The sequence below is a fragment of the Rhizobium sp. YTUHZ044 genome (genome assembly GCF_051123975.1).
GTDB lineage: Bacteria > Pseudomonadota > Alphaproteobacteria > Rhizobiales > Rhizobiaceae > Rhizobium.
On sequence record NZ_CP101426.1, the window covers coordinates 3,943,367 to 3,999,995 of the forward strand.

The 56,629-nt window shown below is 62.0% G+C and carries 53 protein-coding genes and 1 tRNA gene (2 of these 54 cut by a window edge); 22 read left to right on the forward strand and 32 right to left on the reverse strand.

The genetic code is table 11. The features are described 5' to 3' along the window. Window positions 1–255, reverse strand: the start of a protein-coding gene (locus NL154_RS19325; RefSeq protein WP_210632884.1) for a gamma-glutamylcyclotransferase. Its footprint begins 276 nt before the window's first position; 255 of the gene's 531 nt are visible here — the first part of the coding sequence; it begins with the start codon at window positions 253–255; the stop codon falls past the left edge of the window. Window positions 256–304: 49 nt separating this feature from the next. On the opposite strand from NL154_RS19325, the gene NL154_RS19330 reads away from it, so the two are divergent. Then, the gene (locus tag NL154_RS19330; RefSeq protein ID WP_210632885.1) at window positions 305–1,321 is read left to right on the forward strand and encodes a DUF2125 domain-containing protein; all 1,017 of its coding nucleotides are present in this window, start codon (window positions 305–307) and stop codon (window positions 1,319–1,321) included. Between the two features lie 28 nt (window positions 1,322–1,349). Here the strand turns inward: NL154_RS19330 and NL154_RS19335 are convergent, their stop codons facing one another. The 4 genes from NL154_RS19335 to NL154_RS19350 all read right to left on the reverse strand — a co-directional run bounded on the left by NL154_RS19335 (window position 1,350) and on the right by NL154_RS19350 (window position 4,698). Further along, a complete protein-coding gene (locus tag NL154_RS19335) occupies window positions 1,350–1,769 on the reverse strand; it encodes a GNAT family N-acetyltransferase (RefSeq protein WP_221123588.1) in 420 nt (139 codons plus the stop codon). Between the two features lie 9 nt (window positions 1,770–1,778). Then, entirely contained in the window at window positions 1,779–2,705 is a 927-nt protein-coding gene (locus NL154_RS19340) for a prephenate/arogenate dehydrogenase family protein (protein WP_210632887.1), read from the reverse strand. Continuing rightward, on the reverse strand, window positions 2,702–3,811 hold the full coding sequence (hisC, locus tag NL154_RS19345) for a histidinol-phosphate transaminase (RefSeq protein ID WP_434733211.1): 1,110 nt from the start codon (window positions 3,809–3,811) through the stop codon (window positions 2,702–2,704). Before hisC ends, NL154_RS19340 begins: the two co-directional genes overlap by 4 nt. A 110-nt stretch (window positions 3,812–3,921) precedes the next feature. Further along, the gene (locus NL154_RS19350) at window positions 3,922–4,698 is read right to left on the reverse strand and encodes a class I SAM-dependent methyltransferase (RefSeq protein WP_210632889.1); all 777 of its coding nucleotides are present in this window, start codon (window positions 4,696–4,698) and stop codon (window positions 3,922–3,924) included. Window positions 4,699–4,751: 53 nt separating this feature from the next. On the opposite strand from NL154_RS19350, the gene gloB reads away from it, so the two are divergent. Both gloB and NL154_RS19360 read left to right on the forward strand, forming a co-directional pair. Continuing rightward, the gene (gene gloB / locus NL154_RS19355) at window positions 4,752–5,522 is read left to right on the forward strand and encodes a hydroxyacylglutathione hydrolase (protein ID WP_221123585.1); all 771 of its coding nucleotides are present in this window, start codon (window positions 4,752–4,754) and stop codon (window positions 5,520–5,522) included. Continuing rightward, the gene (locus NL154_RS19360) at window positions 5,522–5,944 is read left to right on the forward strand and encodes a cupin domain-containing protein (protein WP_221123584.1); all 423 of its coding nucleotides are present in this window, start codon (window positions 5,522–5,524) and stop codon (window positions 5,942–5,944) included. Before gloB ends, NL154_RS19360 begins: the two co-directional genes overlap by 1 nt. Before the next feature lie 3 nt (window positions 5,945–5,947). On the opposite strand, the gene yddG is transcribed toward NL154_RS19360, so the two are convergent. After that, window positions 5,948–6,838 carry an aromatic amino acid exporter YddG gene (yddG, locus tag NL154_RS19365; RefSeq protein ID WP_221123583.1) on the reverse strand — a complete coding sequence of 297 codons (891 nt, stop codon included), beginning with the start codon at window positions 6,836–6,838 and terminating at the stop codon, window positions 5,948–5,950. 30 nt (window positions 6,839–6,868) lie between these two features. Next, complete coding sequence (locus tag NL154_RS19370; RefSeq protein WP_210632893.1) at window positions 6,869–7,648, reverse strand: DUF3108 domain-containing protein; 780 nt, start codon at window positions 7,646–7,648, stop codon at window positions 6,869–6,871. A 237-nt stretch (window positions 7,649–7,885) separates the two neighbouring features. Between NL154_RS19370 and rpmB the strand changes: the two genes are divergently transcribed. Both rpmB and NL154_RS19380 read left to right on the forward strand, forming a co-directional pair. Next, a complete protein-coding gene (gene rpmB / locus NL154_RS19375) occupies window positions 7,886–8,185 on the forward strand; it encodes a 50S ribosomal protein L28 (RefSeq protein WP_003567078.1) in 300 nt (99 codons plus the stop codon). Between the two features lie 109 nt (window positions 8,186–8,294). After that, complete coding sequence (locus NL154_RS19380; protein WP_221147761.1) at window positions 8,295–8,930, forward strand: VUT family protein; 636 nt, start codon at window positions 8,295–8,297, stop codon at window positions 8,928–8,930. Window positions 8,931–8,939: 9 nt separating this feature from the next. Here NL154_RS19380 and NL154_RS19385 read toward each other — a convergent pair whose 3' ends face one another. The 5 genes from NL154_RS19385 to NL154_RS19405 all read right to left on the reverse strand — a co-directional run bounded on the left by NL154_RS19385 (window position 8,940) and on the right by NL154_RS19405 (window position 14,449). Then, a complete protein-coding gene (locus NL154_RS19385; RefSeq protein WP_434733212.1) occupies window positions 8,940–9,506 on the reverse strand; it encodes an ATP-binding protein in 567 nt (188 codons plus the stop codon). A 58-nt stretch (window positions 9,507–9,564) separates the two neighbouring features. Further along, window positions 9,565–10,590 (reverse strand): esterase-like activity of phytase family protein, encoded by a 1,026-nt coding sequence (locus tag NL154_RS19390; protein WP_434733213.1) that lies wholly within the window; start codon window positions 10,588–10,590, stop codon window positions 9,565–9,567. 24 nt (window positions 10,591–10,614) lie between these two features. Then, window positions 10,615–12,516 (reverse strand): cobaltochelatase subunit CobT, encoded by a 1,902-nt coding sequence (gene cobT / locus NL154_RS19395; protein ID WP_221103897.1) that lies wholly within the window; start codon window positions 12,514–12,516, stop codon window positions 10,615–10,617. A gap of 13 nt (window positions 12,517–12,529) precedes the next feature. Continuing rightward, window positions 12,530–13,522 (reverse strand): cobaltochelatase subunit CobS, encoded by a 993-nt coding sequence (gene cobS / locus NL154_RS19400; RefSeq protein ID WP_210632898.1) that lies wholly within the window; start codon window positions 13,520–13,522, stop codon window positions 12,530–12,532. Between the two features lie 309 nt (window positions 13,523–13,831). Then, the gene (locus NL154_RS19405) at window positions 13,832–14,449 is read right to left on the reverse strand and encodes a J domain-containing protein (RefSeq protein WP_210632899.1); all 618 of its coding nucleotides are present in this window, start codon (window positions 14,447–14,449) and stop codon (window positions 13,832–13,834) included. A gap of 102 nt (window positions 14,450–14,551) precedes the next feature. Here NL154_RS19405 and NL154_RS19410 point away from each other — a divergent pair, with 102 nt between their 5' ends. After that, window positions 14,552–14,836, forward strand: a complete 285-nt coding sequence (locus NL154_RS19410; RefSeq protein WP_434733214.1) for a BolA family protein — start codon at window positions 14,552–14,554, stop codon at window positions 14,834–14,836. A 47-nt stretch (window positions 14,837–14,883) separates the two neighbouring features. Here NL154_RS19410 and NL154_RS19415 read toward each other — a convergent pair whose 3' ends face one another. From NL154_RS19415 to NL154_RS19425, 3 genes are read right to left on the reverse strand one after another with little or no spacing between them, the layout of a single operon-like run. Beyond that, on the reverse strand, window positions 14,884–16,197 hold the full coding sequence (locus NL154_RS19415) for an HlyC/CorC family transporter (protein ID WP_434733215.1): 1,314 nt from the start codon (window positions 16,195–16,197) through the stop codon (window positions 14,884–14,886). Next, the gene (gene aroB / locus NL154_RS19420) at window positions 16,194–17,327 is read right to left on the reverse strand and encodes a 3-dehydroquinate synthase (protein WP_210632902.1); all 1,134 of its coding nucleotides are present in this window, start codon (window positions 17,325–17,327) and stop codon (window positions 16,194–16,196) included. The genes NL154_RS19415 and aroB overlap by 4 nt, the downstream gene beginning before the upstream one ends. Then, the gene (locus NL154_RS19425) at window positions 17,324–17,911 is read right to left on the reverse strand and encodes a shikimate kinase (protein WP_434733216.1); all 588 of its coding nucleotides are present in this window, start codon (window positions 17,909–17,911) and stop codon (window positions 17,324–17,326) included. Before NL154_RS19425 ends, aroB begins: the two co-directional genes overlap by 4 nt. 148 nt (window positions 17,912–18,059) lie before the next feature. Here NL154_RS19425 and NL154_RS19430 point away from each other — a divergent pair, with 148 nt between their 5' ends. The 5 genes from NL154_RS19430 (at window position 18,060) to NL154_RS19450 (ending at window position 21,871) form a co-directional block, all read left to right on the forward strand. Then, window positions 18,060–18,236: a hypothetical protein gene (locus NL154_RS19430; RefSeq protein ID WP_210632904.1), complete on the forward strand. Its 177-nt coding sequence runs from the start codon at window positions 18,060–18,062 to the stop codon at window positions 18,234–18,236. Between the two features lie 5 nt (window positions 18,237–18,241). After that, window positions 18,242–19,195 (forward strand): site-specific tyrosine recombinase XerD, encoded by a 954-nt coding sequence (gene xerD / locus NL154_RS19435; protein WP_210632905.1) that lies wholly within the window; start codon window positions 18,242–18,244, stop codon window positions 19,193–19,195. Window positions 19,196–19,258: 63 nt separating this feature from the next. Then, on the forward strand, window positions 19,259–20,212 hold the full coding sequence (locus tag NL154_RS19440; protein WP_210632906.1) for an acetyl-CoA carboxylase carboxyltransferase subunit alpha: 954 nt from the start codon (window positions 19,259–19,261) through the stop codon (window positions 20,210–20,212). 196 nt (window positions 20,213–20,408) lie between these two features. After that, window positions 20,409–21,641 carry a L,D-transpeptidase family protein gene (locus NL154_RS19445; RefSeq protein ID WP_210632907.1) on the forward strand — a complete coding sequence of 411 codons (1,233 nt, stop codon included), beginning with the start codon at window positions 20,409–20,411 and terminating at the stop codon, window positions 21,639–21,641. 5 nt (window positions 21,642–21,646) lie between these two features. After that, complete coding sequence (locus tag NL154_RS19450) at window positions 21,647–21,871, forward strand: sulfurtransferase TusA family protein (protein WP_434733217.1); 225 nt, start codon at window positions 21,647–21,649, stop codon at window positions 21,869–21,871. 60 nt (window positions 21,872–21,931) lie between these two features. Here the strand turns inward: NL154_RS19450 and NL154_RS19455 are convergent, their stop codons facing one another. Together NL154_RS19455 and NL154_RS19460 are read right to left on the reverse strand one after the other, a co-directional pair. Then, the gene (locus NL154_RS19455) at window positions 21,932–23,107 is read right to left on the reverse strand and encodes a CobW family GTP-binding protein (RefSeq protein WP_210632909.1); all 1,176 of its coding nucleotides are present in this window, start codon (window positions 23,105–23,107) and stop codon (window positions 21,932–21,934) included. Window positions 23,108–23,136: 29 nt separating this feature from the next. Next, the gene (locus tag NL154_RS19460) at window positions 23,137–24,270 is read right to left on the reverse strand and encodes a D-alanyl-D-alanine carboxypeptidase family protein (protein ID WP_210632910.1); all 1,134 of its coding nucleotides are present in this window, start codon (window positions 24,268–24,270) and stop codon (window positions 23,137–23,139) included. Window positions 24,271–24,427: 157 nt separating this feature from the next. On the opposite strand from NL154_RS19460, the gene NL154_RS19465 reads away from it, so the two are divergent. Together NL154_RS19465 and NL154_RS19470 are read left to right on the forward strand one after the other, a co-directional pair. Further along, window positions 24,428–25,591, forward strand: coding sequence for a M20 aminoacylase family protein (locus NL154_RS19465; RefSeq protein ID WP_210632911.1), 1,164 nt, complete (start codon window positions 24,428–24,430; stop codon window positions 25,589–25,591). A 54-nt stretch (window positions 25,592–25,645) separates the two neighbouring features. Continuing rightward, window positions 25,646–25,722 (forward strand) — tRNA-Arg (locus NL154_RS19470). Between the two features lie 91 nt (window positions 25,723–25,813). On the opposite strand, the gene NL154_RS19475 is transcribed toward NL154_RS19470, so the two are convergent. Beyond that, window positions 25,814–26,338 (reverse strand): DUF2937 family protein, encoded by a 525-nt coding sequence (locus NL154_RS19475; protein WP_221147759.1) that lies wholly within the window; start codon window positions 26,336–26,338, stop codon window positions 25,814–25,816. Window positions 26,339–26,484: 146 nt separating this feature from the next. Here NL154_RS19475 and NL154_RS19480 point away from each other — a divergent pair, with 146 nt between their 5' ends. Continuing rightward, window positions 26,485–26,742 carry a hypothetical protein gene (locus tag NL154_RS19480; RefSeq protein ID WP_210632913.1) on the forward strand — a complete coding sequence of 86 codons (258 nt, stop codon included), beginning with the start codon at window positions 26,485–26,487 and terminating at the stop codon, window positions 26,740–26,742. 114 nt (window positions 26,743–26,856) lie between these two features. Beyond that, window positions 26,857–27,009 carry a hypothetical protein gene (locus NL154_RS19485; protein ID WP_210632914.1) on the forward strand — a complete coding sequence of 51 codons (153 nt, stop codon included), beginning with the start codon at window positions 26,857–26,859 and terminating at the stop codon, window positions 27,007–27,009. A 75-nt stretch (window positions 27,010–27,084) separates the two neighbouring features. Here NL154_RS19485 and NL154_RS19490 read toward each other — a convergent pair whose 3' ends face one another. Next, the gene (locus tag NL154_RS19490; RefSeq protein ID WP_221147758.1) at window positions 27,085–27,375 is read right to left on the reverse strand and encodes a BON domain-containing protein; all 291 of its coding nucleotides are present in this window, start codon (window positions 27,373–27,375) and stop codon (window positions 27,085–27,087) included. Window positions 27,376–27,435: 60 nt separating this feature from the next. After that, complete coding sequence (locus tag NL154_RS19495; protein ID WP_434733218.1) at window positions 27,436–28,086, reverse strand: hypothetical protein; 651 nt, start codon at window positions 28,084–28,086, stop codon at window positions 27,436–27,438. Window positions 28,087–28,461: 375 nt separating this feature from the next. Between NL154_RS19495 and dxr the strand changes: the two genes are divergently transcribed. Continuing rightward, entirely contained in the window at window positions 28,462–29,652 is a 1,191-nt protein-coding gene (gene dxr, locus NL154_RS19500; protein ID WP_434733219.1) for a 1-deoxy-D-xylulose-5-phosphate reductoisomerase, read from the forward strand. A gap of 18 nt (window positions 29,653–29,670) precedes the next feature. Here dxr and NL154_RS19505 read toward each other — a convergent pair whose 3' ends face one another. From NL154_RS19505 to hemA, 7 genes are all read right to left on the reverse strand, one after another. Beyond that, the gene (locus tag NL154_RS19505) at window positions 29,671–30,756 is read right to left on the reverse strand and encodes an ABC transporter ATP-binding protein (protein WP_434733220.1); all 1,086 of its coding nucleotides are present in this window, start codon (window positions 30,754–30,756) and stop codon (window positions 29,671–29,673) included. A gap of 11 nt (window positions 30,757–30,767) precedes the next feature. Next, window positions 30,768–32,690, reverse strand: a complete 1,923-nt coding sequence (locus NL154_RS19510) for a glycoside hydrolase family 127 protein (RefSeq protein WP_210632919.1) — start codon at window positions 32,688–32,690, stop codon at window positions 30,768–30,770. A gap of 135 nt (window positions 32,691–32,825) precedes the next feature. Continuing rightward, on the reverse strand, window positions 32,826–33,689 hold the full coding sequence (locus tag NL154_RS19515) for a carbohydrate ABC transporter permease (protein WP_210632920.1): 864 nt from the start codon (window positions 33,687–33,689) through the stop codon (window positions 32,826–32,828). Then, complete coding sequence (locus NL154_RS19520) at window positions 33,686–34,603, reverse strand: carbohydrate ABC transporter permease (RefSeq protein WP_434733221.1); 918 nt, start codon at window positions 34,601–34,603, stop codon at window positions 33,686–33,688. Before NL154_RS19520 ends, NL154_RS19515 begins: the two co-directional genes overlap by 4 nt. Before the next feature lie 73 nt (window positions 34,604–34,676). Beyond that, on the reverse strand, window positions 34,677–35,915 hold the full coding sequence (locus NL154_RS19525; RefSeq protein ID WP_221147754.1) for an ABC transporter substrate-binding protein: 1,239 nt from the start codon (window positions 35,913–35,915) through the stop codon (window positions 34,677–34,679). 54 nt (window positions 35,916–35,969) lie between these two features. Continuing rightward, entirely contained in the window at window positions 35,970–36,947 is a 978-nt protein-coding gene (locus NL154_RS19530) for a LacI family DNA-binding transcriptional regulator (RefSeq protein WP_210633039.1), read from the reverse strand. Window positions 36,948–37,277: 330 nt separating this feature from the next. Further along, window positions 37,278–38,492 carry a 5-aminolevulinate synthase gene (gene hemA / locus NL154_RS19535; RefSeq protein ID WP_210633040.1) on the reverse strand — a complete coding sequence of 405 codons (1,215 nt, stop codon included), beginning with the start codon at window positions 38,490–38,492 and terminating at the stop codon, window positions 37,278–37,280. Window positions 38,493–38,817: 325 nt separating this feature from the next. Here hemA and NL154_RS19540 point away from each other — a divergent pair, with 325 nt between their 5' ends. The 3 genes from NL154_RS19540 to NL154_RS19550 all read left to right on the forward strand — a co-directional run bounded on the left by NL154_RS19540 (window position 38,818) and on the right by NL154_RS19550 (window position 47,654). Further along, window positions 38,818–39,075 carry a YMGG-like glycine zipper-containing protein gene (locus NL154_RS19540; protein ID WP_011427043.1) on the forward strand — a complete coding sequence of 86 codons (258 nt, stop codon included), beginning with the start codon at window positions 38,818–38,820 and terminating at the stop codon, window positions 39,073–39,075. A 166-nt stretch (window positions 39,076–39,241) separates the two neighbouring features. After that, window positions 39,242–41,170 (forward strand): autotransporter assembly complex protein TamA, encoded by a 1,929-nt coding sequence (locus tag NL154_RS19545; protein ID WP_434733222.1) that lies wholly within the window; start codon window positions 39,242–39,244, stop codon window positions 41,168–41,170. A 61-nt stretch (window positions 41,171–41,231) separates the two neighbouring features. Beyond that, window positions 41,232–47,654, forward strand: coding sequence for a translocation/assembly module TamB domain-containing protein (locus NL154_RS19550; protein WP_434733223.1), 6,423 nt, complete (start codon window positions 41,232–41,234; stop codon window positions 47,652–47,654). Window positions 47,655–47,660: 6 nt separating this feature from the next. Here NL154_RS19550 and NL154_RS19555 read toward each other — a convergent pair whose 3' ends face one another. After that, window positions 47,661–48,098 carry an Lrp/AsnC family transcriptional regulator gene (locus tag NL154_RS19555; protein WP_210633041.1) on the reverse strand — a complete coding sequence of 146 codons (438 nt, stop codon included), beginning with the start codon at window positions 48,096–48,098 and terminating at the stop codon, window positions 47,661–47,663. A gap of 122 nt (window positions 48,099–48,220) precedes the next feature. Between NL154_RS19555 and rocF the strand changes: the two genes are divergently transcribed. From rocF to NL154_RS19570, 3 genes are all read left to right on the forward strand, one after another. Beyond that, window positions 48,221–49,156 carry an arginase gene (gene rocF / locus NL154_RS19560; RefSeq protein WP_221146049.1) on the forward strand — a complete coding sequence of 312 codons (936 nt, stop codon included), beginning with the start codon at window positions 48,221–48,223 and terminating at the stop codon, window positions 49,154–49,156. Window positions 49,157–49,178: 22 nt separating this feature from the next. Then, on the forward strand, window positions 49,179–50,378 hold the full coding sequence (rocD, locus tag NL154_RS19565) for an ornithine--oxo-acid transaminase (protein ID WP_210632926.1): 1,200 nt from the start codon (window positions 49,179–49,181) through the stop codon (window positions 50,376–50,378). A 198-nt stretch (window positions 50,379–50,576) separates the two neighbouring features. Next, window positions 50,577–51,053 carry a chemotaxis protein CheW gene (locus NL154_RS19570; protein ID WP_064707940.1) on the forward strand — a complete coding sequence of 159 codons (477 nt, stop codon included), beginning with the start codon at window positions 50,577–50,579 and terminating at the stop codon, window positions 51,051–51,053. A 257-nt stretch (window positions 51,054–51,310) separates the two neighbouring features. Here the strand turns inward: NL154_RS19570 and NL154_RS19575 are convergent, their stop codons facing one another. The 4 genes from NL154_RS19575 to NL154_RS19590 all read right to left on the reverse strand — a co-directional run. Continuing rightward, on the reverse strand, window positions 51,311–51,556 hold the full coding sequence (locus NL154_RS19575; protein WP_184454821.1) for a formate dehydrogenase subunit delta: 246 nt from the start codon (window positions 51,554–51,556) through the stop codon (window positions 51,311–51,313). After that, window positions 51,546–52,370, reverse strand: coding sequence for a formate dehydrogenase accessory sulfurtransferase FdhD (fdhD, locus tag NL154_RS19580; RefSeq protein ID WP_221154718.1), 825 nt, complete (start codon window positions 52,368–52,370; stop codon window positions 51,546–51,548). The genes NL154_RS19575 and fdhD overlap by 11 nt, the downstream gene beginning before the upstream one ends. 73 nt (window positions 52,371–52,443) lie before the next feature. Beyond that, window positions 52,444–55,323: a formate dehydrogenase subunit alpha gene (gene fdhF, locus NL154_RS19585; protein ID WP_210632928.1), complete on the reverse strand. Its 2,880-nt coding sequence runs from the start codon at window positions 55,321–55,323 to the stop codon at window positions 52,444–52,446. Window positions 55,324–55,389: 66 nt separating this feature from the next. Next, window positions 55,390–56,629 carry the 3' portion of a formate dehydrogenase beta subunit gene (locus tag NL154_RS19590; RefSeq protein ID WP_221146053.1) on the reverse strand. It continues 317 nt past the right edge of the window, so 1,240 of the gene's 1,557 nt are visible here — the last part of the coding sequence; its start codon lies off the right edge, out of view; the stop codon is at window positions 55,390–55,392.

A 56,629-nucleotide genomic window follows, 5' to 3' on the forward strand; every position in this document is an offset into this window, starting at 1 on the left:
GAGTTCGCGGGCGCGGAGATAATCGATCACCTCGCCCCATTTGTGCGCCGAAACACGGAACGCCATGCCGCGGCAAGCTCCGCCCCTGTCGAGACCGAGCACCAGGCCCGGATTGTCGCGCGTGCCGCGATGAACGAAGGATCGGACGCATAGCGAACGCCTGTAACCATGCACCAGAGCTTCTGCCCGCTCCAGGAACTCGAAGCCCGGATTCCACATCAGCGAGCCGTAGCCAAACACCCAAAATTCGTCCATATCGCACGCCAGACCGGAATCACTTTGCGATTCACCATTGGAGAACATCATGGCAGCGTCAAGCCGATCCGGCAGCAGCCAAACCGGCAACAGCAAGAAATTCTCGTTGCTGGGCGGAGGCATCCTCCTGGTGATCGCGCTTTATACCGGCGGCTGGTTTTATGCCGCATCGGCTTTGAAAGCGACGGTGCTGAAAGCAATCGCGCCGCGCGATCAGGCAGGCGTCACCGGCGAATGCTCCGATATCGAATTCCGCGGCTATCCTTTCCGCATCGGTCTGTTCTGCTCCAAGGTCGATGTCGACGACAATGTCAACGGCGTCTCCGCCACCTTTGGCGCATTGCGCTCCGCCGCACAGGTCTATGCGCCGAGCCATATCGTCTGGGAGCTCGATTCGCCGGCCGAAATCCGCACCACAAACGGCCTTTCGGTCTCTGCCCAATGGGCGAATCTGCAGGCGAGCCTGACGACCAAGCTGCAGGGCGTTGATCACAGCTCCACCGTCATCGAGGGTCTTAAGGCGACGGCGGTTTCCTCCTATACCGGTCAGACCATCAGCTTCGATGCAGCTCGCACCGAAATTCACCTGCGCCAAAACGGCGCCGATCTCGACGGTGCAATCTCGGTGCAGGATGCGAACACGGCGATCAAGGATTGGCCGCAGCTCTTCCCGAAACTCTCCGCCAGTATCGATCTCACGATTGCCGGAAAAGCCGGCCTGATCGACGGCAGCGACCCGAACGGCCTCAATGGTTCAGCCGGCGAACTGCGTCGCATCGTTGCCGATATCGGCGACGGTAAGGTGATGACGCTCACCGGCCCCTTTTCCTTCGACGAGCAGGGCTTTCTCTCCGGAAAATTCAAGCTGGAAATCGAACGGCTCGGCCCCTGGGGCGACAGCCTGAAACAGGCCTTCCCGGATATTGCCTCGACCGTCAACACGGCGACGAAGATGCTGAAGGCGCTGGCCGGCGGCAGAGACAAGGTCTCGGTCGATCTCGTCGTCGACCGCGGCAATGCCACCGTCAGCGGCTTCATTCCGCTCGGCCAGATCCCGCCGATCTAAGACTTCCGGGTCAGAGTGCTGGAAGGTCCTAATCGATCCGCTTCATGAAAAACACCTCAGGCACCGATTGCAGGCCAGGCAGCTCGATCGCGCCGATTTCGGCAAATCCATTGCGGCGATGCCAGTCCTGCGGCCGGCTCTCGTCGCATTCGCTCGACGTCATCAGCAGGCGAGCGCCCTCACCGCGCATCGCTCCTTCCCAAGCAAGAAACAACGCGGTGCCGATGCCCGACCGGCGGTATTCGGGCAGGACGCGGATCATTTCCATATAGGGAATCCTGCCCCAGAAGCGGGAGAAACGCAGGAAGCCGACGATCTCCCCGGCCTGCCTGGCGACGAGATATTCACCGAACGCCACGCATCGCGAGACCCATGCCTTGCCTGCAGTGGCATCCTCGCGCGTCAACCAGTCGACCTCCGCCTGGCTCGCGCTCGCCACCTCCGCCATCGCTAGCCGCTACTTCTTATCAAGCGCGTGGGGGCGGCCGAAATCGGGCGCGTCGACATCCTGGCCAGCCTGGATGATCGAGCGACGGATGGCGCGCGTGCGGGTGAAGAGTTCGAAGATCTTGTCGCCCTCGCCCCAGCGGATCGCGCGCTGCAGATAGGCGAGATCCTCCGAGAAGCGCGCCAGCATTTCGAGGATGGCATCACGATTGTGCAGGCAGACGTCGCGCCACATCGTCGGGTCGGAAGCGGCGAGACGGGTGAAATCGCGAAAGCCGGATGCCGAATATTTGATGACCTCGGACTCCGTCACCGTCTCCAGATCGTCGGCGGTGCCGACGATGTTGTAGGCGATGATGTGCGGCAGATGCGAAACGATCGCGAGCACCTTGTCGTGATGCTCCGCATCCATCTCGTCGACCTTCGATCCGACCGCTTCCCAGAAGCCGCGCAGCCGCTTCAGCGCCGTCTCGTCGGTACCCGGAACCGGCGTGAAGATGCACCAACGGCCTTCGAAGAGGCCGGGGAAACCGGCATCCGGGCCGGATTTTTCCGTGCCGGCCAGCGGATGGCCGGGGATGAAATGCACGTCGTCAGGCATATGCGGCTGCATTTGCGCGATCACAGACGCTTTGGTGGAGCCGACATCGGTGACGATAGCGCCGGACTTGAGATTGCCGGCGATTTCCTTCGCCACGCCTTCCGAAGCGCCGACCGGCACCGAAACGATGATGAGGTCGGCATCTCGAACAGCATCGGCCGAAGAGGTCGTATAGCGGTCGCCGAGACCGAGCTCTTCGGCGCGCTTCAACGTCTCGGCACTGCGCGTTGCGACGACGATCTCTTTGGTAAGCCCGAGCCGCCGGATGTCGTGGGCAAGCGAGGAGCCAATCAGCCCGATGCCGATCAGCGCGATGCGATCGAACAGCACGCTCATGCCTGCCGTCCCATGAACTCACGCAGCGTGGCCATGACGCCGCGATTGGCCTCTTCAGGACCGATGCTCATCCGCAGCGCATTGGAAAAGCCGTAACTGCGCACGGCGCGCAGGATGTAGCCGCGGCTCGTCAGGAGCTCGTCGGCATCGGCCGCGCGCCTGCCGTCGACGTCAGGAAAATGAATGAGGACGAAATTGGCGACGGAGGGCGTCACGTTCAGCCCGATCGCTTCGAGGGCCTCGGTGAGCGTCTCCACCCACATCTGGTTGAAAGAGACGGCCTGCTGGACGAAGGCCTGGTCGCGGATGGCCGCGGCGCCGGCGGCGATCGCGGCCGCATTCAGGTTGAACGGAGCGCGGACACGGTTCACGGCATCGACGATCTCGGCGGGCGCATACATCCAGCCGACGCGCAGAGCCGCAAGACCATAGGCTTTCGAAAAGGTGCGGGTCATCACCACGTTGGAGCTGGAAGACACGACCTCTATGCCGGCTTCATAATCGTTGCGGCGCACATATTCGGCATAGGCCGCATCGAGCACAAGGACGACGTGTTTCGGCAGCCCGGCCTGCAGACGGTGGATTTCGCTGACGGGAACGTATGTACCGGTGGGGTTGCCTGGATTGGCGATGAAGACGATCTTCGTCCTTTCCGTCACCGCCGCCAGGATCGCGTCGACGTCGACCGTATAGTCCTTCTCCTTGACGACGACGGGCGTGGCGCCCGTGCCCATGATCTGGATCTTGTAGACGAGGAAGCCATGCTCGGTGATGATGCCTTCATCGCCGGCGCCCAGATAGACATGGCACAGCAGGCCGAGCAGCTCGTCGGAACCATTGCCGCAAAGGATGTTTGCCGGATTGAGGCCATGCACAGCGGCGATCGCTTCGCGCAGTTCGATCGCCTGCCCGTCGGGATAACGTCCCAGATTGTCGGCAGCTGCTTTGACGGCCTCGATCGCCTTCGGGCTGGCGCCGAGCGGCGTTTCGTTGGAGGAGAGCTTGTAAACGCGGGCGACACCCGGCGCATGTTCCTTGCCCGGCACATAGGATGCGATATCGAGAATACCGGGACGCGGAACGGGCTTGCTGATCTCAACGCTCATGGGTCGACCTTGGATTTCCGGAAAATGACCAAGTGGCATTAAAGCGGAATGTGATTGTTGTCGAGAGGTATGGGCGTGACACAAGTGTAAGGAGAATGACGGAATTAACTTCATCCGTTGCGTGCGGTCGGCACGCCGTGCGGCGCGAGAACAGGCACGAAGACGCGGCGGGAAGCGCGGGCGGCCACCGGCAACCCCTGATAGAGCCGCTTCTGCGCCTCGACGATGATGACACCCGAAAAAGCCGGCCATAAGGTGCGGCCGATCCGCTCGAAGGCGCGGCGTAGGCGCAGGATGGTCCTGAGTTTCGAGGGCGGAAAGAACAACGCTTCGGCGGTCGCACCTGGCGTGAAATTCGTCTCGCGCAGCAGATGCGTCAGCTGACCGCGGGAATAGGGCCGGCCCGAACCGAAGGGCGTGTGTTCCATGCGGGCCCAGACCCCGCGCCGGTTCGGCACCACGATGACAAGCCGTCCGCCCGGCGCCAGCACCCGCCAGAGCTCCTTCAGCGTCTCGCGCGGACTTTCCGCGAACTCGAGCGAATGCACCATCAGCACTCGGTCGATCGAGGAATCCGGCAGCGGCAGTTCCTCATCGAAAATCAGCGTCGTCGACGACAGCGAGCCCATCGGCCAGTTCACCGCGCCCTGTCCGGCCGGCATGAAGGCGAAGGTGCGTTCGGTATCGGCCTGGAAGCGATCGAGGAAAGGCACGGCATAACCGAGACCGACGAGACGCTCCTGCGGCAGGCGCACCCACAGCGACGAGAGCGCCATGGCGATCGACTGCTCGGCAAGACGCCCGAGGTCGGAGTGATAGAACTGGCGTAGGTCGACGATATCGGCGTGCATTGCGATAAATGTTATCAGCGGGCGGTTGGACTTCAAGGCCGGACTCTCTACATTCCCGCGAGAGTCGTGGGACAAGGGATTGTTTGAAGATGAAACCTTTGGAATTAGACGTTTTTCTCTGCCGCACCGACAATTTCGGCGTGCTCGTACACGATCCGGAGACGGGATATACCGCGGCGATCGACGCGCCGGAGGAGGCGCCGATCCTGGAAGCGGCGACACGGCGCGGCTGGAAGATCACCCACATCTTCACCACCCATCACCACACCGATCACGTCGCCGCCAACCTGGCGCTGAAGGAGCAGTTCGGCTGCGAGATCATCGGCCCGATCAACGAGGCTATCGCCATTCCCGGTCTCGACCGGACGATGGCCGATGGCGACAGCTTCCTTTTCGGCGATCACACGGTCAAGGTCATCGAGACCCCCGGTCACACTGCCGGTCACATCTGCTATCACTTCGTCGACGACAAGCTGCTCTTTGCCGCCGACACGCTGTTTGCCCTCGGCTGCGGCCGCCTTTTCGAACGCCCCGCCGCCGACATGTGGCATTCCCTGCAGAAGCTCGCCGTGCTGCCGGACGAGACCGCCGTCTATTTCGGCCACGAATATACATTGTCCAACGCCCGCTTCGCGCTGACGGTCGATTCCGACAATGAGCGCCTGAAGAGCCGCGCCGCCGAGATCGAAGCCTTGCGCGCCGAGGGCAAATTCACCGTCCCGACGACGCTCGGGCTGGAGAAGGAAACCAATCCGTTTCTGCGCGCCGCCGATCCGGCGATCCGCCGCAATCTGATCATGGAAGGCAAGACGAATGAGGAGGTCTTTGCCGAGATCCGCAAGCGCAAGGACAATTTCTGATGTCGCCTGAGGGGATCATTCGCGAGCTCGGCATGCAGCCGCATCCCGAAGGCGGCTGGTACGTGCAGACATTCCGCGACACGGCGGGTGGAGAGCGCGGCCATTCGACGGCGATCTATTATCTGCTGACAAAGGGACAGCGTTCGCACTGGCATCGCGTCCATGACGCGGTCGAGGTCTGGCATTATTACGCGGGTGCGCCGCTGGCGCTGCACCGCTCGAAAGACGGGTTCGCAAGCGAGACGCTGACGCTCGGAACAAACCTTCCTGCCGGCGAGCGGCCGCAGGCAATCATTCCCGCCAATTGGTGGCAATCGGCCGAATCGCTCGGCGATTTCACCCTGGTCGGCTGCACTGTTTCGCCCGGCTTCGAATTTTCGAGCTTCGAGATGGCGCCGGCGGATTGGAAACCTGGCGACTGAGGGCTACTCGGCTGCCGCAGGCTGCGCCGGAATCTTGCGGCGGAACATTTCCTGGGCAGCGAGCACCGCTCCACCGGTGACGAGCAGGCAGGCGAGAGCAATGCGCCAGCTCGGCTCGGCAAATCCGAACAGCGTCAGGATGAGCGTCGACAGCAGCGGCGCGGCATAACTTGCCGCACCGAGAATCTGGATATCACCGTTCTTGACGCCATAATCCCAGGCGTAGAAGGCAGCCCCCACGGGCAGGAGCCCGAGCCCGATGACGGCAACCCATTCGAACATCGTCGCCGGCCAGACGGTCGCCTCCAGGCCGAGATGGCAGAAGAGCGACAGGACGGAAGTGACAAGGCAAAAGCCGGTAACGACATCGGTGGAAACGGCTTCAAAACGCCTGGTCAGCAGCGAATAGCCCGACCATGTGAAGGCGCAGAGGAAGGCCGCCCCATAACCGACCGCGTAGGCGCCGTCGAAATCGATGCCGTTGCGGCCGACGATCAGGAAGGTGCCGCAAAGCCCGGCGAGCGCGCCCGCCACGTGATACCAGCGCAACCGTTCGCCCGGCAGCAGCGCCGAGCCGACCACGATCAACAACGGCCAGAGATAGGCGATCAGTCCCGCCTCCACCGCCGGCGCGTTCCTGAGCGCCGTAAAATAGAGGAAATGATAGCCGAACAAGCCTGCAATACCTGTTATCCAGACCTTTGGCGGCTGCTTCAGCAACGCCAGCCGCGCCGGGTTGAGGACAAGCATGACGAGGCCGGGAATGCTGCCGATCGCAAAGCAGACGGCCGACAGCTGGAAGGGCGGCATCTTGCCGGAGCCGGCCGTCAACAGCGCCAGGAACGACCACATCAGAATGGCCGTAAAACCGATCAGCGTCGCGCGAAATTTCACCTGTCCTCCTTCACGGAGGCGAAAGCTCCGTCAGCCGACGCTGCCGTATTTGACGGCAGTGATCGTCACCATTCCATATTCGGTCGGAATGCGCACATAAACAGGAGCATATACATTTGCCGCGTCCGACTTGGCAAACCAGATTTCCATGCGGTCGCTCTTGCTGAGATAGTCGATGTCCTTGCGGCCCTTCTTGTAGCCTGAGCGCGGCACGAAACGCACGCCGCAGACGACCGCCTTGCCCTTGAAGCCATCGGTCTTGAAATCCTCGTCGCCTTTCGGCGAAAGCACCAGGTCCATGCGCGTCTCGCCGTCGAAGATCGGCAGCGTCTGCGCGCAGACCTTGGTGTCCCCGGTGAAAACAAGGCCGGAGATCGGATCGAGCACCGAACGCATGTCGCCCGGCGTGACGTCGATCCAGTTCTTCGGCCTTTTCGGCGGCGGCGTCGTCGTCGCCGATATGATGTCGCCGTTGCGGTAGCTGACCTCGTAGACGCGGGCCTTCTTGCCGCTCTTGTAATAGAGCGAATATTTCAGCGCCTGCAGCCGATCATTACGGACAACGCCGGTGACGCTGGTCTTAGCCGAGATGGTCTTGACGAGATCGGCAAGGCCGGCGGATTTGATATCGCCGGCGATCTTGTAAGAGTGATCGTCCTCGATCTGCGTCAGGAACGCCGCGCGCGCGATCGGCAGGCCGGCAAGCGTCACCCGATAGACCGTCTGATGCTGGACCTCGGCCGCCGATGCCGGTATGGCAAGCAGTGCGGCGATAGCCGAAATGAAAATGCGTCTGCCCGAATGAGCCATGAGTGAAGCCTTGTCTTGCCGCGCCGGCAGCCCTGTCGGGAGTTCTATACTCCTGCCTTGAAGGGAAGAAAACAGCAGCTTTTTGACGGAATTGCGGGAAAGGCCAAGGTTTGGCTTGACGCGCGCAGCCTCTCTGACTATAGAACCGCAACTTTCCAATCATGCCTGTTGGATTGCGAGCCCGGTTTTGCCGGGGATGGCAATTCGATGGCCCGAGAAAACAAGAATAGGTGTTCAATGTCCCGCGTGTGCGAATTGACCGGCAAGGCCGTCCTGACTGGTAACAATGTCAGCCATGCCAACAACAAGACCAAGCGCCGGTTCCTGCCGAACCTGTGCCAGGTAACGCTGATTTCCGACGCTCTCAACCAGCGTTATCGTCTTCGCGTTTCGGCTGCTGCCCTTCGCTCCGTCGAGCATCGTGGCGGCCTCGATGCCTTCCTGATCAAGGCAAGCGAAAACGAACTGTCGATGCGCGCGCGCCTGCTGCGCCGTCAGATCGTCAAGAAGACCGCCGAAGCGGCTGTTGCTGCCTAAGCTTCTGCCCTTCTTTCATACGGCTTCGAAAGGCTTGGACGGATAAACCCGGTCAGGCCTTTTGCTTTGCCTGAGCACTCCAACTGGTGGCATCACCCAGGATAAAAAAATGCTGAAGACGCGCTATACGATTGCCTATGTCGCCCTGATGACGCTTGTCGTCGTCGCTTCCAACTTCCTCGTTCAGTTTCCGCTGAACGCCGAAGTCGCCGGCATCAACCTGGCCGACATCCTGACCTGGGGCGCCTTCTCCTATCCGGTCGCCTTCCTGATCACCGACCTGACCAACCGCCAGTTCGGCCCGCAGGCAGCCCGCAAGGTCGTCTTTGCCGGCTTCGTCGTCGGCGTGACGCTCTCCTTCTTTACGTCAGTGCCGCGTATCGCCATCGCTTCCGGCTCGGCCTATCTCGCCGGCCAGCTGCTCGATATCGCCGTCTTCAACCGCCTTCGCCGCCAGGCCTGGTGGCGCGCGCCGCTCGTCGGCTCGCTGATCGGCTCGGCGCTTGATACGGTGATGTTCTTCTCGCTGTCCTTCGCCGCGTTTTTCGTCTTCCTCGGTCCGAACGAGCCGTTCGCGCTCGAGCTGGCCCCGATCCTCGGTGTATTTTCCACTGAGGCCCCGCGCTGGATTTCCTGGGCGCTCGGCGATTTCGCCGTCAAGATGATCGTGGGCCTCGTCATGCTGCTGCCCTATGGCGCGCTCATGAACGTGTTGCGGCCGATGCAGCCTGTGCGCGTCGGCTAAACGATGGTTTCAACGACGCTGCCGGACCGCGCCGGCGGCGATGGCGGGATGCAGCAGAACCTCTGCAACCAGATCATCGATCTCTCGTGACGAATCGAGCCACAGGACCGGGGCCGTCTGCGTTTCCAACCATTGCTCATGCGCCGCGAGGCTGCGACGTTCCGGGCCAGCCGTGTCGTAACTTGCCGCCCATTCCATGAATTCCCCGCTCTTGATTTCCATATCGCCGCCGGGCCCGATCCTGTCTCCGTAGCGGGCAATCTCCCGCGCACGGATGCGCGCCATCCGCAGCTCCGGCTCAATCCTGAGGAACACGATCAGATCATAGAACGGCTCGATCTGCCTCGCCCATTTCAGCGCCGATCCGGAGAGGATCCAGCCGTCATGCCGTGCCGCCTCGGCAAGAAGCAGTCTTATGCGTTCTTCGGCGTCGCGCGGCGTCGTGAATGGCGGATCGGTCGGTAGCCAAAAGAAATCATCGGTATCGAGATGGGCGATATCAAGCCGTTCGGCAAGCGTATGGCCGAGCGATGTCGTGCCGGAACCGGAGGCACCCATGATATGAACATGCACCATGACTGTCCCTCCGAAAACTGCTCTCGATGCGACCATGGGATAGCCGATGCATGTGACGTCAATCTGACGCCGCGCTGAGCATGTGGCGATCGGAGAGCCGGAATTCCAGCATCAGATTGCGCTGCAGGATCGAGTGGTTGTCGTCCGACACCATAATGATATGGACCGTGCCGTCGGCGGCCTGGAACACGTCAAGTCCTTCCATATTGTCAATCTGCGAGTTGAAATTGCCTTCGATCAGCAATTCGCCATCGACGACGGCCCCCGGCCGGATATCGACGCCTTTGATGCGTCGAAGCCGCATGCCGATGCCTTCGGCCATATTGAACCGCCGCTCCAGGAGCAGCAGGTCGCCGTCCGGCAGGAAGGCGCCGTCGGTAACGTCGAAGCTGCCGTCGCGTTTGATCGAGAACACCCCTTTCAACGGGCCGCTGAGAATGGCCGCCATCCGGTTGCCCTCGCTATCGAGACCGCGCTCGGAGACAATGACCATGCCGCCCTTCAACGGACTGGAGGCGGGCGCCACGGCAATGGTTTCGATACCGCGATTATCGCTCAGCATCGTGCGCGGGATGAGGATCGGCAGGGTCGCGATCGCGCGCGATTCCGCAAAGCCGGGATCGGGATAGGCGTCGACGCGATGATCTTGCTCGAAAGAGACCAAAATGCGGTCGCCGTCGAGCGCCAGGCCCTCGGCATCCATATAGCCCTTGCCCTCGAGGCTGCGGCCGGCGCGGTTCTTCATCGGGGTAATCTCGACCCTAGAAAGGCCCGAAAGCCTGCCCCCGGCATCGCGCTCGATGCTGCCGGTCAGCCACTGGCCGGTATCGAGCACGACGACGAAGTGTTTCTGGTCCGGCCGGAAACGGATTGAGGAAAGCGACCCGAACAGCGCGCGGCTGGAAACCATCTCCAGCCCGCCGAGAAATTCCAGCGATCCGAACTTCGTCTGCGACGATCCGATCCTGAAATCGGTAATTTGCCGGCTAATGACGGGGATTTCGTCGCCGGCCATCGCCGCGGGAGCGCCCCCTGCGAGGCACAGCGAGACCGATGCCGCGCGGCAGAGGCGCTTGACCATCATTCCACGTGTTTCCTTGCAGGAGCGTCAGCCGGCACGGCGCAACCGGCCGCCGCGCGGCTGGGCGGATTGATCTTCGAAGAGTGAGGCAAGCTGTTCGGTCATCGCCCCGGCAAGCTCGTCCGCATCGACGATCGTCACGGCTCGGCGATAGTAGCGTGTCACGTCATGACCGATGCCGATCGCCAGCATTTCGACAGGCGAGCGCGTCTCGATCTGCTCGATGACGGCGCGCAGATGCCGTTCGAGATAATTGCCCGGATTGACCGACAGCGTCGAATCGTCGACCGGCGCCCCGTCCGAGATCATCATCAGAATGCGGCGCTGCTCGCGGCGGGCGAGCAGGCGGTTATGCGCCCAGATCAGCGCCTCGCCGTCAATGTTTTCCTTGAGCAGCCCTTCGCGCATCATCAGCCCGAGATTGGCGCGTGCGCGCCGCCAGGGTGCGTCGGCCGACTTGTAGATGATGTGACGCAGGTCGTTGAGACGACCGGGCGTCTGCGGTTTGCCGCCGGCGAGCCAGGTTTCACGCGCCTGCCCGCCCTTCCAGGCCTTTGTCGTAAAGCCGAGAATCTCGACCTTGACGCCGCAGCGTTCCAGCGTCCGGGCGAGAATGTCGGCGCAGGTGGCAGCCACGGTGATCGGCCGACCGCGCATGGAACCGGAATTGTCGATGAGCAGCGTGACGACAGTGTCGCGGAACTGCGTGTCGCGCTCCATCTTGAAGGAGAGCGGCTGCATCGGATCGATGATGATGCGCTGCAACCGGGCCGTATCCAGATAACCCTCCTCCAGATCGAAATCCCAGGAGCGGTTCTGCTGCGCCATCAAGCGGCGCTGCAGCCGGTTGGCAAGACGCCCGACCGCGCCCTGCAGATGCGCCAGCTGCTTGTCGAGGAAGGCGCGCAGGCGCTCCAGCTCGGCGGCGTCGCAGAGTTCCTCGGCGGTGATGATCTCGTCGAACTCTTCGGTATAGACGTGATAATCGACCTTTTCGTTGAAATCGGCAAAAGGCGTGTTCGGACGGCGGGTCTCGCCCGGCGTTTCGGAATCGTCCTCGCCCTCTTCCATCATGTCGTCGTCGGAGATTTCGGCGCCTTCAGTCTCGCCGTCCTCCATCTGCTCGTCGGAGACTTCGCTGTCCTCGACGGGGGCGGCATCGGTGCCGGCATCCTCGTCGACTTCGTCCTGATCCTGCTCGTCGCCGCTCGGCTGTTCTTCCTGCTCCGACTGATCGTCATTGTCGGCTTCGCTGTCGTCGTCGCCATACTCCTCGGCCATCTCCATCGCCGACAGCATGTTGCGGACGACCTTGGCGAAGGCTTGCTGGTCGTTGATCGCGCCCGACAGGTTAGCGAGTTCAGCCCCCGCCTTGTCTTCGATGAAACCGCGCCAGAGATCGAGCACCTTGCCGGCGGTTTCAGGCGGACGTTGGCCGGTCAGCTTCTCGCGCACCATCATGGCGACGGCTTCGCCGATCGGCGCGTCTTCCTGGCGCTCGATACCGGTGAAATTCGCCTTGGCATATTTCTCTTCCGTCATGGAGCGCAGGTTCGCCGCCACGCCCTCCATGCGCAGCGTGCCGATCGATTCGACACGCGCCTGCTCGACCGCATCGAAGATCGCCCGGGCGTCCGAGCCCTGCGGCGCCATGGTCGTATGCATCTTCTCGTCATGGCAGGCGAGGCGCAACGCCATGGAATCGCCGAGCCCGCGGGTGACCGCCAGCTCATGCGCCGTCGGCCGCTTGGAAAGCTCCGGCAGCCGGATGCGCTCGCCGGTCATACCAGGCCGTTCATTGGCGAAGGTCACCTCCACATCGCCGTCGCCGGCGATCGAGCGGACGCAACCGGATATCGCCCGGCGCAACGGCTCGACGTCGACGGGCGCACCGGGCTTTGCTTTCGAATTGTCACCGCGAGCTGCCATGGTCGGTCGGGCCTCAGGCTCCGAGGACGATGTTGGCGGCGCTTTCCTTCAGCTCCACGCCGAAGGCGCGCTGATAGTGCTCGGCGACCAGCGGGCGCTCCAGCTCGTCGCACTTGTTAAGGAAGGTGACGCGGAAGGCAAAGGCGAGGTCGCCAAAGATTTCGGCATTCTCGGCCCAGGTGATGACCGTGCGCGGGCTCATGACGGTCGAAAGATCGCCGTTCATGAAGGCGGCGCGCGTGAGATCGGCAACGCGAACCATCTTCGAGACGATATCGCGCCCTTCCCTGTCCTTGCCGAAGCTCTTCACCTTGGCGGCGACGATGTTCACTTCGTGATCATGCGGCAGGTAGTTCAACGTCGTCACGATCGACCAGCGGTCCATCTGCGCCTGGTTGATCTGCTGCGTGCCGTGATAGAGGCCTGTGGTGTCACCGAGGCCGATCGTATTGGCAGTGGCAAACAGGCGGAAAGCGGGGTGCGGCCGGATGACGCGACTCTGGTCGAGCAGCGTCAGGCGGCCGGACGATTCCAGCACGCGCTGGATGACGAACATCACGTCGGGACGGCCGGCATCATATTCGTCGAAGACGAGCGCGACATTGTGCTGATAGGCCCAGGGCAGGATGCCGTCCTTGAACTCCGTGACCTGCAGCCCGTCCTTGACGACGATCGCGTCCTTGCCGACCAGATCGATACGGCTGACATGGCTGTCGAGGTTGATGCGCACGCAAGGCCAGTTGATGCGCGCCGCCACCTGTTCGATATGCGAGGATTTGCCCGTGCCGTGGTAGCCGGAGATCATCACGCGACGGTTATGCGCGAAGCCTGCGAGAATGGCGAGCGTCGTCTCGCGGTCGAACAGGTAGTCGGGATCGAGATCCGGCACATAGGCGTCACCCTTGCTGTAGGCGGGAACGCGGATGTCGGAATCGATGCCGAAGGTCTCGCGGACCGAAACGGTGGTGTCGGGCAGTTCTGAAATATCGAGGTCGATCTTGCTCATCATGTCTCCAAGGCGGGTGAAGCCACCCGGCCAAACTGTCTCAGGCCATGTCGCAACCGTGACGCCGCGATTTTATTCCGCGCCCGTCCAGGTCGGAACGTCGGCGATACTTCTCCGGGACTGAAACGAAACCTCGGCGGGATGATGACCGCGTGCGAGCATTCTTGAAAGAGTCCCGGACAAGAAACGCCGCGTCCGGAAGGTCGGCCGAGGCGATGTCGGGAAAACACGCAGATAGGAGCCGCGTTTGCCCGCGGCCTCAGCCGATTTGGACCATACCCGATTGAAGCCCAAGAGCAAGGACGGGAATTAACAAAAACCGTTCTGCTTCAACAATTGATAGGCCTGGATGACAGCGCGGAAGCGCTCTTCCGAGCCGCGGTCACCGCCATTGGCATCCGGATGGTGCTTCTTGACCAACTCCTTGTAGCGGCTCTTGATCTCTGCCGACGTCGCGTTGGCATGCAGACCCATCGTGTCGAAGGCTTTGCTTTCGAGCGATTTCAGCTTGCGTGCCTGGGGAAAGCGCGGGCCGTTGCCCTTGCCGCCTTCCTTGACGAAGCCGAAGGGATCGCGAACGCGTGTATAGGCGCCGGAGCGTACCTCGGAATGCAGCGGACTGTCCTTCGCCGCCTTGTTGACGCCGACGGTCCATGTCGGCCGATGGCCGGTGATCGCCTCTTTCTGGTAGCGCGCGATCTCGCCGTCCGAAAGGCCGGAGAAATAATTGTAGCCCTTGTTGTATTCCTTGACGTGCTCGAAGCAGAACAAAAAGAACTGGCCTTCCGCATTGCGCCCTACCGGAGCGCGATGCGAGCCTTTTTTGTCGCAGCCGTCCCACTGGCAGGTAGGCGGCGCCTGCTCTGCCTCCTGCTCGCGTTTGCGGCGTGTGCGGATGCGATCGAAATATTTGGAATCAAGTCTCATGGCGGCGCTAATTATGAGGCTGTCGCGAGGCGACAACAAGAATTGACAAATGGGAATGTTGCTGGCTTGGTGGGAACCCTTTTCGCGAAGCAGCAAGACCGGATGATGACCCTGCGATCCCGCATCGAAGAAAAACTTGTCGAAGCCTTCGCACCCGAACGCTTGAGCGTCATCGACGAAAGCCATCTGCATGCCGGCCACCAGCCTGACATCACAGGCACCGGCGAAACCCACATGCGGGTGAGGATCGTTTCGGCAGAATTTGCCGGCCTCTCCCGCCTGGCGCGCCACCGGGCGATCACCGACCTGTTGAAACCGGAGCTCGATGCCGGCCTGCACGCGCTGGCCGTCGAACCGGCGGCACCGGGTGAACCCACCCGCTGGTAGCGGCCCAGCAGCCTATATGGGTATAAGGCGCAGGCAATCCAACCGGATCACACCGGTTTCGTATCGGCTTCCTGCGCGGGGCGGATGCGCAGCTTGGTGATGCGGTTTTTCTCCCGCTTCATGACGACGAAACGTTTGCCGTAGAAGGTGAAGGCCTGACGCTCTTCCGGGATGGTCTTCGATTCATGGATGACGAGGCCGGCGATGGTCGTCGCCTCCTCGTCGGGCAGGTTCCAGTCGAGCGCGCGGTTGAGATCGCGGATCGGCACACTGCCATCGACGACGACCGAGCCGTCCGCCTCCTGGCGCACGCCCTGCATCTCGATATCGTGCTCGTCGGAAATGTCGCCGACGATTTCCTCGAGAATATCCTCCAGCGTGACGATGCCCTGAACCTCGCCATATTCGTCGACGACGACGGCGAAATGCTGCTTGCGTCGCAGGAAGGCGTTGAGCTGGTCCTCGAGATTGGTGCTGTCCGGCACGAACCAGGGCTTCTGCGCGATCTTCACGATATCGAGATTCTGCGGCTCCATGTGCGGTTCGGCAAGCGCCCGCAAGAGATCCTTGGCGTGGACGACGCCGACGATGTTGTCGATCGTGCCGCGCCACAGCGGCATGCGCGTATAGGGGCTTTCGAGAATGGCGCGCACCACCGCTTCCGGCGGATCGTCGGCATTGATCGCCCGCATCTTGGTGCGATGGACCATGATGTCGGAGAGTTCCAGCTGGCTGAGGTCAAGCACGCCGCCGAGGCGGTCGCGGTCGGCCTTCACTACCGATCCCTCGCGGTGCAGGAGATCGACGGCGCCGCGCAGCTCCTCATGCGCCGTCAGCATCGAAACTTCCCGCGAAAGATTGATGCCGAACAGCGCCAGGATCCGCCGCACAAGCGCGTTGACGAAGGAGGACACCGGGCCGACGATGGCGACGAAGAGTCTCGTGGGAAATGCGACGGCAAGCGCGAAGCGTTCCGGCGCCGAGATCGCCCAGCTCTTCGGCAGCACTTCGGCGAAGATGACGAGGATGATGGTCATGGCGAGCGTCGCCAGCGCCACGCCCGAACTGCCGAACAGCCCGAGGAAGAGGCTGGTGGCGATCGAGGAGGAGAGGATGTTGGCAAGATTGTTGCCGATCAGCAGCGTACCGATCAGCCGGTCGCGCCGTTCGATCAGCTGACGGACGAGGCCGGCGCGTTCGTCGCCGTTGACCTCAAGCGTGTGGATACGGCTGCGCGAAACGGCGGTGAGCGCAGTCTCCGTGCCGGAACAGAAGGCGGACATCAGTACGAGCGCCGTGATCGAAAGGATCTCCGGCCAATAGGCCGCGACAAATGTCAGAACGCCTTCGATCGTCGTCAAGGATGTTTTTCCCTGAGAAAACTGAGCACTTCGGATGCCGGAACATCGTCGGCGACGAAGGACTGGCCGATACCGCGCGTCAGGATGAAGGTGAGCTTGCCGCTCTTGACCTTCTTGTCCTGTGCGATCGCCTCCATCAGCGATTCCGCCGGCGGCAGCTCGCCAGGAATTTCGGCCATGGTAGTCGGCAAGCCGACCTCCTTCAGATGCCGCTCGACGCGCCGTGCATCGTCGGGACTCGCAAGATTCATTCGTGCGGAAAACTCATGCGCCAGCACCATGCCGATCGACACGCCTTCACCGTGCACGAGGCGGCGGCTGTCATAGGCGGTCGCCGCTTCCAGCGCATGGCCGAACGTATGGCCGAGATTGAGCAGCGCCCGCTGGCCGGTCTCCCGCTCGTCGGCAACGACGACATCGGCTTTCGCCTGGCAGCTGGCAGCGATTGCCTCAATGCGGGCGGAGCCGCCTGTAAACACCGACTTCCAGTTCGCTTCCAGCCAGGCGAAAAAATCCGGTTTGTCGATCAGCCCATACTTTGCGATCTCGGCGTAACCTGCGCGGAATTCTCGCTCGCTCAGTGTATTCAGCACCTCCGTATCGGCCAGAACCAGGTCCGGCTGATGGAAGACGCCGATCAGATTCTTGCCATGGCGAGGGGAATTGATGCCGGTCTTGCCGCCGACGGAGGAATCGACCTGCGCCAGCAGCGAAGTCGGCACCTGCACGAAGCGCACGCCGCGGCGGACGATGCCGGCCGCAAAGCCAGAGAGATCACCGATCACACCGCCGCCGAGCGCGATCACGCAGTCGTTGCGCTCGACGCGGGCTTCGAGCACATTGTCGCAGACATCGATGAGGTGTTCGAAGCTCTTCGTCTTTTCGCCGGCCGGCAGCACGACCTCGGCCGAGACAATACCTGCCGCATTCAGGCTTGCGGCGAGGGTCTCGAGATAGAGCGGTGCGACATTCTCGTCGGTGATGATCGCCGCCTTGCGGGCCTTGAGACGCGAGGCGATCTCGGCGCCGGCCCGCCCAATCAGCCCCGGCCCGATCAGGATGTCATAGGCGCGCTCGCCGAGCGGCACATGCACCGTCTGGACTGATGAGGTGGAGCTTATCGCATTCATGATGCTGCACTTTCTTTCTGTTCGACCACGGCCTTCAGCACCTCGTCTGCCATGATTTCCTTGCGCACATCACGCGAGAGTACGGTGAGATCTGCCTGCGCATAGATCGGATAACGCGCGTTCATCAGGTTTTCGAGGGTCTGCTTCGGATTTTCGGTCTTGAGCAGTGGCCGCGTGTCACGCTTGTTGACCCGCTCCCAAAGCACGTCGAGGTCCGCCTTCAGCCAGATCGAAAGGCCGCCCTTCTTGATATGCCTGCGCGTGCGGTCGTTGATGAAGGCGCCGCCGCCGGTGGAGACGACACGTGGTCCACCCTTGAGGAGCCGTTTCATCACCCGCATTTCCAACGCCCGGAACTCTTCTTCGCCATAGGCTGCGAAAAGTTCGGCGATCGTCATGCGCGACACCCGCTCGATTTCATGATCGCTGTCGATGAAGGGAATGCCGAGTTGGCTGGCGACGATGCGCCCGACGGAGGATTTGCCGGCGCCCATCAGCCCGACGAGGACCAGATTGCGTGAACCGAGCGCAGCGCGAGCTCTGTCTTTCAGGCTGTCAGCAACGGTCAGCAGCGGTTCACTCATCGGTCCATTCACACTTTGTTTGCAAACCGTATCGACAAATGCAGGTGGAGCGTCAAGTCGCGGACAAGGGAATCATGGCTTGAATAGCGCTTCTTGCACTTGCGAATACGCTTCTTATAACAGAAGCAGAGCATGAAGGAGTTGCCGGATGCCGACCCTGTTCCGTTTCCTGTTCTTCTGCGCGATCCTCGCCGGGACGGTTTACGGAGCGATGTGGGCGCTCGTGACCTTCGTCGAGCCGCAGCAGCGCGACGTGACGATCCGTATTCCCTCCGAGCGGGTCAACCCGCCGGCGACGGGCACGATCAACACGACAGGGAAGTGAGTGAGATGATGGATCTAAGCCGCGTCCACGTGGAATCCTTCCTGGAAATGATGAGCGCCGAACGTGGCGCTGCCGCCAACACCCTGCAATCCTACCAGCGCGACCTCGACGATGTCAGCGCTTTCCTGAATGGCCGCAGCATAAGGTTGACCGAAGCCGCCTCGACCGACCTGGCCGCCTATCTCGCCTCGCTGGCGCGCCAGGGCTTCAAGCCTTCCTCGCAGGCACGCCGGCTTGCCGCCATGCGGCAATTCTACAAGTTCCTCTATGCCGAGGGCCTGCGGACCGACGACCCCACCGGTGTTCTCGACGCGCCGAAGAAGGGGCGTCCGCTGCCGAAGACGATGGGGGTCGAGGAGGTCGGCCGCCTGCTGTCCCAAGCGCAGGCCGAGGCCGACGATCCGGCCCCCGGCCAGTTGCAGCGCCTGCGCATGCTGGCGCTGCTGGAGCTGCTCTATGCCACCGGCATGCGCGTCAGCGAACTCGTCTCGCTTCCCGCCCGCGTGCTCGACCAGGAGGGCCGCTTCCTGATGATCCGCGGCAAGGGCAACAAGGAGCGGCTGGTGCCGCTGTCGCATTCGGCGATCGCAGCCCTGAAGTCGTATGGGCGCCTGCTGGCGGCCGAAACCGCCGCGGCGAAGGAGCCGCTGGAAAGCGCCTGGCTGTTTCCCGCCGCCTCCAAGGAGGGATATCTGCCGCGCCAGGTCTTCGCACGCGACCTCAAGAACCTGGCGATCCGCGCCGGCCTGACGCCGTCGCTGATCTCGCCGCACGTCATGCGCCACGCCTTTGCCAGCCACCTGCTTGCCAACGGAGCCGATCTGCGTGTCGTGCAGGAACTCCTCGGCCATTCGGACATTTCGACCACACAGATCTACACACATGTCCTCGAAGAGCGGCTGCAGCAGCTCGTCCAGACGCATCACCCCCTTGCCAAACAGGCGAAAAAGCACGAATAGGACCGGCGACAAGGGGCGGAGCCAGGAAAACGCCCCGCGGCACAAGGAACGGAAACGCACCTCATGCACAATTATCTCGACTTCGAAAAGCCGATCTCCGACCTCGAAGGCAAGATCATCGAGCTGAAGAAGCTCGCAACGGAAGACGAGAGCATCGACACCACCGATGAAATCGGAAGGCTGGAGGTTCGCGTCCGCGAGGCGATCGTCGAAATCTATTCCAAGCTCAATGCCTGGCAGAAGACGCAGGTCGCCCGCCACCCGCAGCGCCCGCATTTTATCGATTACGCCAAGACGCTGTTTCAGGAATTCACCCCGCTTGCCGGCGACCGCAAGTTTTCCGAGGACGCCGCCATCCAGGCGGGCCTCGCCCGCTTTCGCGGCCAGCCCGTCGCCGTCATCGGCCAGGAAAAGGGCAACGACACCAAGACGCGCCTGAAGCACAATTTCGGCAGCCCACGCCCTGAAGGCTACCGCAAGGCGATCCGCATTCTTGAAATGGCCGACCGTTTCGGCCTGCCTGTGATTTCGCTGGTGGATACGGCCGGCGCCTATCCCGGTGTCGGCGCCGAGGAGCGCGGCCAGGCCGAGGCGATCGCCCGTTCGACGGAAATGTGTCTCGGCGTCAAGGTTCCCCTCGTTTCCGTCGTCATCGGCGAGGGCGGCTCGGGCGGCGCGATCGCGATTGCCACCGGCAACAGGGTCTATATGCTCGAGCATTCGATCTACAGCGTCATTTCGCCGGAAGGGGCGGCCTCCATCCTCTGGCGCGATTCCACCCGCGCCCGAGAAGCGGCCACCAACATGAAGATCACCGCCGAAGACCTGAAATCGCTCGGCGTCATCGACGGCATCATTTCCGAGCCGCTCGGCGGCGCCCATCGCGACCCCGACAGCGTCATCGCCGCAACCGGCGACGTGATTGCCAATGCGCTCGGCGAAATGGCATCGCGTTCCGGCGAACAGCTGCGCAATGAGCGGCGTCAGAAATTCCTCAATATGGGGCGCAACCTCTAAGGCAAGTTGCGCTTTTCAGCGATTGGGGCCAAATCTTGGCCACATTGATATTATCTGTAACATTCGCGCTTGCGGGGATGTTCGAGGCACGTCATAGGCTGGTAAGGTTTTATAAAGTATAAGCCGCCTATGATTCCTTCCAATGCCCGAACTCCATAGGCGGACCGGGTCGCACTATCTTTATGGGCTAGTTTGGATGCGCATACGTCATTTTGCCTATGTTTCCCTCATGGCGCTGGCTCTCACCGGCTGCAATGACGCGTTGGAAACCGCGCAGGTCGATCTCTCCAAGGTCAAGAACAAGGTCGAGCAGCCGCTTCCTCCCCATATCCTCAACGCCATGGCCGCCAAGGGCATGGACCGCAATTCGCCCATCATGATCCGCATCTTCAAGGAAGAAGGTGCAATGGAGATCTGGAAAGCGAAGACCGACAACCGTTTCGACAAGATCGCCGATTATAAGATCTGCGCCTGGTCCGGCCGCCTCGGTCCGAAGGTCAAGACCGGCGACCGGCAGGCGCCGGAAGGCTTCTACGAGCTGACACGCGCCAACCTGAACCCGAATTCCAAATATTATCTGGCGATCAACACCGGCTTCCCGAACCGCTACGACGCGGTGAACGGCCGCACCGGCTCCGATCTGATGATCCATGGCGCCTGCTCGTCCTCGGGCTGCTATTCGATGACCGACCAGCAGGTGCTGGAGATCTACGCCTTTGCTCGCGACGCTTTCAAGGGCGGCCAGTCGACGGTGCAGCTGCAGGCGTTTCCGTTCCGCATGACGGCGGAAAACATGGTCAAGCATCGTCTCGACCCGAACAATGACTTCTGGAAGATGCTGAAGGTCGGCTACGACAATTTCGAAGTGACGAAGCGCCCGCCCGAGGTCAATGTCTGCGAGAAGAAATACGTCTTCAACCAGCAGGCAACCGATGGCGGGGCCTTCAATGCCGCCGGCAAATGCCCTGCCATGTCGACGCCGCCGGCACTGACAGCAGCCCTTGCCTCCTACGGCAAGACCTATGACGCCGAATATGCCAAGGCGATGAGCAAATATGACGGCATGGCCTGGTACGACCCGTCCGAAGCCGAGCGCAAAGCCGTGGTCGCCAAGACGCGCAAGGGCCGAGAACTGGCTTATGCCCCGACTGGCACCTCGCTCGAAGCCGGCCGCATGGTCAAGGTCGCCGAACTCGAAGAGCTGATGGCCAAGCGCACGACGCAGAGCCTCACCGCCAACTCCGCGGCCGGCGCCACACCCGCAACGCCGGCCCAGCCGCAGGCAACGAGCGTCGCCGCCGCGACACCTGCGGTCGTGCCGGTGCCGATGCAAAATCCGCTCGCTTATGCCGCGCCCGCGCCCGAACCGCAGGAGACGGCAGAAGCCGCGGCAAAGAAGCCGTTCTGGAAATTCTGGGCGCGGAACTGAACGGCTTGAACCCCGTTCTCTATGATCTTCGCGGCCTGAAATGCCCATTGCCCGTGATGAAGACACGCAAGAGGCTTGCCGCCCTGGCAAGCGGCACGCTCATCCTCGTCGACACCAGCGATCCGCTGGCGGTGATCGACATGCCGCATTTCTGCAATGAGGACGGCCACGACCTGATCGAGACGGAAAAGACTGAGAGCGGTCATCGCTTCCTGATCCGCAAGCGGTAAAACATGTCGCCAGCGCATCGGCCTGAGAATCGGACGCGATAGGAACGACGCGGCGCGCTATTAGATTCGCAAACCCGGAATGGCGAGTGGATTGTCGGACAGCGCCTGACGATCCGGTGTGTCGATCCGCGGCTTGCCGAGGAAGGCGTCAAAGAGATCCTTCACGAAGGCCTCAGACAGGTCCTTGGTGATCAGCACCATACGGGTGCGCCGGTCTTGCGGATCCGGCCACGCCGGCAGCCGCACCGGCGGGTGGAAGATACTCTGGACGCCGTGCAGCACCAACGGCCGTTCCGGCCGGTCGGAGACGGAGACGATCGCCTTCATCCGCAGCAGCTTTTCGCCATGAGCCGAGCGCAAGAGATCGACGAACATTTCGAGCGCCATTGGATCGATCGGCTTCTCTTCGACGATGGAGAAAGACCGGATAGAAGCATCGTGACGATTGACGTCGTGCGGATCCTGACCCGCATGGCCGTGATCATGGCGGCGGCCATGGTGGTGGTGACGGTGATCGCCATCGTGAGCCTGACCGTGGCCGTGAGCGTGGTGATGCGCCTCATGCGCATCCTCATCCCGCAGCCAGCGGCCGACATCGGCGATCTTCGTCGCCGGATCATAGAGCCCGTTCACCAACACGGCGGCGCTGCCGGCCTCGGCGCCGTCGGCATCCATCATCGCCGCGCGCGGATTGAGCGTCCGCAAGCGCTGTTCCAGCTCCGCCGTTGCGCCGGCCATCGATGTCTTCGAGACGATCAGCCGGTCGGCGACCGCCGCCTGCTTGCGCGCTTCCTCGTGATTATCGAGCGTCTGCAGCCCGTTGACCGCATCGACGACGGTGACGACGCCGTCGAGCTCGAAATTCGTGGCAATGACCGGATTGCCCATGATCGCCTGCATGACGGGCGCCGGATCGGCAAGGCCAGTCGTTTCGATGACGACGCGCTTCACCGGCTTGACGCGGCCCGTCTGCACGGCGTCCATCAGGTTCGCCAGTGTATCGACAAGCTCGCCGCGCACGGTGCAGCAGAGACAGCCATCGGACAATTCGATGATCGAATCGCCGGAACTTTCGACCAGCAGATGGTCGATGCCGACATCACCGAACTCATTGATGATGACAGCCGCATCCTTCATGTCGGGGTCTTTGAGGATACGGTTCAGCAGCGTCGATTTGCCGGCGCCGAGAAAGCCGGTCAAAATGGTGACCGGAATCCTGTCGTTGAACGCGCTCATATCTGCCTTACCTTGGAAGCCATCTTGTCTTAGAACGCGGTCGGGCGCGGCAGCGGCACCGGCACGTTGGCGATGCCGCCAGCCGTATCGCCGGTCGCCACCTTTTCCGGCTGCTGCGGCGGCTGCGGGTCCTGCCCCGGAATGAGCCCGGCGAAGACGAATTGCGGGTCGTGGTCCATTTCCAGAATATAGGGCGAGTGCACCTTCATGCGGCCGACCTCGTCGCGCGTTTCGCTGCGTATCTTGGCGCCCTTGGCGCTGCAGATATCGGCGGTGATGTCGGTCACTTGGTCTTGTCCCGGCCCGTAGGGCTTCAACGAACCGAGCGTGTCGCTGCCGGGAAACTGCGTCGTAAAGCCCTTCTGCAACAGGTTCGCCGTCGCATCGGCACGCGCCGCGAGACTGTCCGTGCCGAGCACGACGGAAACAAGCGTGCGGCCGTTGCGCGTCGCCGAACCAATCTGGTTGAAGCCCGAGGCGCAGATGAAACCGGTCTTCATGCCGTCGGCGCCAGCGAAACGGCCGATCAGCATGTTGAGGTTCGGGACGTTCTGCTGGCCGGTGGTGAATCCTTCAAGCGCGAAATAGCTGGCATATTGCGGAAACTCGCGGCGCAGCGCCACCGTCAGCACCGCAAGGTCGCGCGCCGTGGTGTACTGGCCTTTGCCGGGCAGACCGTTCGGATTGACGAAGTGCGAATCCGTCATGCCGAGCTTCAGTGCCTCGCCGTTCATCCGGGTCACGAAACCTTCCTGCGTACCGCCAATGGCTTCTGCGACCGCAACCGCAATGTCGTTGGCTGACTTCACCATCAGGATCTTCAAGGCACTGTCGAGCGTCAGCTTCTGGCCCGGCTTGAAATACATCTTGGCGGCCGGTTGGGCGGCGGCGCGTTTGCTCATGACGATGGGCGTATCGAGGCTGATTTGACCGGCGCGGATCGCATCGAAGACGGTATAGACGGTCATCAGCTTGGTGAGCGAGGCCGGATACCACTTGCGGAAGGCTTCTTCGTGTTCGAGTACGCGGCCTGTCTGCACGTCGACGAGAATATGCGGATTGGCCTGAACGAGCGAAACCGAGGCGACAAAAGCGGCAGTCGCGGCAATCATGAAACGAAACGGCCGCATGGCGGCAAACAAACGGAAGTGGCTCGTCGACACGGTTCGTCCTTCAGATGTCCGGAAAATCTCGCAACCTTCATCTATCTAGCCTATATGGCTATGACATGGCAAAGGTCATTGACGAAGTATTTGCATGGGCCTCACGCCCTTTTGAAGCGACGAGTGATTGTCGGGATTTGATAACAGGAACGCCAATATGCCGATTTTGAACAGAGCCGCGGAATTGCAGGACGAAGTCGCCGAATGGCGCCGCCATATCCACGCCCGGCCCGAGCTTCTTTTCGCAGTGGAAAACACGGCCGCTTTCGTCGCTGAAAAACTCAAGGAATTCGGGGTCGACGATATCGTCACCGGCATCGGCCGCACCGGGGTCGTCGGCCTGATCAAGGGCAACGGCGCAGGCCGCCGCACGATCGGCCTGCGCGCCGACATGGATGCCCTGCCGCTTACCGAAGTCACCGGCAAGCCCTGGGCCTCGAAGACACCCGGCAAGATGCATGCCTGCGGCCATGACGGCCATACCGCCATGTTGCTCGGCGCCGCGAAATATCTCGCCGAAACCCGCAATTTCAACGGCAATGTCGCCGTCATCTTCCAGCCCGCCGAAGAAGGCGGCGGCGGCGGCAATCTGATGGTCAAGGATGGCATGATGGAGCGCTTCGAAATCGAAGAGGTCTACGGCATGCACAACCTGCCGGGCCTGCCTGTGGGACAGTTTGCGATCCGCAAGGGCGCCATCATGGCGGCGACCGACGAATTCACCGTCACCATCAAGGGCCGCGGCGGCCACGCCGCCCAGCCGCACCGGACGATCGACCCGATCGCCATCGCCGCCCAGATCGTCGCCAACCTGCAGATGATCGCCTCGCGCACCGCCGATCCGATCAGCTCGGTCGTCGTCTCGGTGACCAAGTTCAATGCCGGTTTTGCCCATAACGTCATCCCCAATGACGCGACCTTCGCCGGCACAGTCCGCACGCTGGACGCCGACATGCGCACACTTGCCGAAACGCGCTTCCGGCAGATTATCGAAGGCCTGGTCGCAGCCCATGGCGCCGAGGCCGAGATCAGCTTCAATCGCAACTACCCCGTCACCATCAACCATCCCGATGAGACCGAGCATGCCGTCGCCATCGCCAGCGCCATTGCCGGTGAGGCGAACGTCAATGCCGAAATCGATCCGATGATGGGCGGCGAGGATTTTTCCTATATGCTGAACGCCCGCCCTGGCGCCTTCATCTTCATCGGCAACGGCGACAGCGCCGGCCTCCACAACCCGGCCTACGACTTCAACGACGAAGCCATAGCCCACGGCATCTCCTACTGGGTCCGTCTCGCCGAACAACGCCTCGGCCTTTGACAAGAATTAAGGCTTGGCTTCGCGCCAAGCCTTTTGTATGCATGGCATCCAAGTGGTCCCGTAGCTCAGCAGGATAGAGCACCAGATTCCTAATCTGGGGGTCGCGCGTTCGAATCGCGCCGGGATCACCATTTTTCAAGCGCTGAGCCATATGGCCACTGCGGGAATGGGTGGAATGACTGATCTCGTCTTGTAGATCACCGCCGAACGGCTTTGCCCGTATTAAGCTCGCGGTACCTGACGATAGGCTCCTCGTCTCCTTATGATCCGCCGTGCCCCTAGCCCCGGCAGCGCCGCCACCACCCATCCGCCGGCAAAACCGATTACGCCCCAGACGAGGCCGGCAAAGCTCATCGGCACTCCAGGCACGAAGTCGCGCCAGGTATTGGCGAAAACCACATCATCCGCATTCCTCAGCAGCACGAAGGGCTTGGCGACCGGGGCGGCGGTGCCGAGTTTCAGTTGCTGCGACTGCAGTGCTTCGTAACGGGTAATCGTGCTCTGCATCGAGACGCCGCGGTCGCGCAGGAAATCGTCGGAGGATTGGGCATAGGCGTTCAGCGCCTGCCGGCGGTCGAGATGGTGCTGAGCGGCTTGGCGGTTGAAGTCCTCGACGATGATACGCAGTTCATCGATCGCCCCGCCGATCCGCTGGCGATATTGCTGCGCAAATTCCGGCGCCTGCGAAAAGACCGTGCCGCCGGCAAGTCCGGCGGCAATGGCGATGATCCTTGCAATCTGTCCCACGATCGTGGCCTCCGGCTGTTCCCTGCGCTAACGATCCGCGGCCGCAAAGGTTTCTGCCTTCGACACAATCGGTAACGCTATGTGATTGAACCGGCGGCGCTTCCGGCGAGTTGAAACTATGACCAACTCAGAAAGAGAGGCTCGTCATGAAACAGCTCATTCTTGCTTGCACGCTCGCTGCAGCGTCCGTCCTTTCCGCCATGCCGTCCCAGGCGGCAAGTGTCACTATCACCACGGATAACCCGCGTCCTTATTATAGCGATTCGGAAGGGCCCTATTATCGCTACCGCCCCTACTACCGCCATCACATGATGCGCCGCGTCTCCGAGGATTGCTTCACCAAGACGGAAAGAATCCGCCGTCACGGCCATACGATCATCAAGGAGACCCGGATCTGCCGATAAGGCAGTGTCTATGCATGAAAAGCCCGGGCATTGGGGTCGGGCTTTTCCTTTGATTTCGCCAAGAGGAACTTCGCAACATCGGCCGCGTTTATCGCGAAAACGGGAGAACTCATCATGCGTATCAAGATGACTCTTTTGGCAATCGCCTATGTCGCCGTCAGCGCTCTGCTGCTCGCCATCGCCTATCACCCGCAGGGACCGGTGACAACAGCGAAGACCGATCGCTCGGCCGGCTCATCCTTCCTCGTCGAGCGATTCGCCGGTTAACCGGCCAAGCCGGCGTAACGCCGTGATAGCGTCGGCAAGGCCGGCGCTCGCAAGCGCGGGCAAGTTTCGACAATGTCAGTGCGGCTCTCCCACAGCAGACCCGCCGAGCAGGATTCGGTTCTGCACCGCAGTCACGCCTTCGACTGCCCTGGCGACGGCGGTTGCCCGCTCGATCTCCCCGACAGTACCGACGGTGCCTGTCAACACGACCTGATCTTCCTCCATCGTCACTTCCACATCCGACGCATCGATGCCGCCGGCAATTGCCAAAGCATTGGCGACGGCGGCCTCGAGAGATGCGCGATTGGCGATCTCCGCTTCCACTTCGGGCGCAAGCCCGTGAAATGTCGGCTCTTTGAAAACCATATTCCGTTCCTCCGAAAGACCTGAAGAAGAAACGCCATCGGCCTCGTTTGGTTTCCTGCGTCACCAGCTGACGCGATAACGGAGATTGACGCTGCCGGCCTCATCGGGAAAAAACGGATTGCTGACCGAGGCATCGAGGTTGAGGTTCGGCAGGATCGCCTGGTTGACCGCCACCGTGCTCGAGAAGTCGCCGCTCGCATTGCTGACGCCCGCGCCGGCCGAAAGCGAGGTTCCAGTCCAGGGATGGATCAGCTTCAGCGCCTGTGACGCCGTCACCGAAGTCTCCCTGGCGTCGACCGGATCGTAACGGACGCTGACGGAGCGGCTCGATTGCATGTCGAGCGAATCCGAGAGAATCCAGCTGCGCGAGCGGCTGAGCGTCAGCGCGCCGCTGCCGCGCAGCGTATCGACGCTGACCCTGGCCCCCTGCTGCGCTTGGCCTGCCGGCGTAACGCTCGTCTTGCTGATCCTGCCCCAGAGCATGGCCTGTTCGGAATCGGGCAGCGGCGCGCCGCCTTTTGTCGCTGCCAATGCGAGGTCGGCGCCGGCGCTCGTTTCCCATTCCGCCGGCAGACGAAAACCCATTGTCGCCTTGTACGATCGATCCGACACCTTGGCAGGCGACCAGATCAGCAGGTCGTCCGCCTTTGCAGCCACGGTCAGCGAAGGCACGGTCGCAAGAAGAATGATGGCTATTCTGAATATCGTCATGTGATCCGATCGTTTTGCCCTGACACGTGCCGGCTCATCGAACGGCACGATACCGCACCAAAGTGCTCGCAGCGAACGCGAACGGGCAGCACGGCCAAGCCGTTCATCCCGATGTCATCCTCGATTTAGTGTTGGCCGAAAAAGCCGAGGGCAGCCAAGTGCCCGTTTTTCGATAGCCGCCGGGCCCCGATTACCCATGCGCCGACGAGAGGCCGCAGGGGAATCACATCCCTTCAGGATTGTCATAAGGATCCCATCCCGCTGCCGCTCTGTAAACCCCTACAGGGCTGATATCTGCTGCACCGCACACTTGCCGCACCCTCCAAACCCTAGTAGAGCCTGAGCCTACGAGAGACATTTTTCGCGAAATTCCAAATGATGACCGGCAAAACCGCGCCGCGGCGCCTCAGCATCTTCGGCTCGACCGGGTCGATCGGCCGTAATACCCTCAATGTGGTCGAACATCTGGGCGGGCGGGAGGACTTCGAAATTTCCGTTCTGACAGGCAACGGCAATGTCCAGCTGCTCGCCCGGCAGGCCAGATCCTTCGGCGCGCGGCTGGCGGTGACCGCAAACGACCGGCATTATGAAGCGCTGAAGAGCGAACTTTCCGGCAGCGGCATCGCGGTGGCGTCGGGCAAATCCGGCCTCATGGAAGCAGCCGACCGTGAAGCCGACTGGGTGATGGCGGCAATCGTCGGCACCGCGGGTCTGGCGCCGACGCTTGCCGCTGCACGCCGTGGCGCCGATATCGCCCTTGCCAACAAGGAATGTCTGGTCTCGGCCGGCGATCTCTTCATCGGGGCGATCCGCGCCGGCGGCGGCAGGCTGCTTCCCGTCGACAGCGAGCACAATGCGATTTTCCAGGTGCTGGAAGAAACCCAGCGCCATGCCGTCGAGCGTGTCATCCTGACCGCCTCGGGCGGCCCCTTCCGTACCGCCTCCTTGAAGGAGATGGCCGATGTGACGGTGGAAACCGCCCGCGCCCATCCGAACTGGTCGATGGGCTTGAAGATCTCGATCGACAGCGCCTCGATGTTCAACAAGGCGCTGGAGATGATCGAGGCCCGCCATCTGTTCGGGCTGAGGCCCGAGCAGATCGAGGTGATCTTCCATCCGCAGTCGATCATTCATTCCATGGTCGGTTATACCGACGGCTCGGTGCTGGCCCAGCTCGGCGCACCTGACATGCGCACCGCCATCGGCTATGCGCTGTCTTTTCCGCGCCGGCCGAACCTGCCGGTCGAGCGGCTGGATTTCGCCAGGCTCGCGAGACTTGATTTCGAGGCGCCGGATGAGGTGCGGTTCCCCGCCTTGCGGCTGGCGCGTCTTGCGATGACGCGCGGCGGCGTTCAGGGCGCGGTGCTGAACGGCGCCAAGGAAGTGGCGCTGGAGGCCTTCATCGATGGGCGCCTCTCCTTCCTCGCCATGGCCGAAGTCACCGAAAGGGTCATGGACGACCTGGCCGGCCTGCCGCCGGCTGCCGGCATGGACGACGTTTTCAACGCCGACCGGCAAGCCCGGCAGCGAGCGGCGGCGCTGATGAAACTCGATCTCGTCGGGTGAGGGTCCGGGCGGCTACAGCTATCGCAGCCGATTACCGCCCTCATCGAACAATCGGCAATTCGACGGCTCGAACTGCAGGCTGACCTCTTCGCCGGCCGCAATGCTGGTCGGCGACCGGTGCTCGACGGTGAGCGACTGGCCATCGCTGAGCTGGCAGTAGAGATACTGCGTTCCGCCGAGATATTCCGAAAAATCGACCCTTGCCGTCAGGCTGCCAGTGAGCTCAGGCGCCACCTTCAGATGCTCCGGCCGCAGACCGAGCGTCACGGCTGCACCGGCCGGCCTTTCTTTCGGCAGCAGGCCACTTTCGACGCGCCCGCCGGCAACGTCGACCAGACCGTCTTCGCTCCATCGGGCATTCAGCAGATTCATCCGGGGCGAGCCGATGAAACCCGCCACGAATGTATTCGAAGGATTCTCGTAGATTTCGCGCGGTGTTCCGGCCTGCTCGACGCGGCCGTCGCGCAGCACGACGATCTTGTCGGCGAGCGTCATCGCCTCGGTCTGGTCATGCGTGACATAGATCATCGTGTTGCCGAGCTCGCAATGAAGGCGGGCGATCTCGATGCGCATGGACACACGCAGCTCCGCATCGAGATTGGACAGCGGTTCGTCGAACAGAAAAACATCCGGCTTGCGCACGATCGCCCGGCCGATCGCCACACGCTGGCGCTGGCCGCCGGAAAGTTGTCCGGGGCGTCGGTCGAGCAGATGGTCGATCTTCAGGATCGCCGAGGCTGCCTTGACGCGCATCTCGATCTCGGCGGGACTGGTGCGCGCCATCTTCAGTCCGAAGGCGAGGTTCTCGCGCACGCTCATATGCGGATAGAGCGCGTAGGATTGAAAGACCATGGCGATGCCGCGCTCGGATGGATCGAGATCGGTGACGAGCCGTCCCTTGATCTCGATCTCCCCATCGGTCACATCCTCCAAGCCAGCGATCATGCGAAGCAACGTCGATTTTCCGCAGCCGGACGGACCGACGAAAACGACGAATTCGCCCTCCTCGATCGTCAGGTCTATGCCGTGCACCACCTGCAGATTGCCATAGCTCTTTCGCACGTCCTGAAGGACGACGCTCTTGTTGCCCATACCGTTCGTCATCCCCAAACGACCTACTTGTCCGCCTGGACCCAGACAAGCATCTCTCCAGGCGCGCGGTTGTCCCAGAGATGATAGGGCACGAAGCGTGCGGTGGCGACCCGCCTTTCGGCCGGCGCCTTGCGGTAGAGCGAATTGCCCCAATTCGATGTTTCCTCACGCTCGACCTTGAGATCGAGGGCGACGGCATCATTGAGGTCCTTCAGCACGACGGTTTCGGCAGCCGGGAGTTCGCGGGGCAGAACGATGGCGTTGAGATCTTTGCCATTGTCCGTTGTTTCCACGCAATAGACGAGCGGACCGCGCATCAAGGCGACGCGGCCGGCATCCTGGCGCACTTTCGGATTGGCATATTGCGGGCGAAGCGCCAGCGGCAGGTAGAGGGCCACCTTATCACCGTCCGCCCATTCGCGGTCGATCCGCGCATATCCATCGCGGACATGGGCACCGAGGTCGAGCATCGCCGCGTTGACGCTGAGGGTTGCGCCCTCCGCCCAGTCCGGAATGCGCAGCGACAGCGCAAACCGGGCCGGCTTTCTCAGCCTGGCAGTGAAGGCGACGGCGCCGTCCCACGGATAGTTGGTAGCCTGTTCCAACTCCACCTCGGCGCCGTTGGCAAGCTTCAGCCGGGCGGTGCTTTCGCCGTAGAGATGCACGGCGATCTCATCATCGGCAACTGCATACATATATGAGCCGATCGACGTCACCAGACGGGCGATGTTCGGCGGGCAGCAGGGGCAATGGTGCCATTTCCAGCGGTGGTGCTTGCCGGCACTTTCCAGCGGGTTGTCATAGAAGAAGGTCTTGCCGTCTGTGGAAAGACCCGGCAGCGCGCCGTTATAGAGCGCCTGCTCCATGACGTCGGCATAGCGCCGGTCCGGCCCGCGCCCGAGCATGCGGCTTGCCCAGAAGACCAGACCGACAGAGGCGCAGGTTTCCGCATAAGCTGTATCATTGGGCAGGTCGTAATAATCGGTGAAGCCTTCATTGGACGCGGCCGGGCCGATGCCCCCGGTGATGTACATCTGCTTGGTGGTCAGATCGTCCCAGAGCGTTTCCAGCGCCGTCGTCAGGCTGTCGTCCTTGTATTCGGTGGCGATATCGGCCATGCCGGAATAGAGATACATGGCGCGCACAGCATGGCCGACGACCTTCGTCTGTTGGCGTACCGGCAGGTGCGCCTGGCCATATTCATAGGTCTTCTGATGGAAGTCGGCAGCGCTGCGGCCATCGCGAGCAGCCTCGGCCGTGAAGAAGTGCGGCTCGGTGCCGCGTTCGTCGATGAAGAATTTCGAGAGGTCGAGATATTTCTTCTCGCCGGTCACGCGGGCAAGTTTGACCAATGCCAGCTCGACTTCCTCATGGCCGCAATAGCCTGGTATCTGCCCCTCGCCATGACCGAAAACCTTGATCATGTAATCGGCGTAGCGGCACATGATATCGAGCAGCTTGCGCTTGCCGGTCGCCTGATAATAGGCGACCGCGGCTTCCATGAGATGGCCGGCGCAATAGAGCTCGTGATGGTCCCGCAGGTTGGTCCAGCGGCGGGATGGCTCGACGCGCTGGAACCAGGCGTTCAGATAGCCGTCCTTGTCCTGCATCCTTTCATACATGTCGATGATCTCGTCGGCCCGCGCCTCGAGCTTCGGGTTCGGCCGGCGATAAAGCGAATAGGCGATCGTCTCGATCGACTTGCCGAGGTCGGAATCCCAGAACATCTGCGTCGTCCCGCCCCAGGGCTGGATGGGAATGACGACGCCCGGGCTCGGCTGGCTGACGTCGATCGCCTTCAACATCCCGGCTTCGACGCAGCGGTCGAGCAGGGTCTCGGCGGTCGAATTGCAGACGGCATCCTGCCACTTGCCCCAGAAGCCGCCGAGCTCGACATCGGGAACGGCGACGGGGCGAAACTGGCGGTCGTTGCTTGACTTGGTCATGGGCTCCACTTTCCCTAGAGCATGATGCCGAAAAGTGTGAGCGGTTTTTCCGGACGACATCATGCTCTAACTCTCTAATTTAGAACAGGATTCGAATTTAAGGACCGACCCGGCCTTAAATCATCCAGTTCGAGGTCATTTCACCGCGCCGGCCATCAGCCCGCGCATGTAGTAGCGTTGCAGGAGCAGGAAGACGATCAGGCAGGGGATCGTCATGACGACGACACCGGCCTGCACCGCTCCCCAGTTGATGGCGCCGAGCCGCCCGGCGCGGACCGCCGTCATCAGCACCGGCAGGGTGTATTTCTCATTGCTGGAAAGCAGCACGAGCGCGGCGAGAAACTCGTTCCACGCATTGAGGAAGGCAAAGATCGCCACCGTCGCGACGCCTGGAAGTACCAGCGGCAACAGAACGCGCGCCAGCAGCCTGAGGTCGCGCGCGCCGTCGATGCGGGCGGCCTCTTCGATCTCCTTCGGCACAGCATCGAAGGCGTTGCGCATCATGAAGACGGAGAAGGGCAGCTGCAGCGTCACATAGACGAGCGTCAGCCCGAGCAGCGAATTGTTGAGGCCGAGTTTTGCCAGGATAATGAAGAGCGGCGTCAGGATCGACTGGAACGGGATCATCAGCGTGGCGATGATCAGCACAAAGAGTGCATTCTTCATCGGAAACCGGTAACGCGAGAAACCGTAGCCGGCGAGCAGGCTGACGACGACGGTCAGCACGACGGTCGCCACCGAAACGAACAGCGAATTGATCATGTGCTGCCAGATGCCGGCCCCGAACGTATCGAGCAGCGCATAGGCATCGAAGCTGACGCCGGATGTCGGCCACGGCGGCAAGGGCGGCAGGCTGGCTTCGGTACCCGGCCGGAAGGAGGCGAGCAGCGTGATCGCGAAGGGCGCCAGGAAAAAGATCGAGATGGCGATGCCGGTGAGATGATAGGCCGATTTCGTACGGATGGCCTTGCGGGCGCGGCGTTGCCTTGACGTCGTCATGGACGCTCCTCCCCGACGCGAAGCAGCCAGAGCTGCACGATGCTGATGGCGACCAGGATGGCGAGAAGCGCGATCGAAAGCGCTGCGCCGTAACCGAGATTGAACGAAACGAAGGACTGGTTGAAGATGTAATAGACCACCGAGATCATCTTGTTCCGCGGTCCACCGGCCGTCATGATGTAGAACTGGTCGAAGGCGAGGATCGAGCCGGTGACCGAGACGATCAACGCCAGCGCGATCGTCTTACGCATCAGCGGCAGCGTCAGATGCCGGAAACGTTGCCAGCGGCCGGCGCCGTCGATGCGGGCTGCCTCCGTCAGCTCGGACGGAATGGCCTGCAGCCCGGTCAGCAGAATGATCATGGTGAAGCCGGCGATCTTCCAGACGACCATCACCACCACAGTCAGGAAGGCTGTGTCGAAGGTCGCAAGCAGATTGGGGCTCTTTTCCAGAAGACCGAGTGCCTTCAAGGCCGGGCCGATGAAACCGCTATCGACATTGGCAAGCCAGACCCAGAGCAGCGAGGCTGTGGCAAGGCCGACCACAACAGGCAGGAAGATGATCGTGCGGTAGGCGCTGACGAACTGCCTATCCCTCTCGACGAAGATGGCCAGCGGAAAGGCGATGGCGAAGATCGCGATGGTGACGATCACGGTGTAATAGGCGGTGAAATTCAGTGCCGCCATGAAACGAGTATCGTTGAACATGCGGAAATAATTGTTGAAGCCGATCCAGCGCGACGCTCCCATCAGCGGCCAGTTATGAAGGCTCATCCACCCAGTGAAGAGAACCGGCATGACGAAGAAGACGATGACCAGCGCCATCGCCGGCGCGATGTAGGCAAGGCCGCGCCAGTTGGATCTGCGCCGACGCTTGCGCCGAGGCAATAGGGTCTCTGAACCGGAACCGGTCATCAATCGCTCCGCATCTGTCTATGGAAATTGGCCGGGAAGCTGCCACCGCTCCCCGGCCGCGGCCTTGGGAGAGTTATTGGCCGCTATCGATGATCGACTGCATTTCCGACTGGGCGCTGGAGAACGCACCGTCGACGTCGTCGCCGAAGATCGCCGCGTTGGTGAAGCTTGCCCACGGACCATTGGCGCTGTTGATGAGGTCGTTGAACTGCAGCGTATAAGGGGTCTTGGCGACACTGATCGCCTTGAGGCCGACTTGCATTCGCGGGTCGAGGCCCTCAAGCACCTTGTCGGCGATGTCGCCGCGTGTCGGTAGGCTGCCATATTTCGCCATGATCTTCTGGCCGTCCATCGAATAGATATATTCAAGGAACTCCTTCACCGCGTCGATCTTCTTCGTGCCCTTGGTAATGACGAAGTTGTCGCCGCCGGCAAAGGACGACGGCTTGCCGTCGACGCCGGGAATGAGGGTCACGCCGAAATTGATCTCGGGATGCTGGGTCACCAGTGTGCCGATAGCGAAGGCACCGAGGCTTTGCTGGCCGATCTTGCCATTGGTGAAGGTCAGGAAGTTCGTACCGTTGTCGCTGGCCGCACCCGCCGGCACCAGGTCCTTCTTGACCATGTTGCGGTAGATATCGATGGCCTTGCGCATCTGAGGCGTATCGAGCGTCGCTTTCTTGCCGTCGGCCGACAGGATATCGGCGCCGGCACCCCAGGTGAGCGGGGTGAAGGTGAAGATCATGCAGCCGCCACAGCCGCCGCCGGAGAAATAGAAGCCGTAGGTATCGTCACCGAGAGCCCGGATCTTCTCCCCATTGGCGGTGATTTCGTCCCAGTTATCAGGCGCCTTTTCCGGGTCGAGACCGGCCTTCTTGTAGAGATCCTTGTTCCAGGCGAAGACCGATGTTTCGACGGAAAGCGGCAGCCCGTAAATCTTGTCCTGATAGGTGCCGAGGCGGACATGCGACGGCGAAAGCGAGTTGAAATAGGGAAGCGACTTCGCCCAATCCGTCAGGTCTTCCAGCTGTCCGGCCGCGGCAAAGGCAGGATTGTAGATGAGGTCCATCGACAGGGCATCTGGCGCCTGTCCGCCGGCGATTGCCGTCGCATATTTCTGCACCAGCTCGGAGAACGGCACTTCGGTCATCACGACCTTGTTCTCATGGCTGGAATTATAGGCTTCGACGACCTTCTTAAAGGCATCGCCAATCCCCGATCGGACCCACATTTCGACGTTCTCGGCAGCCGATGCAGCCGACACCAGGCACAAGGTAGCGATGCCGGTCGCCGCCAATAGACGCTTGATCATGACACTCCTCCCAATATGGCGCATCTCCTCGCGCCTTGTTCATTTCCCTGATTATCATTCCTCGGGGGTCCTACCTCCGCATGACCGCCGGACGACGAGCCGGCAGGGCAACTTCCTCACTCCCGGCTCGACAGGCCGTCCTTCCGCAAGCGCCAGCACCGTCAATCCGGCCTGCCGCCCCAACTCCTTCAGCTCCATATCCACCGTCGTCAGCGGCGGCCGCGTCTGGGCCGCGACAATCTCCCAATTGTCGAAGCCGATCACCGAGACGTCCTGCGGCACCTTGACGCCGCGCTCGCGCAGCGCATCCACCGCACCCCGGGCGATCTGGTCGTTGCCGCAGAAGAGCGCATCCGGTTTTTCTCCCGGCCTCTTCCAGAGCTGTTCGACCGCCTCATGGCCCCAGCTTTCCGACCAGACGCCATAGAGCACCGGCTCGCGGTGGCCCGCTACCTGATGATAGGCGCCGGCCCGCTCCCGCACCGAAAAGAACTCTTCCGGCCCGGTGATATGGGCAATCCGCCGCCGCCCGATCGTCGCGAGCCATTCCACCGCCAGCCTCGCACCCTGTTCATCATCCGAACGAAACGTAACGCTGTTCTGCGTCCCCTCCGTAAAGGCGTAGACGACAGGCACATGCAAATTCGACAGGTCGACGGGCAGACGTTTGTCCAGCCGCTTGCCGGTTGCAATGATTCCGTCGACTTGCTTGTCCAGCATCGCGTCGACATGGATCTGGGCGAGCGCCGGATCGTCTTCGATGGCGCACAGGAAAACTGAAACGCCATGATCGACGAGAGCGTCAGAAATGCCCGCCATCACAGGCAGCGTGAAACGGCCGTAAGTGTCGTTCGTCAGCAGCCCGATGGTGAAACTGCGTTTGCTGAGAAGACCTCTCGCCAGCGCATTCGGCCGATATCCGATTTCGCCGGCGATCCGCTTCACCCGCTCGCGTGTTTCCGCTCCCATCCGACCGGTGTCGTTGAGCGCCTTCGACGCCGTCGAGATGCTCACGCCGGCAGCCGACGCCACCTCATGGATGGTGATCCTGCCCCTTTTTCCTCCCGATATGTTCAGGCCTTCCTCCTTCTGAATTGGTTTGAGAAAAGCTTTTACCAATCCCTCTGTCAAGTGAGAAAAGGTTTTCTCATGCATTTCGAGAGACGGAGCAGTGAGGCGTGGATCGCAGGAAGGAAGGCGTGGAAACGGCCGATGCGAATCCATGGGACCGCATTGCGTCATTCGCCCCTAGAGGGCAGCGCTGATAATCTTATCCAGCTAATGAATACGAACAACAATCGGCGTCAGAACCTCCGATGGGAGGTTCTGATTCGTCGCGTGAGAACCCAGGCGATCGTTAGATCAGGCGACGTGCCTTGCCAGCGCGCAGCGCGACCAAAGCGAATGCAGGGCGTCGACCAGATGGGCGATATCGGCGTCGGAATGCAGCGGTGTCGGAGTGATGCGCAGCCGCTCGGTCTTCTTCGGCACGGTGGGATAGTTGATCGGCTGGACATAGACGCCGCAATTGTCGAGCAGCAGGTCGGAGATCCACTTGCACTTGGCGGCATCGCCGACCATCACCGGCACGATATGGCTGGGATTGTGCATATGCGGAATGCCGCGCTGGTCGAGCAGCGCGCGCAGCTTGCGCACCCGGTCCTGATGGCGTGCGCGCTCGAACTGGCTGACCTTCAGGTGCTGGATCGAGGCGACCGCACCGGCGGCGAGCGCCGGCGGCAGCGCCGTGGTGAAGATGAAGCCGGAGGCGAACGAGCGGATGAAATCGCACAGCGCCGCCGAGGCGGCGATATAGCCGCCCATCACCCCGAAGGCCTTGCCGAGCGTGCCCTCGATCACCGTCAGCCGGTCCATCAGCCCCTCGCGCTCGGCAATGCCGCCGCCGCGCGGGCCGTACATGCCGACCGCATGCACCTCGTCGAGATAGGTCATCGCGCCGTATTTGTCGGCGAGATCGCAGATCTCCCTGATCGGGGCGATGTCACCATCCATCGAATAGACGCTCTCGAAGGCGATCAGCTTCGGCGCCTGCGGATCGGCGGCGGCGAGCTTGGCTTCGAGATCGGCGACGTCATTGTGTTTCCAGATCACCTTGTCGCACTTGGCATGGCGGATGCCTTCGATCATCGAGGCATGGTTGAGCGCATCGGAGAAGATGATCAGGCCGGGGATTTTCGCGCCGAGCGTGCCGAGCGCCGCCCAGTTGGAGACATAGCCGGAGGTGAAGATCAGTGCGGATTCCTTGCCGTGCAGATCGGCAAGCTCACGCTCGAGCAGGACGTGGTAATGGTTGGTGCCAGAAATATTCCGGGTGCCTCCCGCACCCGCGCCACAGTGGTCGATGGCGGCCTTCATCGCCTCGATCACCTTCGGGTTCTGGCCCATGCCGAGATAGTCGTTGGAGCACCAGACCGTGACTTCCTTCTCGCCATCGGCCGTATGGCGCGTCGCCCGCGGGAAATTGCCGCGGTGACGCTCGAGATCGGCAAAAACGCGGTAGCGGCCCTCGGCATGAAGCCCGTCCAGCTCGTTTTTGAAAAATGCTTCGAAATCCATCATATGCTCCAGTATCACGCGGCCGTTCTTGCCGATCGGACGTCCGCGCGTCAATGCTTACCCTTTGCTTTAACATCAACTGCGGCAAAAGGCCCAGATTTTTGAATGATTCCAGATAAAAAATATGGGCGCAATCATCCGTGAGTTTGATAGGGCGCAGCGCGATGGAAATCGCAAAACCACAGGCCCCGCGACGACACTCGTCCTGCAAAAAAATCGCGGCACTGGTGGACAACCCTTTCTTCCGACATAGTTTTCGGGCTAGCGTGCCAAAAAAACAATAGGGACGGCCTATGCCCATTGGGCGATAACCCAGGAGAAAGAGATGAAAAAAGCTGTCATACTCGCATTGATCGGCCTGTCAGTCGCAAGCTGCACGCCGACCCAGCAGGGTGCCGGTATTGGTGCTGCATCCGGCGCCGTCATTGGCGGCGCAGTGACCGGGAATGTCCGAGGTGCTGCGGTCGGAGCCGCCATCGGCGGCGTGTCGGGCGCCCTGATCGGCAGCGTCGCGGAACAGCCCGGCCAGTGCTACTATCGCGACCGCTACGGCCGCCGTTACATCGATGCTTGCCCGCGCTGAGGGCGCTGACAAACGGCAAAACAGGAAATCCCGGCCACACATCCGGGATTTTTTGTACCGAATTAGCGCGTGGGCAATTTAAAATGGTACACCCTGCGCGATTTTGCCGCTAAGCTGTTCACGGCTGGGCAACGAAGCTTCATGTAGGCGTAACCAAAAGCAGCGGATGCGGATTAGAGGGACAAGTCCGAAAATAGGTTTTGCGTATCGGCGAACAGGCACCATGATGGTGGTCGCAGCGGCAGCTGCTTTCTCACCGGTCCTGATCGGCGATGCTTACGCCTTCAAGCTTTTCGGCATCACCATCTTCGGCAAGGAGGAGGATGAGAGCGAACAGGTGCCTGATCCGGTGCGCTATCACGTCGACCTCAAGGCCGACACCGCCGATCCGGATCTCAGGGAAGCGCTCGAAAACAGCTCCCGCCTTGTCAGCGACCAGAAACAGCCCGTCTCCGGCGATCTCGGCATCGTCGTCAAGGCGCGTGACGACCGCGAGCGACTGGTCGCTGCGCTCTATGAAAAGGCCCGGTATGGCGGAGTGGTGGCGATCACCATCGACGGCAAAAATATCGACGACCTGCCGCCCAATCCGACATTCGACCGCTCCGGGCCGGTCCCCGTCACAGTCGATATAACACCAGGCCCTGTTTTCAAGGTCAGAGAGGTGCAGTTCGGCGGCGACGCCGCGGATCGCAATCCCGCCGACTACGACCTTGCCCCCGGCGCAGAGGCCGGCTCGCTCGCCATCATCAAGGCCGGCGACAGAATAGTCGAGCAGTTGAAAAGCGAAGGCCGGCCCTTCGCCAAATTGACCGAACGCAAGGTCGTAGCCGATCACAGGAGCGACACGGTCGACATCGTGCTTGCTGCCGAAGGCGGGCCTGTCGCCCCGATCGGCGATGTCGGGGTCACCGGCGAAAAAACCGTGCGGCCTGCGTTCATCCAGCGTTATTCCCGGCTGAACAAAGGGGACCCCTATTCGCCGGAAACGCTGAAGAAGGCCGGCGAGCGGCTGCGCGCCCTCGGCGTCTTTTCGAGCGTCACCATTCATGAGGGCGATGCGCTGGCGCCGGACGGCACGCTGCCGATGACGATCGAGGTGTCCGAAGGCAAGAGGCGCTATTTCGGCGTCGGCGCGCAATATTCCACCACCGACGGCCTCGGCATCCAGGGTTATTGGGGTCACCGCAACCTGTTCGGCGAAGCCGAGACGCTGAGGATCGAAGGCTCGGTCTCGCGGCTCGGTGAAACCACCGATGTCGGCAGCCTCGACTATTCGGCCGGCATCCTCTTCACCAAGCCCGGCGCCTTCTTCCCGGCCGCCACGCTGAAGGCCGGCATCATCGCCAAGACCCAGAATCCGGACGCTTATGATGCGACGCTCGTCACCGCCTCGCTCGGCCTTTCCTATGAACTGACCGAGAAGGACACGGTGTCGGCGAGCGGCGAAGTCAGCTGGGAGCGTGATGACGACGCATTCGGCACCAACGATTATCTGACCATCGCTCTGCCGCTTCAATATGATCGTGACGCACGCGACGATAAGTTCAATCCGACCGAAGGTTATCGCGCGACGGTGTCGGCAAAGCCCGGCTACGAGATCTTCAATGCCATCCCCTATGCGGCGTTCGAGGGTTCGATCTCCGGCTATCTTCCGTTCGGCGCCGAAGATCGCCTCGTGCTTGCAGGCAAGGTCGCCGCCGGCGTGCTGATCGGCGGCGGCGGGATCGAGGATATCCCTGCCACGCAACGCTTTTTCGCCGGCGGCGGCGGCTCGGTGCGCGGATACAGCTTTCAGGAAATCTCGCCTTACAACGACAACGGCGATGCCACCGGCGGCCGCTCCTATGTGACCGGGTCGCTGGAGGCCCGCTTCAGGATCACCGATACGATCGGCCTCGTGCCCTTCATCGATGTCGGCACCGTATCGGACAGCACCTTTCCGGGTTTTTCCGATATCCGCGCCGGCGCCGGCGCGGGAATACGATATGCCACACCTTTCGGGCCGCTGCGGCTTGATTTTGCCGTGCCGCTGAACAAGTACGAAGATGGCACAGATTATGGAATTTATGCCGGCATCGGCCAATCCTTCTAGGATTGCCGATTCGGGTTCCTTCCGATCGATGGGCCGCATGAAAACGGGGTAGTCCGCGCCGATGCAAACGCTGGCAAAAATCATCAACTGGATCGTGCGGGTCACAGGCTTTGCTGTCGGCGCCATTTTGATTCTCGCTGTCGCGGCACTTGCGATCTTCGGCTTCACTTCCTTTGGCGCCCGCATCGTCACCGAAAGGATCGCCTCCACCCTTTCCAACCGCGACATGACGATCGAGGTGCGCGAACCGGAGGGGCTTTTGACCGGGGGGCTTCGCGCCGCCGAAATCTCCCTATCCGACACAAGGGGCGTTTTTGCGGAAGTTCACGGCGTGGCGATTGACTGGAACCCGCTGGCGCTGCTGACGGGAACATTCCACGCCAAGCGTTTCCAGATCGAGACGATCAGCGTGCTGCGCAAGCCGGTGCGCACCCTGCCCTCCCGGCCCAACGCAGAAAATTCCGGCGGCTTCGCACTTCCGGTTAAGGTCGATGTCGACCATGTGGCCCTGCCCGATATCAAACTCGCCGAAGCTTTTGCCGGACGCGCCTTCGCGCTCGCCGCCGAAGGCAGCCTCACGGCGGATGGCGACGGCGGCGAAGCGATGGTCAATGTCAGCCGCCACGCAGTTCCGGATGCGCGGCTTAGCGCCGATATCGCCTACGCTCCGGCCGAAAACCGGCTGCGGCTGAAGGCGCAGCTTGCCGAGCCGAAGGGTGGGCTTTTGGCGGGCTTCCTCGGCCTGCCTGGCAATCCTGCCGTCAACATCAACCTCGACGGCCAGGGACCGATATCCGACTGGACAGGCAAAATGCAGGCTGCGCTCGACGGGCAACAGCGCGCTGCAATCGAGGGCCGACATGCGATTGGCGCAGACGGGCTGCACCATCTCGATCTCAAGGGTGGCGGTGACCTGAGCTCGCTTCTTCCCGCGGCATTCCGGCCTCTTTTCGCCGGCCAGACCAATATCGACCTTGCCGCCACCTTCGACGACCATGGCAAGATCGATATCCAGACAGGCAATATCGCCACCGGCAGCGTTGTCATCGCCGCATCGGGCGCGCTTGACCCGACCGGCAACAACAGCCTGAACGCCAATCTGCTCGGCACATCCGGCCCTGTCGATTTCCGCTGGCCGCTCGCCGAAGGCGAAGCGCGCTTCCTGATATCGGGTCTGAACCTGGCTCTAACAGGCGACGCGCAGACCGCCCGATTGAGCCTCAGCGGCTCGCTCGACAGCGCAACCCTGCCGCAGGCCGATATCGGCAACGTCAAGCTGACGGCAAAGAGCGACGCCTTCAATCTTGCCGCTCGTTCCGGCAGCGTTCAGCTGCGCCTCGTGGCCGGCGACGCAACCTTTGCCGAACCGAACCTCAACCGCGCAGTTCAAGGCCCTATCACGATCGCCGCGCCGCTCCAGATTTCGCCGGGAGACATCGGCTTCAATGGCACCACCGTCGAAAGCGCCAATATCAACGGCAGCCTCAACGGTTCCTATCGGCTGGGGGACCGAGCGCTGACCGGCAATGTCAAGCTGAGCGTCGAGCCGGCGGCCCTGCCGGCCGCGGCGGCGAGCAGGTTTGATCAGCCGATCACGCTCGAAAGCCAGGTGACCGGCACTATCCCGTCGAAATTCGCGCTGTCCAACCTCGTCCTGAAATCCGGCACGCTTGAAGCCGCCGGCAACGTCGCGCTCGACGGCTCGATGTTGAACGCCGATCTCTCAGGTCGGCTGCCCGATATCGGCAAGCTGATTGCGGGTGCGAGTGGCGGAGCAGGTTACGCGCTGAGAGTCGGAGGCGAACTGCCGGCGATCTCCATGACGGCCAATCTCAAGGCTCCCAGCCTTGAGATGGCCGATCGCATGCTCGCCAACCTCAATGTCGATCTGTCGGGTATCGCCGATCCCAAGGCGCCGCAGGGGAAATTTGCGGCCACCGGCACGATCGACGGACAGCCGATCGGCATCAGCGGCGACGTCCGTTCTGAAAACGGCAGGACGAGCATTCCCGCACTGACCGCCGATATCGGCGGCAACCGGCTGACCGGCAATCTGGAGCTCTCGCCCTCCTTTGCACCCTCGGGCGCGTTGACCTTCGATTTCCCCGAGCTCGGCTTGCTGGCTGCGCTTGGCGGACAGAAAGCCGAAGGAGATCTCAAAGGGTCGCTCGGCATCGAGAGCGACGGCGGCAAGATCGCGCTCAAGCTCGTTGCGTCAGGCGCCTCGATCCGCCGCGATACGCTGGCGATCGTCAAGCCGGATATCGACATCACGGTCAGCGATCTCAGCGCCCTTGCCGCAAACGGCACGGTCAGGGCCGAGGAACTGGCTGCCGGAGCGAACAAACTTGGCGGACTTTCTCTCAGCTTTACCAAACAGCAAGACCGCACCAAATTCGACCTCGATGCTACCTATGACGGCAAACCCGTGATGGCGGACGGTACGATTGAGATGGCCGCCGGCAATATCGGCTTCAACCTCGATCGACTCTCGGCAAGCCCCCGCAACATTCCGATCGAGCTCGCTGCGCCGACGCGGGTCACGGTCACCGGCGGCGTCGCCAATCTGGACGGACTGACGTTGAAGACCGGCGCCGGCTCGGTATCGGTTACCGGTTCGGCCGGCGAGACGCTGAAGCTCGATGCCGTCATCAAGGAGCTGCCGGCGTCACTCGTCGACGGTTTCGTACCGAATCTTTCGACTGGCGGCACGATCTCGGGAACGATTGCCGTGACGGGAACGCCGGCAGCACCCATCGCCGATTTCAAACTCGACTGGAAGGATGCGACGACAGGGCAGCTTAAGGGCGCGGGCCTGACACCGCTCGGCATCACTGCCAGCGGTAAATTCGTCGACAAGAAGCTCGATTTCGACGCGACAATCGCCGGTGCCGACAGCCTGTTGCTCAAGGCCCGCGGCGACGTCGCGCTCGCTGATCCGACGGCGCCGGTATTCGATATCAACGCCGATATCCTCAACCTGCCTGCGCAGGTCGCCAATGGTTTCGTTTCCGATCTCGCCGCCGAAGGCGCGATCACGGGAAAGGTGACCGCCTCCGGTTCCCTTAAGGCTCCAACCGCCAATTTCGACATCGCCTGGAAAAGCGCCGCGACGCGCCACACGAAGCGCGCCGGCCTCGCGGCTCTTGATGTGACCGCATCTGGCAAATTCGTGGACAACAAGCTCGATTTCGGCGCCGCAGCCATCGGCGCCGACAGGCTCTCGCTCAAGGCAAACGGCAACGTGGATATCGCCGGGACGACGATCGGTGACGTCAAGGTCGACGCAACACTGGACAATATCCCGGCAGCTATTGCCAACGGCTTCGTTCCCGATCTCGCAGCAGAAGGCACGCTCTCCGGAACGGTCGCGGCCAGCGGGCTGCTTGCAGCCCCGACCGCCGATTTCGATCTCCATTGGCTAAACGCCGCGACGAGCCACACGAAACGGGCCGGCCTCGCCGGTCTTGGCGTCACCGCGTCCGGAAAATTCACCGACAACAAACTTGATTTCGACGCCGCGATTGCCGGCGCCAACAACCTCTCGCTGAACGCGAACGGCAATGCCGCCGTTACCGGCACGACGATCAGCGCGGTCGCGGCCGATGCGACACTGTCAAATGTCCCGGCAAGCCTGGCAAACAGCTTCGTCGCCGATCTCGCTGCCGAAGGCACGGTCTCGGGGAGGCTCTCGGCTGCGGGCTCGCTTTCCGCCCCGACCGCCAATTTCGACCTCAATTGGAAAGACGCCGCGACGAGCCACACGAAGCGTGCCGGCCTTGCCGCTCTCGACATTACCGCATCGGGGAAATTTGCCGATAACAAGCTGGATTTCAACGCGGCCGCCGGTGGCGATCAAGGTCTCGCATTGAAGGCCATGGGCAACGTCGCTCTTGCTGGTACGACGATCGACAGTATGAAAGTCGATGCCGAAATCGTCAAACTCCCCGCCGCTCTCGCCAATGCCTTCGTCCCCGATCTTGCGGCCGGCGGCATGATATCCGGCACGCTCTCGGCAGCAGGAACACCCGCTGCACCCAAGGCCGATTTCAAGCTCGACTGGGCGGATGCCGCAACCAGCCACACCAGAAGCGCGCATCTTTCCGGCCTCGCGCTTGCCGCATCGGGACACCTCGTCGACAACAAGCTCGCCTTTAACGCCAATCTTGGCGGCAAGGACGGCCTCTCGCTGAATGCCGCGGGCAATGTGGCGATATCGGGTGCCTCGGTCCGCAACCTCGACGTCAAGGCCGATCTCGTCAATCTGCCAGCAGCCCTTGCCAACGGCTTTGTTCCGGGTCTTGCCGCGGAGGGCATGGTGTCGGGAACGGCATCCGCCTCAGGCGCGCTGCCAAGACCCGCCGTCGATTTCAAGCTCGACTGGAAGAACGCCGCCACCGCGCAGACCAGGAGCAGCGGCTTGTCGGGTTTGAGCGCCGTGGCCTCCGGCAAGTTCGCCAATGACAGGGTCGATTTCGATGCCAGCCTTGCCGGCAAGGAGGGCATGTTGGCCAAGGCGGCGGGTGGCTTGACGATCGCGGGAACGGCCATCCGCGACCTTTCGATCAATGCCGACATTCCGGCGCTGCCGGCAAATATCGCCAATGCCTTTGTTCCCGGCCTTGGTGCTGAAGGCACACTGTCGGCGAGCGCCCAGACATCGGGAACGCCGGCAGACCCGATCGTCGATTTCAAGCTCAACTGGAAAGATGCCGCGACCAGCCACACCAAGGCCGCCGGCCTCTCCCGGCTTGCCTTGGCGGCGACGGGAAAATATGCCGGCGACCGACTGGATTTCGATGCCGACCTCAGCGGCGGCGGCGGCATTTCGCTGAAGGCCGCCGGTAATTTGTCCATTGCAGGCACAACGATCCGATCGATCGACGTCACCGCGAACGCTGCCAATGTTCCGGCCGCCATCGCCAACGGCTTTGTTCCGGGCATCGGAGCCGAGGGTACCATCTCGGCGACGGCCAAAGCGACGGGCACGCTGTCCTCACCCGCCGTCGATTTCAAGGTCGACTGGAAGAATGCCGCGACGAGCCAGACGAAAGGCGCCGGTCTTTCGCCGTTCAGCATCGGGGCATCCGGCAAGCTTGCCGACAACAGGCTGACGGTCGACACCAGCCTGGCCGGCGACGCCGGCATGTCGCTGAAGGGCGGCGGCAGCGTGGTGATATCGGGCAACCGCGCCATCGACATGCGCTTCAACGGCAATGTTCCTTTCGCCGTGCTTGGCGCGCCGCTCGCACAGCAGGGCTTTGTCGCCGACGGTGTCGCCAACGTCGATCTTAAGATTGGCGGAACGGCCGCAGCACCCATCATCAACGGCACTGTCTCGACATCAGGGGCCAAGCTCGTCGACGTCAGGCGCAATCTTGCCATCAACAATGTCGCAGCCATCGTCACCTTCAATGGCAACCAGGCCGTCATCTCGCGCCTCAGCGGCAATCTTGGCGGCGGCGGCACGATTTCGGCAAGCGGCACCATCGGCATCCAGCCCGCCGGCGGCTTTCCCGCCGACATTTCGATCAAGCTCGACAAGGCCGTCTATGTCGACGGAACGCTCGTCGTCTCCACCGTCAACGGGGCAGTCGGCCTGCGCGGGCCGATCATGAGCGCGACGCTGAGCGGTAAGCTGCGGCTGGACAAGACCTCGATCACCGTCCCGGAGAGATTGCCGACCTCGCTGCGTGAAATCGACATCCGGCATAAGAATGCACCGCGAGCAGTGCTGGCGCAGCTGCGCGATGAAGGCAAGCAAAAGCCGGGCGAAAAGTCCTCCGTTATCACGCTCGACCTCGAAATCGATGCGCCCTCGCAGATCTTCGTGCGCGGCCGCGGCATCGATGCCGAGCTTGGAGGCCGCGTGACGATCCGCGGAACGGCGGCAGCACCCATCGTCACCGGCGGCTTTACGATGCGCCGCGGACGGCTGACCATTCTCAATCGCCGCCTCAATTTCTCCGACAAGAGCAAAATCACCTTTGCCGGCGACCTGACGCCAGCGCTCGACATGGAAGCGACCTCCACCTCCGGCACGACGACCCTGACGGTCGATGTCTCAGGCCTTGCCACCGATCCTTCGATCACCTTTTCCTCTTCGCCCCAGCTGCCGCAGGACGAGGTGCTGGCGCAGCTGATCTTCGGCCAGTCGATGTCGAAGCTGTCGCCGGTGCAGATCGCCCAGCTCGCCGACGCGGTCAGCCAGCTGGCCGGCAACCGCTCCACTTCGCTTTTCGAGGGTCTGCGCAACCAGCTCGGCGTTGACGATTTCGACGTCAGCACCGACGAGAAGGGCCAGACGAGTGTCAGCGTCGGCCGCTATCTCAACGACCGTACCTATTTCGAATTGCAGCAGGGCGGCTCGGCCGGCGCCAAGGCCATCATCAATCTCGATGTCGGCCGCGGTGTCAAATTGCGGGGAGCCGCCGGCGGCAATGGCGCCGGCGAAGCAGGCATCGTCTATGAACGGGAATATTGAAGCGGCTTAGAAACCCGTCTTGCTCGTTTTGAGAAGAATGTTGGTCTCGGTCGAATTGATGCCGTTGATCAACCTGATTCGACGCAGCGTCTCGTCAAAGGCGGCAAGATCGCGGTCCTCCAGCTCGGCGACGAAATCCCATTTGCCGTTGGTGCTGTGAAGCGCGCGCACCTGCGGCAGGCCCCTGAGCTGATCGGCCACCCTGTCGGCGAGCTTGCCGAGCACCTCGATCATGACGATAGCGCGCACGCCGGCGGATCGCGTCTCGTGACTGGTGCGGATGGTGAAGCCGACGATGGTGCCGCTGACGACCAGCCGGTCGATACGGGCCGCGACCGTTGCCCGCGATGCACCGGTCATCGCCGCCAGCGACGAGACGGACATGCGGGCATTGTGGCGAAGGGCACTCAGAAGTTCGGTATCGAGATCGTCCACGTCGAACACTTTGTCAAAATAGCTTTACCAATCTGCGCAATCATAATCCATTTCTGGCACTTTTCCATCTTTTTGCCGCCAGCCCTTTATCCCACTATCGGCCGAAACAGGCCTCAACACGGAGCCATCGAATGAATGCGCAATCGCGATCTGTCACCCTCATCGGCGCACCCTTGGAAGAAGGTTCGGGTCGCAGAGGCGCCGCCATGGGGCCGGCGGCGCTGCGGATTGCCGGCGTCGACCAGACCCTAATTGATCTCGGCCACGACGTCGCCGATATCGGCGATCTCTCCATCGTGCCCGCGATGGATCTGCCGAATCATCCGAAAGCCCACAATCTGAGGATCGTCGGTGCCTTCACCCGCGCATTGGAAAGCAGCGTCTATGACGTCGCCGCCGCCGGCCGCTTTCCGCTGATTCTCGGCGGCGATCACAGCCTGTCGATGGGCAGCGTCTCCGGCATGGCGCGTTATGCCGCCAGCAAGGAGCGCCCGCTCTTCGTGCTCTGGCTCGATGCCCATGCCGACTTCAACTCTCCGGCCACGTCGCCCTCCGGCAATATGCACGGCATGCCCGTTGCCTTCTTCTGCGGCGAGGCGGAGTTCGCCGAAATCCTCCCGAAGAACCGGCCCTTCGTCGACCCGAAGAATGTCTTCCAGGTCGGTATCCGTTCGGTCGATGCGCGCGAGCGCGAGGAAATCCATGAACACGGCGTCAACGTTTTCGATATGCGCGCCATCGACGAGCAGGGCATCGGCGCTATCATGCGGGAGATTCTCGCTGTTGTCGCCAAGGCCAACGGCCTGCTGCATGTCAGCCTCGATCTCGATTTCCTCGATCCCGACATCGCCCCCGGCGTCGGTACGACGGTGCCCGGCGGTGCGACCTTCCGCGAGGCGCATCTTGTCATGGAAATGCTTTCGGACAGCGGCCTCGTCTCGTCGCTCGATCTCGTCGAGCTCAATCCGTTTCTCGATGATCGCGGCAAAAGCGCCCGCATCCTGGTGGAACTGACGGCAAGCCTGTTCGGCCGCCGCATCTTCGATCGTCCGACACGTGCCGCATAGACAAGGCTGAGGGAGAAGCGCCATGAACACTTCGGAAAAACTGATCGCCACGGAACAGCGGCTCGGCGCTCACAACTATAAGCCGCTCGACGTGGTGCTCACGCGCGGCGAAGGCGTGTATGTCTGGGATACCGACGGCAACCGTTATCTCGATTGCCTCTCGGCCTATTCTGCCGTCAATCAGGGCCATTGCCACCCGAAAATCCTAGCCGCCATGATCGAGCAGGCCGGCAGATTGACGCTCACCTCTCGCGCCTTCCGCAACGACCAGCTCGCCCATCTCTACGAGGAGCTTGCCGCACTTACGGGCTCGCACAAGATCCTGCCGATGAATTCAGGCGCTGAAGCGGTGGAGACCGCCATCAAGGCGGTGCGCAAGTGGGGTTATGAGGTCAAGGGCGTACCTGAAGGCAAGGCGGAGATCATCGTCTGCGCCGACAATTTCCATGGTCGCACGCTGAGCATCATCAGTTTCTCCACAGATCCCGACGCCCGCACTGGCTTCGGCCCCTACACGCCTGGCTTCCGCATCATTCCCTTCGGCGATGCCGAGGCATTCAAGGCCGCGATCAACGGCAATACCGTGGCAGCCCTGATCGAGCCGATTCAGGGCGAAGCCGGCGTTATCATCCCGCCGGCCGGTTACTTTACCCGTATCCGGGAACTCTGCACTGATAACAACGTGACTCTGATCCTCGATGAGATCCAGACCGGCCTCGGCCGCACCGGCAAGCTGCTGGCCGAGGAGCACGAAAGCATAGAGGCCGATGTCACGCTGATCGGCAAGGCGCTTTCCGGCGGCTTCTATCCCGTATCCGCCGTCCTTTCCAATTCCGAGGTGCTGGGCGTGCTGAAGCCCGGCCAGCACGGCTCGACCTTCGGCGGCAATCCGCTCGCCTGCGCGGTGGCGCGCACGGCCCTCAAGGTGCTCGTGGAGGAAGGCATGATCGACAATGCCGCCGCGATGGGTGATTATTTCATCGAAGGCTTGAGGTCGATCCGCTCCAACATTGTCAGGGAGGTGCGCGGTCGTGGCCTGATGATGGCGATCGAGCTGGAGCCCGAAGCCGGCGGCGCGCGGCAATATTGCCATGCGCTGAAGGAGCGCGGCCTTCTCGCCAAGGACACCCATGACCACACGATCCGCCTCGCTCCGCCACTTGTTATAACGAGGGAGCAGGTCGATTGGGCCGTCTCGCGGATCGAAAAAACGATCGGCTGAAATAGATCGGGGCGGAAAAGCTTCACGCTTCCATTCCCGATTTAGATTTGGGCAACACTCTTCCGTTAATGTCGTTGCTAACCGTAACGATGCTTTGCCAAGTGCAAAGTCATCGCGTGGTGTGAAGGCAAAGCTCGTTGGCGCCAATGGTGGCGCACCCGCTTCTGCTTTGGCTTACGACAGTTGGGAAGAATTCTAATGGCCACGATCAATTCCACTAGCTTCAGCGGCGATACGCTCGAGATCATTGCCTTCCGCCTGCATGATCAGGAATTTTGCGTCAAGACTACGACCATTCGCGAAATCCGCGGCTGGGCGCCTTCGACGCCGATCCCGCATTCGCCGGCCGATGTCATCGGAGTCATGAACCTGCGCGGTTCGGTGATCCCGATCATTGATCTCGCCTATAAGCTCGGCATGAAGAGCACCGTTGCCAACGAACGCAGCGCCATCGTGGTCGCGGAAGTTCACAGCATGGTCATCGGCATGCTCGTCGACCGCGTCTCGGACATTCTCACCATCTCGTCGAGCCAGGTCCAGCCGGTGCCCGAGGTGACCGCCTCCTTCGACCGCGCTTTCTGCGAAGGCATCATCGCTTCCGAAAACGGCATGATCTGCTTCCTGAACCTCGCGAAGATGTTCAAGGAAAACGAGACGGATGAACTGGCCGCCTGATCTGCCAGAACAATGGGATATCGGAAAACCGCCGCTCTTGGCGGTTTTTTATTGCTTGCCATCGGAAATCTAGACTTGCTTGTCTGGTCGTGATCATCGTGCTCTTGGCGGCGGGCGGCGTTATTTTCCGGCGCGCAAAGGACGCTGTAACACTTCGAACTTCGTATATTTTAAATCGATTAGATTTCATGACGTATGCAGTGGCGCATGACCAGGCAGCTTGCTGCTGCCTCCCCTCCGGCAGATGCCACTTTGGATTACCGGACCTGGTTTGCCTCCGCCTCCGGCTTGCGGATCATGGGAGCGGCCTGAAGCACGAGTGCATCCAGACCGTTCTCCTCTTTCTCGAGAATTTCAAACAATTGCCGCCGCATGCGCGGCTCCCAGAATTTGTTGATGTGCGTGGCGACCCCTTGCGCGGCCTCGTTTTGCGGCTGGCTCTTGAAAAAGGTGGCGATCTGATTTGCCATATAGACAAGCTTGGTTTTGGTATCATGCGACATCGGCGATGCTTCCGGGCAAGATGCGGTGCGGGTGTGTGAAAATCTCGAAATCCTCGCCGCGCACCAGCGCGACGAGCGTCATGCCGGCCTCTTCGGCCGTGCGGATGGCAAGGGCTGTCGGCGCTGAAATGGCGATGAGCGTGGGGCTGCCGAGGATCGCCGCCTTCTGCACCATCTCGACCGACAGCCGGCTGGTGACGACGACCGCGCCGTTTCCGCCGCTTTCGTCGGCGCGGATGACGGCGCCGCAGAGTTTGTCCAGCGCGTTGTGGCGGCCAACATCTTCACGGACCGCAATGAGCCCGCCGCCGGGAAGATAGAATCCAGCGCCATGTACGGCCCGCGTCTGCCGATGCAGCGGCTGCGCCTCGTTCAGAAGCGAAACGGCCCGAACGATATCCGCGTGAGACAGCGTCAACGGCGATGTCGAGACGTTGGGCACCGGCCGCACTGCCTGTTCGATCGATTCGATGCCGCAGAGCCCGCAGCCGACCGGGCCGGCCATGCTGCGGCGGCGCGCCCGCAGCCGATCGGCGACGTCGTCGGCAAGGCTGACCTGCACGTCAACGCCCTGCTCGCCCTCGACGATCTCGATGGCGGATATCTCCGCCGGCTTGGCGATAATTCCTTCCGTCAGGCTGAAACCGACGGCGAAATCCTCAAGATCCGCGGGTGTCGCCATCATCACCGCATGCGAACTGCCGCCATAGGAAAAGGCGATCGGCACTTCCTCGGGCACCATGCGCGAACCGCTGTGCATGACGCCGTTGCGGCGGGCGGTTTCGGGAGCACGGGCGGTGGTGGCGAAAGTCATCACGGACGCCTCCTCTTCTCCCCTAGGAGAGGAAGGAGGATCTTGCCGACAACGCCAAATCGCCCCTGCATCGTCACTCCGCCGCTTCGAGCTTGCCGGCGATGCGGCGCGATTGCCGCGCCTGCTCGTCATATTCGAGCTGCCAGTCGCTCGGCCCGTTCGACGGCGAGACCTGCACCGCCGTCACCTTGTATTCCGGGCAGTTGGTCGCCCAGTCGGAAAAGTCGGTGGTGACGACGTTGGCCTGCGTATTGGGGTGATGGAAGGTCGTATAGACGACGCCCGGCGCGACACGATCGGTGATCAGCGCCCGGAGCGTGGTGTCGCCGGAGCGGCTGGCGAGCTTCACCCAGTCGCCATCGCGGACGCCGCGCTGTTCGGCATCGTGCGGGTGGATCTCCAGCCGGTCTTCCGCGTGCCAGACGACATTCTCCGTCCGCCGGGTCTGCGCTCCGACATTATACTGGCTGAGAATGCGGCCAGTGGTGAGCAGCAGCGGGAAGCGCGGGCCGGTGCGTTCGTCGGTCGCCACATATTCAGTGCGGATGAACTTGCCCTTGCCGCGCACGAAACCGTTGACATGCATGATCGGCGACCCGAGCGGGTTCTTCTCGTCGCAGGGCCACTGCACCGAACCCATCTTGTCGAGGTAATCGTAGGAAACAAGCGCGAAACTCGGCGTCGTCGCGGCAATTTCATCCATGATCTCCGACGGATGGGCATAATTCCAGTCGAGTCCCATGGTATGGGCAAGCTTCTGCGTCACCTCCCAGTCGCCATAGCCGTTGCGCGGCGTCATCACTTTGCGAACGCGGTTGATGCGCCGCTCGGCATTGGTGAAGGTGCCGTCTTTCTCGAGGAAGGTCGAGCCCGGCAGGAAGACATGGGCGTAGTTGGCAGTCTCGTTGAGGAACAGGTCCTGCACGACGACGCATTCCATCGCCGCCAGCCCTGCGGCGACATGTTTCGTATCGGGATCGGACTGGAGAATGTCCTCGCCCTGGACGTACAGGCCCTTGAACGAGCCGTCGACCGCCGCATCCAGCATGTTCGGAATGCGCAGACCCGGCTCGTTGTTGAGCTTCACGCCCCAGAGCTTTTCGAAGATATCGCGCGTCGCATCGTCGGAAATGTGCCGGTAGCCCGGCAGCTCGTGCGGGAAGGAGCCCATGTCGCAGGAACCCTGCACATTGTTCTGGCCGCGCAGCGGATTCACGCCCACGCCCGGGCGGCCGATATTGCCGGTCGCCATCGCCAGGTTGGCGATCGCAATCACCGTGGTCGAGCCCTGGCTGTGTTCGGTGACACCGAGGCCGTAATAGATCGCACCATTGCCGCCCTTGGCATAGAGCCTTGCCGCACCGCGCAGATCCGCCGCCGGAACGCCAGTGAAAGCCTCCGTCTGTTCGGGACTATGCTGCGGCTCAGCGACGAAAGCCGCCCAGTCCTCAAATTCCGACCAGTCGCAGCGCTCGCGGATGAATGCCTCGTCGTAGAGCCCTTCGGTGACGATCACATGCGCCAGCGCCGTCATCACTGCGACATTGGTGCCCGGCTTCAGCGGCAGGTGGTAGGAAGCCTCGACATGTGGCGACCGGACGATATCGGTGCGGCGCGGATCGATGACGATGAGCTTCGCCCCCTGGCGCAGCCGCTTCTTCAGCCGCGACCCGAACACCGGATGGCCGTCCGTCGGGTTGGCGCCGATGATGACGACGACATCGGATTGTTCGACACTGTCGAAATTCTGCGTGCCGGCCGAGGTCCCGAATGTCTGGCCGAGACCGTAGCCGGTCGGCGAGTGGCAGACGCGGGCGCAGGTATCGACATTGTTGTTGCCGAAACCGGCGCGGACCAGCTTCTGCACCAGATAGGTTTCCTCATTGGTGCAGCGCGAGGAGGTGATGCCGCCGATCGCGTCGCGGCCATACTGATATTGGATGCGGCGGAACTCCGACGCCACATGCGCGAAGGCCTCGTCCCAGCTCACCTCCCGCCAGGGATCGCTGACCTTTTCGCGGATCATCGGGTTGAGGATGCGGTCTTTGTGAGTGGAATAACCGTAGGCGAAGCGGCCCTTGACGCACGAATGCCCGCGATTGGCCTGTCCGTCCTTCCACGGCACCATCCGCACCAGTTCCTCGCCGCGCATCTCCGCCTTGAAGGAGCAGCCGACGCCGCAATAGGCGCAGGTGGTGACGGCCGAATGCTCCGGCTGGCCGATCTCGATCACCGATTTCTCCGTCAGCGTCGCCGTCGGACAGGCCTGGACGCAGGCGCCGCAGGAAACGCATTCGGAATCCATGAAATTCTCATGCATGCCGGGTGACACGCGGGAACCGAAACCGCGCCCCTCGATCGTCAGCGCGAAAGTGCCCTGCACTTCCTCGCAGGCGCGTACGCAGAGCGAACAGACGATGCATTTCGAGGGATCATAGGTGAAATAGGGATTGGACTCGTCCTTCGGCATCCATTTCAGATTGATGTCGCCGTTGCCGCGCGCCTTGACGTGATTGTCGCCCTCATAGCCGTAGCGCACGTCGCGCAGGCCGACAGCGCCGGCCATATCCTGCAACTGGCAATCGCCATTGGCAGCGCAGGTGAGACAGTCGAGCGGATGATCGGAAATATAAAGCTCCATCACGCCGCGGCGGATATCCTTCAATCGTCCCGTCTGCGTGTGCACCACCATGTTTGCCGCCACCGGCGTCGTGCAGGAGGCTGGCGTGCCGGCGCGGCCCTCGATCTCGACGAGACAGAGCCGGCAGGAGCCGAAGGCATCGACCATGTCAGTAGCGCAGAGCTTCGGCACCTCGATACCGGCTTCCATCGATGCGCGCATGATGGAGGTGCCCTCCGGCACGCTGATCTGCTGCCCATCAATGGTGAGCCTCACCATGGTTTCGGATTTCGAAGCGGGAGTGCCGTAGTCGATTTCATGGATGAGAGACATGGTCGGCCTCCTGTACGGAAATGGAATTGAGCAAGTCACGGCATGCGACTGTAGCTTGGAAGATCATCACTCAGCCGCCTCCACGACCGGCGCCGGCGCGAAATCTTCCGGGAAATGCGTCATGGCGCTCACCACGGGATAGGGCGTGAAACCGCCGAGCGCACAGAGCGACCCGAATTTCATGGTATTGCAGAGATCGCCAAGCAGCACCCGGTTCTTCTCCGGCTCGATGCCGCGCGCGATTTTGTCGACCGTCTCGACGCCGCGGGTCGAACCGATGCGGCAGGGCGTGCATTTGCCGCAGCTTTCGACGGCACAGAATTCCATGGCGAAACGCGCCTGCTTCAGCATATCGGCCGTGTCGTCGAAGACAACGACGCCGGCGTGGCCGATGAGCCCGTCCTTGGCGGCGAAGGTTTCGTAGTCGAAAGGCGTATCGAACAGAGCCCGCGGGAAATAGGCGCCCAATGGTCCGCCGACCTGCACGGCCTTGACCGGTCGGCCGGTCCTCGTGCCGCCGCCGATCCTGTCGACGATCTCGCCGAGCGAAAGACCGAAGGCGGTCTCATAGAGGCCGCCATATCTGACATTGCCGGCGATCTGCAGCGGAATGGTGCCGCGCGAGCGGCCCATACCGAAATCGCGGTAGAAGGCGGCCCCCTTCTCCAGGATGACAGGCACCGAGGCAAGTGAGATCACATTGTTGATGACGGTCGGACAGTCGAACAGGCCCTTATGCGCCGGCAGCGGCGGCTTGGCGCGCACGATGCCGCGCTTGCCTTCCAGACTGTTCAAGAGAGCCGTTTCCTCACCGCAGACATAGGCGCCGGCGCCGGTGCGCACCTCGATATCGAAGGCGCGACCCGAACCAAGCACTGACGGCCCGAGAATGCCGGCCTGCCGGGCAATGCCGATGGCCTCGCTCATCACGGCGATCGCATGCGGATATTCCGAACGGGTATAGACGAACCCCTTCGTGGCGCCGGTCGCAAGCCCTGCAATCGCCATGCCCTCGATCAGCACGAAGGGATCGCCCTCCATGATCATCCTGTCGGCGAAGGTGCCGCTATCACCTTCGTCGGCGTTGCAGACGATATATTTGCGTTCGCCGCTGGCATCGAGAACCGTCTTCCACTTGATGCCCGTGGGAAAACCGGCACCGCCGCGTCCGCGCAGGCCGGAATCCGTGACTTCCTTGACGATTTCGACAGGCGTCATCAAAACGGCGCGGCGAAGGCCGGCAAGGCCGCCATGCGCCTCATAATCGCCAAGCGAAAGCGGGTCGGTGATGCCACAGCGGGCGAAG

Excerpts from the sequence above, each read along its gene's own strand:
- NL154_RS19330 (WP_210632885.1), top strand. The coding sequence starts at position 305 with ATGGCAGCGTCAAGCCGATCCGGCAGCAGCCAAACCGGCAACAGCAAG.
- NL154_RS19335 (WP_221123588.1), bottom strand. The coding sequence starts at position 1,769 with ATGGCGGAGGTGGCGAGCGCGAGCCAGGCGGAGGTCGACTGGTTGACG.
- NL154_RS19340 (WP_210632887.1), bottom strand. The coding sequence starts at position 2,705 with ATGAGCGTGCTGTTCGATCGCATCGCGCTGATCGGCATCGGGCTGATT.
- hisC (WP_434733211.1), bottom strand. The coding sequence starts at position 3,811 with ATGAGCGTTGAGATCAGCAAGCCCGTTCCGCGTCCCGGTATTCTCGAT.
- gloB (WP_221123585.1), top strand. The coding sequence starts at position 4,752 with ATGAAACCTTTGGAATTAGACGTTTTTCTCTGCCGCACCGACAATTTC.
- NL154_RS19360 (WP_221123584.1), top strand. The coding sequence starts at position 5,522 with ATGTCGCCTGAGGGGATCATTCGCGAGCTCGGCATGCAGCCGCATCCC.
- NL154_RS19370 (WP_210632893.1), bottom strand. The coding sequence starts at position 7,648 with ATGGCTCATTCGGGCAGACGCATTTTCATTTCGGCTATCGCCGCACTG.
- rpmB (WP_003567078.1), top strand. The coding sequence starts at position 7,886 with ATGTCCCGCGTGTGCGAATTGACCGGCAAGGCCGTCCTGACTGGTAAC.
- NL154_RS19380 (WP_221147761.1), top strand. The coding sequence starts at position 8,295 with ATGCTGAAGACGCGCTATACGATTGCCTATGTCGCCCTGATGACGCTT.
- NL154_RS19385 (WP_434733212.1), bottom strand. The coding sequence starts at position 9,506 with ATGGTGCATGTTCATATCATGGGTGCCTCCGGTTCCGGCACGACATCG.
- NL154_RS19390 (WP_434733213.1), bottom strand. The coding sequence starts at position 10,590 with ATGATGGTCAAGCGCCTCTGCCGCGCGGCATCGGTCTCGCTGTGCCTC.
- cobT (WP_221103897.1), bottom strand. The coding sequence starts at position 12,516 with ATGGCAGCTCGCGGTGACAATTCGAAAGCAAAGCCCGGTGCGCCCGTC.
- cobS (WP_210632898.1), bottom strand. The coding sequence starts at position 13,522 with ATGAGCAAGATCGACCTCGATATTTCAGAACTGCCCGACACCACCGTT.
- NL154_RS19405 (WP_210632899.1), bottom strand. The coding sequence starts at position 14,449 with ATGAGACTTGATTCCAAATATTTCGATCGCATCCGCACACGCCGCAAA.
- NL154_RS19410 (WP_434733214.1), top strand. The coding sequence starts at position 14,552 with ATGATGACCCTGCGATCCCGCATCGAAGAAAAACTTGTCGAAGCCTTC.
- aroB (WP_210632902.1), bottom strand. The coding sequence starts at position 17,327 with ATGAATGCGATAAGCTCCACCTCATCAGTCCAGACGGTGCATGTGCCG.
- NL154_RS19425 (WP_434733216.1), bottom strand. The coding sequence starts at position 17,911 with ATGAGTGAACCGCTGCTGACCGTTGCTGACAGCCTGAAAGACAGAGCT.
- NL154_RS19430 (WP_210632904.1), top strand. The coding sequence starts at position 18,060 with ATGCCGACCCTGTTCCGTTTCCTGTTCTTCTGCGCGATCCTCGCCGGG.
- xerD (WP_210632905.1), top strand. The coding sequence starts at position 18,242 with ATGATGGATCTAAGCCGCGTCCACGTGGAATCCTTCCTGGAAATGATG.
- NL154_RS19440 (WP_210632906.1), top strand. The coding sequence starts at position 19,259 with ATGCACAATTATCTCGACTTCGAAAAGCCGATCTCCGACCTCGAAGGC.
- NL154_RS19445 (WP_210632907.1), top strand. The coding sequence starts at position 20,409 with ATGCGCATACGTCATTTTGCCTATGTTTCCCTCATGGCGCTGGCTCTC.
- NL154_RS19455 (WP_210632909.1), bottom strand. The coding sequence starts at position 23,107 with ATGAGCGCGTTCAACGACAGGATTCCGGTCACCATTTTGACCGGCTTT.
- NL154_RS19465 (WP_210632911.1), top strand. The coding sequence starts at position 24,428 with ATGCCGATTTTGAACAGAGCCGCGGAATTGCAGGACGAAGTCGCCGAA.
- NL154_RS19480 (WP_210632913.1), top strand. The coding sequence starts at position 26,485 with ATGAAACAGCTCATTCTTGCTTGCACGCTCGCTGCAGCGTCCGTCCTT.
- NL154_RS19485 (WP_210632914.1), top strand. The coding sequence starts at position 26,857 with ATGCGTATCAAGATGACTCTTTTGGCAATCGCCTATGTCGCCGTCAGC.
- NL154_RS19490 (WP_221147758.1), bottom strand. The coding sequence starts at position 27,375 with ATGGTTTTCAAAGAGCCGACATTTCACGGGCTTGCGCCCGAAGTGGAA.
- NL154_RS19495 (WP_434733218.1), bottom strand. The coding sequence starts at position 28,086 with ATGACGATATTCAGAATAGCCATCATTCTTCTTGCGACCGTGCCTTCG.
- dxr (WP_434733219.1), top strand. The coding sequence starts at position 28,462 with ATGATGACCGGCAAAACCGCGCCGCGGCGCCTCAGCATCTTCGGCTCG.
- NL154_RS19505 (WP_434733220.1), bottom strand. The coding sequence starts at position 30,756 with ATGACGAACGGTATGGGCAACAAGAGCGTCGTCCTTCAGGACGTGCGA.
- NL154_RS19510 (WP_210632919.1), bottom strand. The coding sequence starts at position 32,690 with ATGACCAAGTCAAGCAACGACCGCCAGTTTCGCCCCGTCGCCGTTCCC.
- NL154_RS19515 (WP_210632920.1), bottom strand. The coding sequence starts at position 33,689 with ATGACGACGTCAAGGCAACGCCGCGCCCGCAAGGCCATCCGTACGAAA.
- NL154_RS19520 (WP_434733221.1), bottom strand. The coding sequence starts at position 34,603 with ATGACCGGTTCCGGTTCAGAGACCCTATTGCCTCGGCGCAAGCGTCGG.
- NL154_RS19525 (WP_221147754.1), bottom strand. The coding sequence starts at position 35,915 with ATGATCAAGCGTCTATTGGCGGCGACCGGCATCGCTACCTTGTGCCTG.
- hemA (WP_210633040.1), bottom strand. The coding sequence starts at position 38,492 with ATGGATTTCGAAGCATTTTTCAAAAACGAGCTGGACGGGCTTCATGCC.
- NL154_RS19540 (WP_011427043.1), top strand. The coding sequence starts at position 38,818 with ATGAAAAAAGCTGTCATACTCGCATTGATCGGCCTGTCAGTCGCAAGC.
- NL154_RS19545 (WP_434733222.1), top strand. The coding sequence starts at position 39,242 with ATGCGGATTAGAGGGACAAGTCCGAAAATAGGTTTTGCGTATCGGCGA.
- NL154_RS19550 (WP_434733223.1), top strand. The coding sequence starts at position 41,232 with ATGCAAACGCTGGCAAAAATCATCAACTGGATCGTGCGGGTCACAGGC.
- rocF (WP_221146049.1), top strand. The coding sequence starts at position 48,221 with ATGAATGCGCAATCGCGATCTGTCACCCTCATCGGCGCACCCTTGGAA.
- rocD (WP_210632926.1), top strand. The coding sequence starts at position 49,179 with ATGAACACTTCGGAAAAACTGATCGCCACGGAACAGCGGCTCGGCGCT.
- NL154_RS19570 (WP_064707940.1), top strand. The coding sequence starts at position 50,577 with ATGGCCACGATCAATTCCACTAGCTTCAGCGGCGATACGCTCGAGATC.
- NL154_RS19575 (WP_184454821.1), bottom strand. The coding sequence starts at position 51,556 with ATGTCGCATGATACCAAAACCAAGCTTGTCTATATGGCAAATCAGATC.
- fdhD (WP_221154718.1), bottom strand. The coding sequence starts at position 52,370 with ATGACTTTCGCCACCACCGCCCGTGCTCCCGAAACCGCCCGCCGCAAC.
- fdhF (WP_210632928.1), bottom strand. The coding sequence starts at position 55,323 with ATGTCTCTCATCCATGAAATCGACTACGGCACTCCCGCTTCGAAATCC.